The sequence below is a fragment of the Pseudoxanthomonas kaohsiungensis genome (assembly GCF_010211765.1).
GTDB classification, from domain to species: domain Bacteria; phylum Pseudomonadota; class Gammaproteobacteria; order Xanthomonadales; family Xanthomonadaceae; genus Pseudoxanthomonas; species Pseudoxanthomonas kaohsiungensis.
In genome coordinates this window covers 1-57,671 of record NZ_PDWO01000004.1, presented here as the reverse complement: position 1 = coordinate 57,671, position 57,671 = coordinate 1, and the positions used below count along the sequence as shown (strand labels likewise).

Below are 57,671 nucleotides of genomic sequence, written 5' to 3'. Positions count from 1 at the left end.
ACGTGTTCCAGGATGCGCGCCTGTTCCCCCACCTCGACGTGGCGCGCAACCTGCGCTACGGACGCCATGGCGATGCGCAGTCGCGCTTCGGCTTCGACGCCGTGGTGGACCTGCTCGGCATCGGCCACCTGCTGGCGCGGCGCACCGCGAACCTCTCCGGCGGCGAGACCCAGCGCGTGGCCATCGGCCGCGCCCTGCTGTCGCAACCGGCGATCCTGCTGTTCGACGAGCCGCTGACCGCGCTGGACCAGGCGCGGCGCGAGGAACTCATTCCCTACCTGCAGCGCGTGCGCGACGAAGTGCGCCTGCCGATGCTCTACGTCAGCCACCACCCCGACGAGGTGCGGCGGCTGGCCGATGCGGTGCACGTGCTGGATTGAGCCTGGCCGTCCGCCGGTTCCACACGTCACTCGCCAACCGCCGCATCACTCCTTGCGCTGCGCCGCACCGACCCGCTGCCGTCCGTTGCGCACCTCAAAGGTGAACGCGTACGCCAGGGTGACCGCTACCGGCCGCGTCTCGGCGACCGCACCGGCACAGCCCACGCCGTTCCAGTCACGGTCGCGCGTGGCCGCGTCCGGGTAGTCGCAGAACGCGGCTGGCTTGTAGTGCCAGGCCGAGACCGCCTCCAGCACCGCCCTGCCCAGCTGAGGCTGCAATTCGGGGGCGACGCAGCCCGGATCCTCCAGCAGCTTTACCTTGCCCACGCCACCGGCCGCATCGATCACGAAACTCGCGCAGAGCGTGGTGGGAGCCAACTCGTGCGGCCCGAAATCATCCGGGAACCCTGGCGTCTCATTGTCGCGCGGCTCAGGGAAAGCGAAAGCCTGGTTGTCCGCCATGTCGTAGCGGGCACTGCCTTCGGGCAGGATCAGTCGCTGGTCCACGGCAGCGGTACGCGTGGTGCAGGCGGCGAGCAGGCAAACAGCGGCGGCCAGCGACATCAGGCCAACAGGTTTTACGCTTCCAAGCAAGCGCATGCATGACATTCAGTCCACCTCGCCCGCTTCCGGTTCCTCGCCAGACGGCATGGACTCGAAGGTGATCGGGATGCGCACGCGCCCTTCGATCGGCCTGCCGCCCTGCATGGCAGGCAGGTAAGTCCACTTCCGCGCCGCCGCCAGTGACGTCTCCTCGAACACGCCTTCCGGCGTGGCGCTTTCCACCTGTATGTCCCGGAGGACGCCATCCGGGCCCACAGTGGCCAGCAGGACGACCTCGCCGCCGATGTACTGCCTGGCAGCTTCGACGGGGTACTCTGGCGGCGGCATGCGCTGCTCGACTGATGCCGTCGCGGCCGCCGTGCCATCAGCTCGTGGTTGCTCGTCCACGGCGCCCCCGCCGGCGACTCCACCCTTCGCGAGCAACTGGCGCATGCGCTGTTGTGTTTCTCCGTCCGTGCCGCTAACGGGCAGGACGCGAAACACCAGCCGGTACACAATCTTCCCCGAGGCATCGCGATGCTCGATGGCGCCAGCTTCGCCGTCATGGACCAGCACGGAAGGCTGCGCGACAAGCGCGCCAGGGTCGCCCTGCTTGAGCTCGAAGCGCAGGTAGGTGGTGCCTGGTTGCGGCCCCGGCGTTGCCACTACCGTAGTGGCCCACTGACCGCTCCCCGTCCCCATGACCGCACCAGCCGGTTCGCCCGCCTTCACCTGCTGGACCAGCAGCCCGCCTGTCACTCCGTCATAAGTGGCTTGCCTGGCTATCACGAATTGCCCGGTTCCGTCAGTCGATACAGCGCCTGCACCCGGCTGCACCGCCCAGGCCGTGTAGCCGACCGAAGCGGTGAGGCCCGTCGCAAGCAGGATGGTCGCCATCCAGCGCAAGGGCGACGGCGTGGGACGCTTGAGCATGTCGATGCGCTCCTTGATCGGATGCTGCGCCTGCCAATGGCAGCCCAGCGGCAGGGGAAGTTCGTCGAAGTGGGTCTTGAGCATCGCCTCGCCGTAGGGGCGACGGGCGCGCGGATTGCGTGCAATCACCCGCTCGTCGCAGGCCAGCTCCTGGTCGAGCCGGAAGCGGCGCAGCACGGGTGGCAGCAGCGGGTTGAACCAGAACACGCAGCGCAACGATGCAGCCAGTGCATTGGCGACCAGGTCGCCACGGCGTACGTGCAGGCGTTCGTGCTGCAGCACGAGGTCCTGTTCCTGCGCGGTGTAGCGCCGCTCGAAATCGGCCGGTAACAGGATCCGAGGCCGCAGCACGCCGGTCACGGCAGGCAGTCCCGCCGTGGCGGTCGTGGACTGGTACAGGCCGTCTTCACGCCTGCGCAGCAGGCCGAGTGCGCGCCGGAAACGACGCTGCTGCCAGGCCAGCAGCAGTGCCGATGCTAGGGCGCCGACCAGCCACAGCGACGCCAGCATCGCCTGCCAGTCCATGCCCGATTGCGGCTGGGCCGATGCCACGACCGCGACCGCCGGACCGATCTGCCAGGCCACCGGCAGCGCCATCGCCGCGTCCGCGCCGCGTGGCAGCAACACCGCCAGCAGCGCCATCGGCACGCACAACCATAATGCGTAGGCGGCGCTGGCACCCAGCGCAGCGCGCACGGGCCGGCGCAGGGCCAGCACCAGCAGCATGGCCGCGCTTCCGGCTACTGTCGCTTCGACCAGTGCGGCGATCAGCTCAGCGTCCATCGTCGGCCTCCCTGCCATCGTCCAGCTCGGAAACCAGCCGTTTGAGCTCGGCGATGTCGGCCGCCGACAGCTGGCCGCGTTCGCTGAAATGCGCCACGAGCGGCGCCACCCGGCCGCCGAACAGCCGCGCCAGCAGGCCTTCGCTCTGCTGCTGCACCCAGACTTCGCGCCGCAGGACCGGCGAATACAGGTAGCGGCGCCCGTCTTTTTCCGCGCTGATCGCGCCCTTGTTGAGCAGGCGGTTGAGCAGGGTCTTGATCGTCGGTTCGGCCCAGCCGGTACTGTCGGCCAATGCCGCAATCACCTCCTCGGCGCTGCGCGGGCTGGCGCCCCACAGGACTTCCATCACCATCGCCTCGGCATCGCTGATCGGGGTCGTATCCATGCCGCCTCCGTTTACACCTGTAAACTTTATCCGATTACATGCGTAAACTTTCGCGGTGTCAACACCCCCCGAATGCCACGGCCGGCAGCTCCGTCATGGATAAGGCCAGCGGCGCGGCCACCGTCGAGGCCTTTGGCCCTGGCCTCCACGAGCCCCGCGCCCACGATGCCCTAAGCTGCCCGCATGGCCTTGCACTTCACCGACGTCGAAGCGGCGCTGGACCACCTGCTGGCGCGGCTGCCGGCTGGCCTGCGCGTCGCCGCGCCGCTGGGCCTGGGCAAGCCGCACCGGTTGCTCAACGCGCTGTATGCCCGCGTGGAAGCCGATCCATCGCGCCCGCTGCACCTGTACACCGCGCTGTCGCTGGATCCGCCTTCGCCGGGCAAGGGATTGCAGGCGCGCTTCCTGGGCCCGTTCCTGGCGCGCCATTTCGGCGAGGATTTCCCGCGCCTGGCCTACGTGCAGGCGATGAAGCGCGATGCACTGCCGGCCCATATCGAAGTCGAGGAGTTCTACCTGCAGTCCGGTGCGCTGCTGGACTCGGCGCAGACCCAGCGCCGGTATGCCAGCCTCAACTACACCCACGTGGCTGCCGCGCTGGCCGCGCGCCAGGTGCACCTGATCACGCAGAAGGTCGCCCGGGAGCCGGGTGGCGACCGGCTGTCGTTCTCCTGCAACACCGACCTGACCGCCGATACCGTCGACGCGCACCTGGCCCGCGGCCTGCCGCGGCCGCTGCTGGTGGCCGAGATCGACCCGCAACTGCCCTGGCTGGGCGGCAGCGCGGTCGCGCCCGACGGCTTCTTCGACGTGGTGATCGACCCGCCCGGTCCGCATCCATCGCTGTTCGGCCTGCCGCGGCAGCCGGTCGGCGACGCCGACTACGCCATCGGCCTGTATGCCAGCACGCTGGTGCGCGACGGCGGCACCCTGCAGATCGGGATCGGTGCGCTGGCCGATGCGCTGTGCCACGCGCTGGTGCTGCGCCATACCGACAACGCGCGCTACCGGCAGGTGCTGGCCGCACTCGATCCGGACCTGGAATCGCATCCGGCCGTGCGCGACAGCGGCGGTCTCGGGCCGTTCGAGGTCGGCCTGTACGGCTGCAGCGAGATGATCAACGAAGGCTTCAAGCGTCTGGTCGAAACCGGCGTGATCCGGCGCAAGGTGGTGGACGACGCCGCGCTGATGCGCCGGCTGGCCGACGGCACCGCCAACCTGGGCGACCATGCACGCCTGGAGCGCGACGGCGAATACCTGCACGGCGCCTTCTACCTGGGCTCGCCGGACTTCTACGCCTGGCTGCGCGACCTGCCCGAGGTGCAGTGCCGGGCGATCGGCATGCGCCGCATCGGCGAGGTCAACCAGCTCTACGGCGGCGACGAGGGACTGGAACGCCTGCAGCGCCGCGATGCGCGCTTCTTCAACAGCTGCATGATGGCCACCGCGCTGGGCGCGGCGGTCTCCGACGCGCTGGAGGACGGACGCGTGGTTTCCGGCGTGGGCGGGCAATACAACTTCGTGGCCATGGCCCATGCCCTGCCCGATGCGCGCTCGGTGCTGATGCTCCGTTCCACTCGCGAAGCGCACGGTCGCAGCGAGTCCAACGTGCGCTGGAACTACGGCCACGCCACCATCCCGCGCCACCTGCGCGACCTGTACGTCGACGAGTACGGCATCGCCGACCTGCGCCATGCCAGCGACGAGGACTGCGTGGTGGCCATGGCCGGGATCGCCGATGCGCGCTGGCAGGCCGGGCTGCTGGACGCGGCGAAGGCGGCACGCAAGCTGCGCGGCGACTTCGCCGCGCCGCCACGCTGGCAGCACAACACGCCGCAGCGGCTGGGCCAGTCGCTGGCGCCGTTCCGCCGGGATGGCACCCTGCCCGACTATCCGCTGGGCAGCGATTTCACCGCGGTCGAGCAGCGGCTGGTGCGCGCGCTGGCCTGGCTGCAGGCCAGCACGGCGACCACATCCGGCAAGCTGCGCATCGCGTGGCAGGCGCTGACCGCGACGCCGGGGCGCGACGACGAAGCGCTCCGGCGCATGGACCTGCATGCCGGCGCGGGCGCGGGCACCTGGTTCCAGGCCCGGCTCCTGGGATTGGCGCTGGCGCGCACCGCCCGCGACCATTGAAACGCGCGCCTGCGCCACCACCTTCTCCCCGTATAGCCCGTTCCGGAACTCGAATGACCACCCGCGCCGACCAGATCCGAGAGGCCCTCTCCGCCCTGCAGCCGGTGCACCTGGAGGTGATCGACGAGAGCCACATGCACAGCCGTGGCCTGGAAACGCATTACAAGGCGGTGATCGTCAGCGCGCAGTTCGAGGGCCGGCGCGCGATCCAGCGGCACCAGGCCGCCTACGCCGCAATGGGCCCGCTGATGCAGCAGGTGCATGCCCTGGGCCTGCACACCTACACGCCCGCCGAATGGCAGGCCGACGCGAACGTCCCCGACTCCCCGCGCTGCCGCGGCGGCAGCAAGCACGACCTCGCCTGAGACGCGCTGCGCGCGCCCGCCACCGACGCCTGCTTGGCGAATCTTCCACATCGCTGAACCACGTCCGCGCGCCTTCACGCCGGCACCGCATCGGACTGCCCAGCGTAACGGCATCCCGAACGAGTACCGTCGCCCATGCGTACCTCCCCCCTCTTCCTCGCCATGCTCGTGGCCGTCGCGTCGCCGCACGCCCTTGGCCAGGACGCCGCGTCCGCCGATGGCGCGCCACTTGCGCAATCCGCAGAGGACCGCGCCACCCACGAAGGCGACGGTGCCCGGCTGCGGCTGCAGGTCCTGCTCGATCGCGCGCGCTTCTCGCCCGGCGAGATCGACGCGGTCACCGGCTCCAACCAGGCCCGCGCCCTGCGTGGCTACCAGGCCGCGCACGACCTGCCCGTCACCGGCGAGCCCGACGCGGCCACCTGGGCGGCGCTGGAACGCGACGCCGCGCCAGTGCTGGCCGAGTACCGCTTGACCGACGCCGACCTGACGGGACCGTACCGGGCGCTGCCCGACGATGCGATGGACAAGGCCAGGCTCGATGCACTGGGCTATGCGTCGCTGGCCGAGGCCCTCGGCGAACGCTTCCATGCCAGCCCGGCCCTGTTGCGACGGCTGAACCCGCAACTGGACCGCGCCGGCGCCGGCACCGTGCTGACCGTGCCTGCGGTGGCGGCGCCCGCCACGGCCAAGGCCGCGCGCGTGGTCGTGGATCGCAGCGACTCCGTGCTGCGCCTGCTCGACGACGGCGGCCGCGTGATGGCGCAGTACCCGGCGTCCACCGGCAGCGAACATGACCCCCTGCCGATCGGCGACTGGCGCATCGTGACGGTGGTGAAGGACCCGACCTTCCACTACAACCCGGACCTGTTCTGGGATGCCGACCCCGGGCACGAGAAAGCGACCCTGGCCGCCGGGCCGAACAATCCGGTCGGCACGGTCTGGATCGACCTGTCCAAGCCGCATTACGGCATCCATGGCACCCCGGAGCCGGCCAGCGTCGGCAAGGCCCAGTCACATGGCTGCATCCGCCTGACCAATTGGGACGCCCAGGCGGTGGCCGCCGCGGTCGACGCGAGCGTCACGGTGGTCCTGCAGGAATGAGCGTGTACGAACGCAGCCGCGTGCCGCGGGGAGCCGCATGAGGTCGCCGCTCGCGATGGCGCTGGCGGTCGCCCTGGTCGCGCTGCTCCTCCTGGCGCTGTCCTGGCAGGACGGCGCGCTGCGGTTGCTGCGCGTGTCGCCGTCGCCGGGCGGCGCGCAGGCGCCGGTCACGACGCCACCCGCCGCCCGCCCCGACCCGCGCCCGACCGCGCGTATGGCAGCCGGCGACGTCGCGCCGCCGGTCGCGGCCCCTTCACCGGCGGCGCCACCGCGCGGCGATGCGCCTTCCCCCGCACCTGCCGGCACCCTGCTGTTGCCGGTCGCCGGCGTGCAGGCCGCGCAGCTGCAGGACACCTTCACCGATGCGCGCAGCGCCGGCCGCAGCCACGACGCGATCGACATCATGGCGCCGGCCGGAACGCCGGTGCTGGCGGTCGCCGATGGCCACGTCGAGAAGCTCTTCGACAGCGCGCGCGGAGGCTTGACCATCTACCAGTTCGAGCCGGGCGGAGAGCTGGCCTACTACTACGCGCACCTGCAGCGTTACGCCGATGGATTGGCCGAAGGCCAGGCGGTGAAGCGCGGCCAGGTGATCGGCTACGTGGGTTCGACCGGGAACGCCAGTCCGGACGTGCCCCACCTGCACTTCGCCATCTTCGTGCTCGGCCCGGAAAAGCGCTGGTGGGAGGGCACCGCGATCAATCCCTATCCCCTGCTGGGCGGCACCGCCCGCCGCGAGGCCGCATCGCGGCCGTGAGCGTCCAACGAAAAGGCCGGGCTTTGCCCGGCCTTTTCCCAGCGTTGCGTCAGCGCTCGCTCAGAGCGCCTTGGCCGCCTCGACCACCGCCTCGGTGGTGATGTTGAAGTACTTGTACAGGTCGCCAGCCGGTGCCGACGCGCCGAAGCGGTCCAGGCCGACCACCGCGCCGTCCAGGCCGACGTACTTGCGCCAGAAGTCGGTCACGCCCGCCTCCACCGCCACGCGCTTGCGCACCGCCTTCGGCAGCACCGATTCGCGGTAGGCCGCGTCCTGGCGGTCGAACACGTCGGTGGACGGCATCGACACCACGCGCGTCTTCAGGCCCGCGGCGTCGAGCACCTTCTTGGCTTCCACCGCCAGCGAGACTTCCGAGCCGGTGCCGATCAGGATCACGTCCGGGGTGCCGCCTTCGGCGTCGGCCAGCACGTAGCCGCCGCGCGCGGCCTGCGCCAGCTGCGCGTCGCTGCGCGGCTGGTGCGGCAGGTTCTGGCGGCTGAACACCAGGCAGCTGGGGCCGTCCTGGCGCAGGATCGCCGCCTTCCATGCCACCGCCGACTCGGCCGCGTCGCACGGGCGCCAGACGTCGTTGTTGGGGATGTAGCGCAGCGTGGCCAGGTGCTCGACCGGCTGGTGGGTCGGGCCGTCCTCGCCCAGGCCGATCGAGTCGTGGGTGTAGACGTGGATCACGTGCGCCGGGATCAGCGCGCTCATGCGCAGCGCGTTGCGCGCGTAGTCGCTGAACACCAGGAAGGTCGCGTCGAACGGCAGGAATCCGCCATGCAGGGCGATGCCGTTGGCGATCGCGCTCATGCCGAACTCGCGCACGCCATAGTGCACGTAGTTGGCGCCGGCATCGGCCGCGGTGACCGACTTGCTGGCCTTCCACTGGGTCAGGTTGGACGGCGCCAGGTCGGCCGACCCGCCGATGATTTCCGGCAGCAGCGGAGCGAAGGCGCCGATCGCGTTCTGCGAGGCCTTGCGCGAGGCGATGGTCGGCGCTTCGGCCTGGACCTGGGCGATGTAGGCGTCGGCCTGCGCGGCGAAGTCGGCCGGCAGCTCGCCGCGCGAACGGCGCGCCAGTTCGGCCGCCGCGTCCGGGTGCGCCTGGGCATAGCGGTCGAACAGCTGCTGCCACTGGCCCTGGCGCTGCTTGCCATCGTTGGCGCGCCAGCCGGCGTAGATTTCCTCCGGCACCTCGAAGGCGGCGTACGGCCATTCCAGCGCCTGGCGCGCGCCTTCCAGCTCGTCCTTGCCCAGCGGCGCGCCGTGCGATTCCTCCTTGCCGGCCTTGTGCGGGGCGCCGAAGCCGATGACGGTCTTGCAGCAGATCAGGCTGGGCTTGTCGGAGACGGCCAGGGCGGCGTCGATCGCGGCCTTGATCGCCGCCGGGTCATGCCCGTCGACGCCGCGCACCACGTGCCAGCCGTAGGCCTCGAAGCGCGCCGGGGTGTCGTCGGTGAACCAGTCGTGCACCTCGCCGTCGATCGAGATGCCGTTGTCGTCCCAGAACGCGGTCAGCTTGCCCAGGCCCCAGGTGCCGGCCAGCGAGGCGGCCTCGTGCGAAATGCCTTCCATCATGCAGCCGTCGCCCATGAGCACCCACGTGCGGTGGTCGACGACGTCGAAGCCTTCGCGGTTGTAGCGCTGCGCGAGCAGCTTCTCGGCCAGGGCGAAGCCGACCGCGTTGGCGAAGCCCTGCCCCAGCGGACCGGTGGTGGTTTCCACGCCCGGGGTTTCATGGCGCTCGGGGTGGCCGGCGGTCTTGCTGTGCAGCTGGCGGAAATTCTTCAGTTCCTCGATCGGCAACTCGTAGCCGCTCAGGTGCAGCAGCGCGTAGTGCAGCATCGAGCCGTGGCCGTTGGACAGCACGAAGCGGTCGCGGTTGGCCCAGTGCGGATCGGACGGGTTGTGCTGCAGGTAGTCGTTCCAGAGCACTTCGGCGATGTCGGCCATGCCCATCGGCATGCCCGGATGCCCGGACTTGGCGGCTTCGACCGCGTCGGCGGCGAGGAAACGGATGGCGTTGGCCAGCTGGCGGCGGGTAGGCGTCGTCATGGGGGATCGGCGTGGTCTTCAGGCACCCGCGGCGCTGCGGGCCGCCCATTGTCCCATCCCTTGTCCACTCCTGTCCTGCCGGGTGGCGAAAAAAAGCGGATCCGGACCGGTACGGGGGCCGCGCGCGCCCGGTTTGCGATGAAACCACCGGCCCACGGTGCTGCGCATGGCCGCCACCGAGGCGTTCCGGCGGCGCGGTCAGCCCGGTGCGGTGCCCGGCTGCGGCGATGGCGCCGACAGCGCGGCATCGGTCTCGCGATGCGCGACCAGCGTGGCCAGGGTCAGGTCGCCGCTGACGTTGAGCGTGGTCCGGCACATGTCGAGGAAGTGGTTCACGCCCAGGATCAGGCCGATGCCGATCGGGTCCACCCCGACCATCGCGCAGATCAGCGCCACCACCGGCAGCGAGCCGGAGGGCACGCCGGCGGTGCCGATGCCGCCGAGGATGCACACCAGCATCACCATGAACTGCTGGCCCAGGGTCAGGTCCACGCCGAAGAACTGGGCCAGGAACAGCACCGTCACGCCCTCGAACAGCGCGGTGCCGTTCTGGTTGGCGGTGGCGCCCACGGTCAGCACGAAGCGCGACACCTTCGGCGGCAGGCCCATCTCGTCGGCCACGCGCAGCGCGGTGGGCAGGGTCGCGTTGCTCGAGGCGGTGGAGAACGCCATCACCGCCGCTTCCTGGATGTCGCGGAAGAACTTCACCGGCGAACGTCCGACCATGCGCACCGCCAGCGAATAGGTGCCGAACATGTGCAGCGCCAGCGCCAGCACCACCACGCCCACGTACGCGCCCAGCCGCAACAGCAGGTCGAAGCCGAAGATCGCCGCCAGGTTGAACATGAAGCAGAACACCGCGTACGGCGCCAGCCGGATCACCAGCCCGATCAGGGTCATCGAGATCTCGAAGATGCCCTCGATGCCGCGCTTGAGCGTGGCCACCCTGCTGTCGGGGGTGAGCACCATGCCCACGCCGAACATCACCGCGAAGAACATCAGCGCCAGGATCGAGCCGTTTTCCGAGGCGGCCTGGACCACGTTGCTGGGCACGATCGACAGGACCATGTCCATGCCGCGCGGCTGGGTGTCGACGCTGGCCACGATCTCGCGGCTGCGCTCGGCGTTCTGCACCAGCAGCTGCTGCGCCAGCGCCGGGTCGACGCCGGCACCGGGCTTGAACGCGTTGACCAGCAGCAGCCCCAGCAGCACCGCCACACCGGACAGGACCACGGTATAGGCCAGGGTCTTCCAGCCGATCCGGCCCAGCGCGCGGATGTCGCCCATCTCGGCGATGCCCATGACCAGCGCCGAGAACAGCAGCGGCACGATCAGCATGAAGATCAGGTTGAGGAACAGACGCGAGGCAGGCGTCGTCACCCAGGTGGTGAAGGCCTGCACCCAGTCGGCCTCGGCTCCCGCGGTCAGGTGGACCAGCAGGCCCAGCACCAGGCCCAGCCCGAAGCCCAGGCCCATCTTCCACGGCATCGGCCAGGGGCGGCGAGTGGTCTGGGTCATGCGCGCAGGTCCGGAGAAAAAAGCAGCCGGCAGCTTAGCAAACAGCTTCGGATCGACCTCAGGGCGGATACAGCGGCGGCAGCGGCGCGGGATCGACGACCGGCGGCGCGCGCCAGCGCGGGCCGTCGCGGAACGCGGCACGCAGCGCGGCGCGGGCCGCGGAAGGCTCGCCCTGCCCGGCCCACAGCGCACGGCGCATGGCATCGAGCGCATCGCGCTGCGACGGATCGTCCAGGCGGGCGATCACTCCATCCAGGTCGGCCGCTGCAGGTACCGCCATGCGCTGCAGCAGGCCGACCACCTCGTCGAAGCTGCCGGCGTCGAGCAGCCGGCGCAGGTCCGCCGTCGACGGCACCGCCGGCCGGTCGCGCTCACCCGCCGCGAGGACCGGATGACCGCTGCCCCGTTTCCGCCACAGCATCCAGGCCAGCGTCGCCAGCCACAGCAGCGCGAACGCCACCGCCACCCGGAACCAGGGCGAACGGGGCAGCGTCCCGTCGGCTGGCAGCGCTATCGTGGCCGGCGACGTGGTCGGCGGCGCGGTTGTGGGCGCTGGCGCCGCCTGCGACGCACCGGCCACGCCGGGCGCAACCTCCAGCGACAGGTCCGGCAGGCTCGCCACCTGCGCCGAACCCGCTGCCACGTCCCACCACGCCAGCCGCGTCCCCGGCACGCGCAGCGGACCCGGCCGCAGCGGGACCACCGAGAACCGCCGCACCACGGTCAGCTGCGGACCGCCATCGACGAAGCGCTCGGTGGTTTCCGCGCGATCGGCGAAGACCTGCGCGCCCTCGACCTGCGGCGCCGGGATCTCGGGGAACTGCGCGGCCGTGGCGCCCTGCGCCACCGCTTCGACCACGATCTCCACCGCCTCGCCTGCGCGCGCCCGATCCGGCCTGGCTCCGTACTCGAGTTCGAGGTCGCGCAGTGGCAGCCAGGGCTGCGGCGCGCCATCGGGCTGGGGCCGCACCTGCAGCGTCTGCGCCGCGCCCTGCGCGGACAGGCTGCGATCGGTGCCGAAGAAGTCGTCGAAGAACCCGCCGGCGCCCTGGCCGCGGAAGCGCGAGGGCGGCAGCTCCAGCGGCCCGCTGCGCTCGGGCACCAGCAGGTAACGGCGCTCGACCACATGGTAGCGGCGTCCGCCGATTTCGCGGCTGCTCTGCACATCGTCGCCGATCCGCTGCAACGACGCGCCGTCCGGTGCATCCTGGGCCAGCTCGCCGGACAGCAGCGGCGTGGCGTAGTACAGGCGCACGGTCAGGCCCAGGCTCTGCTGCACGTAAGGCGCGGGATCGTCGACCCGCGATTCGAGGAAGACGTCGCCGCGCGGCACCGGCGCGGAGGCGTGCGCGGCGGAAACGCTCAGCTTCTGCGGTGCCGTCCGTTCGGCCCCCACCTGCAGCGCGGGGATGTCCACCGCGCCCTCGCGACGCGGGGTGAGCGCGATGCCGAACAGGGTGCGGTTGCCGGTGGCCGGGCTGCGATAGGGCGGCCCCAGGGTGAAGGCGTCGCGCAGCGGCGTGTAGTCGGGTGCGCTGCCAGGCTGGTCGGTCTCGATGTTGAGGGTCACCGCCTCGCCCGGCGCGATGGCGTTGCGGTCGAGCCAGGCGCGCGTTTCCGCGTGCGCGGTCGACAGGCCGGCCATGCTCGCCAGGGCGGCCAGCAGCAGGAACGCGGCCCTGCCCACGCGACCGGCAGCCGCGCCAGGCGCAGCTGTGTGGAAACGGGCGGATGCCGCCGAGGATCGCATGCTCACTGTCCTTCCCGCTGGCGGCGCTCGTATTCGAGCCGGAACTTGGCACGCAGCAGGCCACCCGGGTCGTCCGGCACGCGCCTCAGCCACGCTTCGCGCGCCTGGCGCTGCTCGCGCGCCTGCGCGTCCTCGTGTTCGGGCTGCTCCTGCACCGGCTCCTTGCCCTGTCCCTGCTGCAGCGCCTGCTGCATGCGCTCGCGCTGCTCGCGATCGGCCTGCGCCTGGCGCTCATGCGCCTGCGCGTCATCCGCCTTGGGGGGCGGCTGTCCTTCCGCGCCTTCCGGCTGTCCGGGCCGCTCATCCTGCCCACGCGCCCGATCCGGGTTCCCGCCCGCAGGGGACTCGCCGCCGGACTGCGGCTGCGCCGGATCCTGCGCCTGGTCCTTGCCGGACTGCTTCGGCCCCTGCTGTCCGCGCTGGCCCTGCCCGCCGCCGGGCGGCTGCTGCCTGCGCGCGGCCTCGACCACCTGGCGATTGGCGATGGCGTCCTCCATGCCCGGCGCCCGTGCCAGCGCGCGATCGTAGGCGGCGATGGCGTCGTCGTACCTGCCCTGTCGCGCCAGTGCGTTGCCCAGGTTGTACTGCGCGTCGGCACCCCGCGCACCCGCGGCGGCGAAGGCCTGTTCGGCGGCGGCGAAGTCGCCCTGGCGGTAGGCATCCACGCCCTGCTCGATCCGCTGTTGTGCCTGCTGGTCGGCGCGCCGCCACCAGCCACCCCCATCGGCGTCGCTCGCCTGCGCCTGCTCCTGCGCCTGCGCAGGTACCGGCAGCGCGAGCGCCAGGCTCGTGGCAAGCACGGCCAGCGGGACTGCGGCCAGCACGCCGGCACCGCGCCGGAACGCCAGCGCCGCCAGCGCCAGCAGCGGCAGCAGGAGCCAGTAGCCCTGGTCCAGCCATGCCCGCTGCCCGCTGCCCCGTACGTTGGTGCCCGCCGCGGCGGGATCCAGGACCGCGAGCGTGCGCAGGTCCGCATCGTCGATGGCGAGCGCGGCGTAACGGCCGCCACCGGCATCGGCCAGCGCGCGCAGCGAAGCGTCGTCGCGCCGGGCCTGGCGGGTGACGCCTCCACGGTCGACATACTCGCCACCGCGCGCACCGCCGAGACCCAGCACCGAGATCCGGTAACCCTGCGCCGCAACCGCCGCGGCGATCCGGGTGGCGGACGGCTCCGCCTCGCCGGTGACCAGCAGGATGTCGCCGTGGTCGAAACCGGCCTGGTTGAGCAGCGTGGCGGCGTGGGTGATCGCCCGGTCGGTACGATGCCCGTCGACCGGCATCACCTCCGGCGCAAGCGCGTCCAGGAACAGGGCGATGTTGGCGCCGTCGGCGGTGAGGGGCGCGACCGTGTAGGCGTCCTCGGCCCAGGCGACCAGGCCGACTTCGCCGCCCTGGCGTTGGCGCAGCAGCGCCTCGACCTTGGCCCGCGCCTGGGCCAGGCGCGTGGGCGCCATGTCGGTCGCCAGGATCGCCGACGACAGGTCGAGCGCGATCACCAGCGGGGCGCGTGATTCCCAGTGCGGCTGTTCCTCCTGGCGCCAACCGGGACCGGCCAGGGCGACGATCGCCAATGTCCAGGCCATGGAAACGCCGGCCAGCCGCAGCCACGCGCTGCCGCGACCCGGTTCGAGCAGGTGCGGCAGCAGATGCGGGTCGACCGCATCGCGCCAGCCCTGTTGCCGGCGCCGGCGCCACAGCCACCACAGCAGCGGCAGCGCCAGCAACGCCAGCAGCCAGAGCGGCCGGTGGAAATGAAGCTCCGGCGTCTGCAGCCAGGAAGGCGATGCGATGTTCATGCGACCTGCCTTCCGGTCGTGAGCCGCGAAGCGGCGAACGCCAGCATGGCGAGCACGAGTGCGCCGGCCAGTGGCCACGGATAGCGTTCGATCCGCGGCCGCACCGGTGCAGCCGCCACCGCCACCGCCTCGAGCCGGTCGAGCTCGGAATAGATGCCCGCCAGCTGCGCGGTATCGCGGGCCCGGAAGAAGCGGCCGCCGGTCATCGCGGCGACGCGGCGCAAGGTCTCCTCGTCGACCTCCTCGCCGCCCTGGATCGGCAGCGGCACCCCGAACAGCGAAAGCGCCGCGCCCCCGCCGCCGAACGCGATCGTATGCACGCGTACGCCCTCGGCTTGCGCCAGCTCGGCCGCCTTGACCGGGTCGAGCACGCCGGCGGTATTGACCCCGTCGGTCAGCAGGATCAGCACGCGCTGGCCTTCGGGCTGCTCGCGCAGGCGCTTGACCGCCAGGCCGATGGCATCGCCCAGGGCGGTCTCGCGTCCGGCCAGTCCGGCCACACTGTCGCGCAGTTGCAGCCGCACCGAATCGCGATCCAGGGTCAACGGCGTCAGCATGTAGGCCCGCTGGCCGAATACCAGCAGGCCGACGCGGTCGCCGGCCCGGCGGTCGAGGAAATCCGCGATCACCGCCTTGGCCGCGGTGAGCCGGTCCACCACCTGGCCGCCGAGCTCCATGTCGGTCTCGCTCATGCTGCCGGACAGGTCCACGGCCAGCATCATCTGGCGCGCTTCGCGCGGTGGCGACTGCGCCTGCCCGAGCTGCTGCGGGCGGGCGGCGGCGGTACAAAGCAGCACCCAGGCCAGCAGCGGCAGCACCCAGCCGATGCGGGCGTGCCGCGCGGAAACGCCGGCGACGCCGTCCAGCCGTCCGGACCAGGGCACGCGCAACGCAGGCGCGGTGCTGCGGCGCGCGGGCAGGAGCAGGCGCACCAGCAGCGGCAGGGGCAGCAGCGCCCACGCCCAGGGCCAGGCGAAGCCCGCGAACCCTTCCTGCCAGGCGGCAACCCATGCTCCGCTCATCGCCGGCCCTCCATCAGCTCGAGGAAGCGGGCGCGGGCCAGGGCCGAAACGGCGGCGAACTCGCCGTCGTCGAGCCGGCGGCGGAACCCGCCTTCGAGGAGCAGGCGTCCCGGGCCATCGCTGAAGCGAGCGCCGGCCGTCCCGTCGAGGAATCGCAGCCAGTCCTCCCCCTGCAGCCGCTCGGCGCCCGCCCGGTGGCGGCGAGCCGCGCGCCGCAGTAGGCCCGACATCGCCGCCAACCGCTCGGGCAGGCCACCCTCGGCGCTGGAAGCGTCGAACCAGCGCGCCCAGCGCCGACGCCGCGCGGCCCGCCATGCCCGCCACCCAATCCATGCCAGCGCGGCCGCGACCAGCGCCGCCGCCACCAGCCACCAGCCCGCGGCCGGCGGCCACCAGGACGGGGCTGCGGTCAGGTGCACGTCGCGCAAGGGCAGTCGGCTCGGGTCCATGGATCTTCTTCAGTCGACCACGGCTGCGTCGACGCGGTCTTCGTCCCGCAGCGATGCGTCCCGGGGCGCCAGCCAATCCGCCGCTTCGGCGTCGGTGGACAGGCAACGCACCTGCCAGCCGAGCGAGGGGAGCGTGCGCACGAGTTCCTCGGCCGGCGCGACCAGCGCCTGCTTCCAGCGCAGGCGGACGGTCGCGTTGTCCAGCCCCAGCTGCAGCCGGCGCGCCCCGGCGCGGAACGCCAGCTCGCGCCGCGGCGGCGCCGTTTCCAATGGATCCTGCAGCAGCACCAGTGTGGCCTGGTGGTGGCGCGCCAGCGCGGTCCAGCGAACCGGGGGTACGCGCGAAGCCGCCACCGGGTCGGCCAGCACCACGACCTGGGCACCGGGACGCAGCAGGCGCTGCGCATGTTCGAGCGCCATGTCCAGGCCGGACTGGTCCCCGGGCGGGCGCGCATACCAGCGCGCCAGCGCGTCGAGCACGCGCATGGCCCCGCGCATGCCGGTCGCCGGCGGGATCGCCGGCTCGCCGCCGCGCAGGGCCGCGATGCGATCGCCGGACTGCAGCGCCGACCACACGGCGACCGCGCCGGCGCGCGCGGCCTGCACCGACTTGAAGCGCACGCGCGTGCCGAAGTACAGCGCCGGATCGGTATCGGCGACCAGCAGGGTCAGCCGCTCGCGCTCGGCCTGGAACAGCTTGGTGTGGGCGCGGCCGCTGCGCGCGGTCAGGCGCCAGTCCATCCGGCGCACGTCGTCACCGATGGTGTACTCGCGCGATTCGGCGTACTCCATGCCGCGGCCACGCAGGCTCGACGGCGCCGGTCCGTGCACGCCATGGCGGCCCCGCCTTGGTTGCGGCGCACGCCGCACCTGGGCGCGAAGCGCCACCAGTTCGGCCAGCGTCGGCATGATGCCTGGCGTTACGGCATCGGCCGCGGCGGAGGCCGGGCCGCGCCCGCTCACGGCGGCGGCACCCGTTCCAGCAGCGCGGCCACCAGGCGGTCGCCATCCCAGCCCTCGGCCAGCGCCTCGTAGCTGGGCAGCACGCGATGGCGCAGCACGTCCGGTGCCATGGCGCGGATGTCGTCCGGGGTGACGTAGTCGCGTCCGGCCAGCCAGGCTCTGGCGCGCGCGCAACGTTCCAGCGCGATCGAGCCCCGCGGGCTTGCGCCCCAGGCGATGCGCCGGCCGAGCGCGGCGTCGTAGCGGGAAGCGTCGCGGGACGCGAGGACCAGTTCGACCAGGTAGCGTTCCAGGGCCGGCGCCACGTGCAGGTCGAGGACCTGCTCGCGCGCGGCGAACACCTGCGCCTGCGGCATGCGTTCGATCGGCGGCGGCGGGGCCTGCAGCGTCTGCCGCGCGCGCTCGCGCGCCAGCCGCAGGATCTCCGCCTCCATGCCCGCATCCGGATAGCCGATGCGCACGTGCATGAGGAACCGGTCCAGCTGCGCTTCGGGCAGCGGGAACGTGCCTTCCTGTTCGATCGGGTTCTGCGTGGCCATCACCAGGAACAGCGGCGGCAGCGCGTAGGTGTGGCGCCCCACGGTCACCTGCCGCTCCCCCATCGCCTCCAGCAGCGCGGACTGGACCTTGGCCGGCGCGCGGTTGATCTCGTCGGCCAGCAGCAGCGGGTGGAAGACGGGGCCTGGCTGGAACTCGAAGCGTCCCTCCTGGGGCCGCCAGACTTCGGTGCCGGTCAGGTCGGCCGGCAGCAGGTCGGGGGTGAACTGGACGCGGGCGAACTCCGCGTCCAGGTGTGCGGCCAGCGTGCGGATCGCGGTCGTCTTGGCCAGGCCGGGAGCGCCTTCGACCAGCAGGTGGCCGTCGGCCAGCAACGCGACGAGCAGGCGCTCGACCAGGGCGGACTGGCCGACAATTTCCGCCGAGAGCTGGTCACGCAGACGGAGGAAGGCCGCATGCGGGCCGGAGCCGGCGACGGGACTGGAAGCAGCGTCGAGAGTATCCATGCCCCGATTCTGACCGATCCGGCAGGCCTGTGGTTCCCGGCGCCGGGCTCCGAAAACCGGACCCCGGAACGTGAAACGGGGCCCGAAGGCCCCGTTCCCTATCCGCGCGGCTGCCGCGCCTGCGGCATCTCGACCTGCGGCACCGCCTGCGTCATCCCACCGCGCTTCTCGACCCGCATGACCTTCGGGGTCAGGAAGATCAGCAGTTCGGCCTTGTCCTTGCTGCGGCTGGTCTTCTTGAAGAACGCACCCAGGAACGGCACGTTGCCCAGGAACGGCACCTTGGCCACGCTGTTGGCGTCGGTGAACTCGTAGACGCCGCCGATCACCACGGTCTGGCCGTCGTCCACCAGCACCGCGGTGTTGATCTCGCGGGTGGCGATTTCCGGGACCTGGCCGATGCTGGTGTCGATGAAGCGCAGCACCTCGTCCTTGGTCACGTGGACGGCCATGAACACGCGGTCGTCGTTGGTGATGGTCGGGGTGACCTTCAGTTCGAGCACGACGTCCTTGAACTCGACCGTCGGGGTCGGGAACGCCTGGTTGCCGCCACCGGTCAGGGTGACGTAACCGACCTCGCGGCCCTGGCGGATGACCGCCTCGCGCTGGTTGGAGGTCACCACGCGCGGGTTGGAGAGCACTTCACCGCGACCTTCCTGCTGCAGCGCGGACAGCTCGATGTCGATGGCGAAGTTCGCGCCGAGCAGCGTGTACGCCAGCGCGCCGACGTTCATGCCACTGGCGGTGGTTGCCGGCAGGTCGAAGTTCAGGCCACCGGGGATCTCGTACTCGCCGTTCTGGATGATGTTGACGTTGTTCTCGAGCGAACCACTGATGACGCGGGTGTTGTTGCCGATCTCGCGGCCCTGCACGCCGAAGCGGGCGCCCAGGTCGCGGGCGAACGAATCGGTGGCGATGACGATGCGGCTCTCGATCAGCACCTGGTCGACCGGCCGGTCGATCACGTTGATCAGCTCGCGCATCTGCGCGACCTTCTTCGGGATGTCGCTGATCATCAGCGTATTGGTGCGCTCGTCGGCGACGATGCGGCCGCGCGGCGAGAGGAAGCCGTTCTCCTGGTCGTTGCCGCCGCCACCGCCGCCGCTGCCCTGGTTGCCGATGCCCTTGGCCTCGGTCAGCGCTTTGAAGATCGCCGCGGCGTTGTGGTAGTTGATCTGGATGTAGTCGGTAACCAGGTCGACGCGGTTTTCGAGGTCGATGCGTGCATCTTCCTTGGCCTTCTCGAACGCGGCCAGCTCCGGCTGTGGCGCCACCCAGATGACGCTGCCGTCGCGGCGCTTGTCCAGGCCCTTGGCGCGCAGGACGATATCCATGGCCTGGTCCCAGGGCACGTTGACCAGGCGCAGGGTCACGTTGCCGGTCACCGTGTCGGACGCGACGATGTTGAGGTTGGATTCCTCGGCGATCAGCTGCAGGACCGTGCGCACCGGCACGTCCTGGAAGTTGAACGTCACCGGGCGACCGGAGTAGCCCTGCTTGGCAAGCCTGGCCTGGGCGCTGCTCACCCCCGGACCGCTCACCGCGCCCACTGCCGCGGTAGAGGTACGCGGCGTGATCTCGACCACGTATTCGTTGCCGGTCTGGTAGGCCAGCGACTCGTACTCGCCGCGGGTGCTCAGCACCAGCTGGGTACCGCCGCCGTAGGACTTGGCATCGATGCGCTGGACCGGGGTGGCGAAGTCGACCACATTGAGCGGCCGCTGCAGGTCGGCCGGCAGCGTGGCGTTGGCCACGTCGACCACGACGCTGCCGTCCTGGTTGCGCAGGTCCGGTGCGGCGCCCTCGCCGTCGAAGCGCAGGATCAGCCGTCCCGCGCCGCCGTCGCCGCGCTTGAAGTCGATCTGGGCCACCTTCGACTTGGCGGTCGCGGCGGCGGGCTGGGCCGCTGGATTGGCGGCGGCGGCCAGGCAGGGTGCAGCCAGGGCAAGCGCGAGCCCCAGGCCGCAGGCCCGCATGATTGCCGGGCGCCGGGCGCTGCTCAGGCTCTGGGCATTGGAAAAGGTCATCGTGCTATCCCCTAATCATTGATCTTCGAGCGCGATGGAGGCCGGACGTTCCAGCCAGCCGCCCGCACCATCGGGCACCAGTTCAACCAGTTCGATCTTGTCCTCGGCGATCGAGGTCACGCGACCGTCGCTTTGCCCCAGGTAGGCGCCCGGACGGATCCGGTGGGTCACCCGGTCCGGCGCCATTACCAGCGCGACCAGCCCACCGCCGGCACCGATCGTGCCCACCATGTCCAGGCTGTCCAGCGGGTACTGTTCAAGCGGTTCCTTGCGCCGGTTCGGATCCGGGCGCAGGCCCGAGCCGCCATCGGGATTGGCCCAGGCGTCGCTGAACGGATCGCGCAAGTCCTGTGCGGCGTACTCGAAAGTCTCGAACTGCTGCATCACCGGCAAGGGATCGAGTGGCGGCGCCGGACGCGCGCGCACGTCCGCAACCCACTTCTCGAGGTTGGGGGCTTCGCCCGGCGTGCTGGTCACGCCGCGGCCGCAGGCCCCCAGTGCGAGCACGAGCATTCCGGCCCCCAGCCAGCGAAGCGCATGGTTACCACGGTTCCGCTCCATGCTCATGCGCCGCCTCCGGTGTTGGCACCCGCACCGCTATTGCCATTGGCGCCCGCCGCCTGCTGGGCCGCCTTTTCCTGCTCTGCGATTTCAAGTTCGTCCAGGTAACGGTACGTCTTCACCGTACCGGACAGTTCCAGCGCACCGCCACGGGTGATCGCCTTGCCATCCTTCGGCTGCAGCTGGATATCGTGCATGGTCAGGATCACCACGCGCGGCAGCGAAGCCACGCCGCTGACGAAGGCGCCGAACTGGTGGTAGTTGCCGACCATCCGCAGTGCGATCGGCTTCTCCGCGTAGAACTCCTTGGGCGTTTCCGGTCCCGGCTGGAACAGCTCGTTGGCCAGGCCGGAGGACAGCGCGGTCTGCGAGATGTCGATGATGAGGTCGGGCATCTCGGTCTTGCTCGGCAGCTGCCGGAGCATCTGCTGCAGCACCTGTTCCATCTGCGCCAGCTGCTGGCGCAGCGGCTCCAGGTTGGCAGCCTTGCCCTGCTCGTCCTCGAACTCCTTGCGCAGCGTCGATTCCTGGCTCTCCAGGCCACGCAGCTCCTCGACCTTGCCGCGGATCAGCAACAGGTAGGACATGATCAGGATGAACAGCGCCAGCAGCACGCAGAAGACGATCTTCGCCTGCTGCGGCCAGCCGCCGATATTGTTGAAATCCAGGTCGCTGATCTTGACTTTCTTCTTCTGGCTCATGACGCCGGCCTCCCCTCGGTCTGCGCGGCCGGTTGCGGCTGTGTCGTGTCGGCGGGCGTGGCGGGCGTGGCGGGCGCTGTTTCAGGCGCGCTCGCCGGCGTGGCGGCCGGCGCCGCTGCAGGTGCGGCGGCGGGTGCCGGCGCACCGTCCACCGCTGCCTCGCCCGTGGCGGGCACCGCCCCCTCCGCCGTGGCCGCGTTCGGGTTGGCCAGCTGCACCTTGAGGCTGAAGGAATAGGGCAGGGTCCGGCTGGCGCTGGTGGCCACAGGCGCGTTCTTGTCGTCCTTCTTGACCTCGATGATCGAAAGATCCGGCTTGGTCATCCAGCCGGAAACCTCGAGGTTGCGCATGTAGGCGCTGACCCGCGCGTTGGACTGCGCGCTGCCCTGCAAGGTGAGGATCTCGCCTTCCTGCTTGATGTTGTTGAGCGTCACCCCATCCGGGATGGTGCGCACCAGCGAATCGAACAGGTGGACCATCTGCGAGCGGTTGGCCTGCAGCTCCTCGATCACCTTCTTGCGCGCCAGCAGGCGATCCTTCTTGGCGTCGAGCTCCTTGATCTCCTCGTTCTGCAGCTTGACCTTGGCGATCTCGGCCTGCAGGAAGCTGTTGCGCTCGTGCTGGCCGCTGATCTGCTGGGTGAAGTAGAACCAGACCAGGAACGAGAGCAGGACGCCGGCGAGCGCGGCCAGGCCGAGCATGCCCTGGAACTCCCGCTGGCGCTGCTTGCGGCGCTCGGCGCGCCACGGCAGAAGATTGATCCGTGCCATCAGTCGAAGCTCCTCAGGGCCAGGCCGGTGGCGATCATCAGCGCCGGCGCGTCCTGGGCCAGGGCGTGCGCCTGCACGCGCGGGCCGAGGGTCATCTGCGCCAGCGGGTTGGCGACCTGGGTCGGCACGCCCAGCTGCTCCTCGACCATCTCCGGCAGCCCGGCGATCGAGGCGCAACCGCCGGCCAGCACGATCTGGTCGACCCGGTTGAATTCGCTGCCGGCATAGAAGAACTGCAGCAGGCGGCTGATCTGCTGGACGGTGGCTTCCTTGAACGGCTCCAGCACCTCGACCTCGTAGGTCTCGGGCAGGCCGCCCTGGCGCTTGGCCTGGCCGGCTTCCTCGTAGGTCAGCCCGTAGCGGCGCATGACCTCGTCGGTCAGCTGCTTGCCGCCGAACACCTGTTCCCGGCTGTAGAGGCTGCGGCCACCGCGGAGGACATTCAGGGTGGTCATGGTCGCGCCGATGTCGACGAGTGCGACCACGCCATCGCGTCCCACCGGCAGCTCGTCGGCGATCAGGGCGAAGGCGTTCTCGACCGCGAAGGCCTCCACGTCCATCACCTTGGCCGTCAGGCCACCCAGCTCCAGCGCCGACTCGCGCAGCTCGACGTTCTCCGAACGCGAGGCCGCCAGCAGCACCTGGACCATCTCCGGATTGCTGGGCATCGGCCCGAGCACCTCGAAGTCGAGGTTCACTTCCTCGATCGGGTAGGGGATGTAGTTGACCGCCTCCAGCTCGACCTGGGCTTCCAGTTCGCCCTCGTCCAGCTCGGCCGGCATCGGGATGATCTTGGTGATCACCGCCGACCCCGCCACTGCCGCAGCGGCGTTCTTCACCTTTGTGCCGGAGCGGTTGACCGCGCGCCGGATGGCCTCGCCCACCGCCTCGACCTCGACGATGTTCTTCTCGACCACGGCATTGGGCGGCAACGGCTCGACCGCGTAATGCTCCACGCGGTAGCGGTTTCCACTGCGCGACAACTGCAGCAGCTTGACCGCAGTCGAGCTGATGTCGACGCCTATGAGCGGCGACTGACTTTTCGGGATGAGCCCCACGGTTTCTCCCCTGCCGACGGGCACTTGGCTGAACTACCTGTGCCCGCGCATTAGATAACGGTTTTTTCAGGCTTGGCAACACCCCCTTGCGCAGGCTGGGATGCCTGTCACGGGTGGTATTGACCCCTGCCCCCTTGCTGTTCCCCGGGACACCCCCTGCCCTTGTCCCTGGCTAATCTATACTCTGCGGCCGCGAAATCTGCAATCGGATCCCTTCTCGATGCCCCGTCTCCGCCGCCTCCTGCGCTGGGCGCTGATCGCCTCCGCAGGCCTGGCCCTGCTGGCCGCCATCGGCCTGGGAACCCTCTACGTGGTGCTCTCCTCGCGGCTTCCCGAGGTGGAGTCCCTGCGCGAAGTGGAGATGCAGGAGCCCCTCTACGTCTACTCCGCCGACGGCAGGCTCATGGCCGTCTTCGGCGAGAACCGCCGTTACCCGGTCGCCATCGAGCAGGTGCCCGAGCGCCTGCGCCAGGCCTTCATCGCCATCGAGGATGCGCGCTTCTACGAGCACGGCGGGGTCGACTACAAGGGCGTGGCCCGCGCGGTGTGGCTGCTGGCGACCACCGACGGCAAGCGCGTCCCGGGCGGCTCGACCATCACCCAGCAGGTGGCGCGCCAGTTCTTCCTCAGCCCGGAGTACAGCTACCAGCGCAAGCTGGCCGAGATGCTGCTGGCCAGGAAGATGGAGCGCGCGCTGAGCAAGGACGAGATCCTGGCCCTGTACCTCAACAAGAGCTTCTTCGGCAACCGGTCCTACGGCGTGGCCGCGGCCGCCGAGTACTACTACGGCAAGAAGCTGGAGGACCTGTCGCTGGACGAGATGGCCTCGCTGGCCGGCATCCCCAAGTTCCCGTCCAGCGGCAACCCGATCAGCAATCCCGAGCGCGCCCGGATCCGCCGCGACTACATCCTCGACCGCATGGCCGAGCTGGGCTTCGTCAGCGCCGCCGAGGCGGCCGCGGCCAAGGCGGTGCCGATGCACGCCGCCCCGCACGAGCCGCCGGTGCAGGTCTCGGCCCCTTACGTGGCCGAGATGGTCCGCCAGGAAATGATCGCCCGCTACGGTCCGGAGGCGGTCACCCGCGGCTACCAGGTGACCACCACCATCCTGCCGGACCTGCAGGCGGCCGCCGACAAGGCCGTCCGCGACGGCCTGCACCTGTACGACCACCGGCATGGCTGGCACGGAGTGGAGCGCCAGGCCGAAGTGGCCGCCGATGCCGACGATGCCACCCTGGCCAAGGCCCTGGCCGGCACCCCGTCCCAGGCCGAACTCCTGCCAGCGATCGTCGCCGGCACCGCCACCGACGGCAGCGCCCGGGTGGTGCTGGCGGACGCCAGCAGCGTCACCCTGCCCGCCTCCGCCGCCCGCTGGACGGGCAAGAACCCGGCCGCGCTGCTCAAGCGCGGCGACGTGGTGCGGGTCCGCCGCGGCGAGAAGGAAGGCGAGTTCCTGCTCGACCAGGTGCCGCGCGGCCAGTCCGCGCTGGTCTCGCTCGACGCCAACAACGGCGCCCTGCGTGCGCTGGTCGGCGGCTACAGCTTCGCCGGCAACAAGTTCAACCGCGCCACCCAGGCACGTCGCCAGCCGGGCTCCAGCTTCAAGCCGTTCGTCTATTCGGCCGCGTTCGAGAAGGGCTTCAACCCGGCCTCGATCGTGCTCGACGCTCCGGTGGTGTTCCGCGACCGCCGCGGCAACACCTGGTCGCCGCAGAACGACGGCGGCGGCTTCAAGGGCCCCATGCGCCTGCGCGAAGCGCTGGTGCAGTCACGCAACCTGGTCTCGGTGCGGCTGCTCGACGCGATCGGGGTCAACTTCGCCCGCACCTACATCGCCCAGTTCGGCTTCGACGAGGCCGAACTCCCGCCCAACCTGTCCATGTCGCTGGGGACCGCCTCGCTGACCCCGCTCTCGATCGCCCGCGGCTATGCCGTGTTCGCCAATGGCGGTTCGCGCGTGACCCCCTGGTTCATCGACGAGGTCCGGGACCGCAACGGCGAGTTGCTGTTCAAGGAGGACCCGGCGGTCGCCTGCCGCAGCTGCGGCGCGATCGCGGCCAACGGTACCGCGCCGAGCCAGCCGCAGGTCGTCGACGGGTTCAACTTCGGTGCGGCCGCGCCCGCCTCCCCGCCGGCGCAGACCCCTTCCAGCGAGGCCGTCGTGGCCGACGCGAAACCCGCCGCCCCGCCGCCGTCCGGGAAGGTCGCCCCCCGCGCGATCGACGAACGCTCCGCCTACCAGCTGGTGTCGATGATGCGCGACGTGGTCCAGCGCGGCACCGGCACCGCGGCGAAGGTGCTCGAGCGCGAGGATGTGGGCGGCAAGACCGGTTCGACCAACGACCACCGCGACGCGTGGTTTTCCGGTTTCGGCGGTCCGCTGGCGACCACCGTGTGGGTCGGCCGCGACGACTTCCAGTCCCTCGGCTACCGCGAATACGGCGGCAAGGCCGCCCTGCCGATCTGGATCGACTACATGCGGGTGGCGCTCAAGGACCAGCCGATCGCCGCCAACGAGCCGCCGGCCGGCATGGTCCGCGTGTACGTCGACAACGCCGGGCACATGTCGACCGAGGGCGGCGGCCTGGCCGAGTACGTGAAGGTCGAAGACCTCGAGCGCATGCGCAACAACCTCGACTTCCTGGGACCCGAGCAGAGCGACGAGGAAGCGTTCGACATCTTTTGAGGTCGTCGGGATGCGCATCGGCGTGGGTGATTGAACCCTCACGCCGATGCGGTAGAGTCGCTCCACGCCCCGCCTGGAGTGTCGACATGCACCGCGCCCGCCAGCATGCCGAGACCCGCACCCGCGAACGCCGGCACCGCCTTGCCCACGAAGCCGCCCGGCTCATGGCCGAAGGCGGCATCCGCGACTTCCACCAGGCCAAGCTGAAGGCCGCCGCGCGCCTGGGCATCCACGACGATGCATCGCTGCCGCGCAACCGCGAGATCGAAGACGCCCTGCGCGAGTACCAGCGCATCTTTCTCGGACAGGGCCAGGCCCGGGCGCTGCGCCAGCGGCGCGAGGCGGCGGTGCGCGCCCTTGAGTTCCTGGCGCCGTTCGAGCCGCGGCTGGTCGGACCGGTGCTCGACGGCACCGCCGACTCGACGTCGCCGGTGCTGCTGCACGCCTACACCGACGACGTCGATGCCGTGGCGCGCTTCCTCGACGAGCACGGGATCCCCGCCGAACCGCGCGAACGCCAGCTGCGCCTGGACCGCGAACGCCGCGCCGACCTGCCGGTATGGGTGTTCAGCGCAGAGGACCTGGCCTTCGACATCACCGTCCTGCCCCTGCATGCCCTGCGGCAGGCGCCGCTGTCGTCGGTGGATGAGCGGCCGATGCGCAGGGCCTCGCTGGCGCAACTGCGGCAGCTGCTGGCCGAGGACGAGATCGCCGGCTACGAAGGCGGCCTGCCCTGACCGGCGTTCGCGCGCCTTCGTAGAGCGGGGTGCAACCGCCGGGCAAAAGAAAACGCCCCGCGCAAGCGGGGCGTTCTGTCGACGCGGGACAGCGGCGCGGTCAGCGCTGGCCCATGCCCTTGTAGTCGCGCACGTCGTGGCCGGTGTAGATCTGGCGTGGGCGGCCGATCTTGGCTTCCGGGTCGACCTGCTGCTCCAGCCAGTGCGCCACCCAGCCGGCGGTGCGGCCGATGGCGAACATGACCGTGAACATCTCGGTCGGGATCTTCAGCGCCTTGTAGATGATGCCGCTGTAGAAGTCGACGTTCGGGTACAGCTTGCGCTGGATGAAGTACTCGTCCTTCAGCGCGGCCTCTTCCAGCTTCATCGCCACTTCCAGCAGCGGGTCGTTGACGCCCAGCTCGCCGAGCACCTTGTGGGTCATCTCGCGGATGATCTTGGCGCGCGGGTCGAAGTTCTTGTAGACGCGGTGGCCGAAGCCCATCAGGCGGAAGCCGGACTCCTTGTCCTTGGCCTTGGCGATGGCGCTCTCGACGTTGTCGGGAGTGCCGATCTCCTCGAGCATCTTCAGCACCGCCTCGTTGGCGCCGCCGTGCGCCGGGCCCCACAGCGCGGTGATGCCGGCCGCGATGCAAGCGTACGGGTTCGCGCCGGTCGAACCGACCAGGCGGACGGTGGAGGTGGAGGCGTTCTGCTCGTGGTCGGCGTGCAGGATGAACAGCAGGTCCAGCGCCTTGGCCACGACCGGGTTCAGCTCCAGCGGCTCGCTGGGCACCTCGAACATCATGTGCAGGAAGCGGCTGACGTAGTCGAGGTTGTTGCGCGGGTAGCGCGACGGCCAGCCGATCGAGTAACGGTAGGCGGCGGCGGCCAGCGTCGGCACCTTGGCGATCAGGCGGATCGCGGCCTGGCGGCGCTGCTCCGGATCGTTGAGGTCCAGGGTGTCGTGGTAGAACGCCGACAGCGAGGCGACCGTGCCGGCCAGCATGGCCATCGGGTGTGCGTCGTAGTTGAAGCCCTGCAGGAAGTTCTTCAGGGACTCGTGCATCATCGTGTGATGCGTGACTTCATGCTCGAACTTGGCGAACTCGGCCTGGGTGGGCAGCTCGCCGTTCATCAGCAGGTAGGCCACTTCCAGGAAGCTGGAATGCTGGGCCAGCTGCTCGATCGGGTAGCCGCGGTACAGCAGCACGCCGTTGTCGCCGTCGATGTAGGTGATGGCCGATTTGCAGCTCGCCGTGGCGGTGAAGCCGGAGTCGTAGGTGAAGAGACCGGTTTCCCTGGTCAGCCTGGAAATGTCGATGCAGTCGTTGCCCAGGGTCGGCTTGAGTACCGGCAGGGCTACCGACTTGTCGCCGGCATTCAACGTGACCTGGTCGAGATTGGACACGGTGTGCGCTCCTCTGTGGGGTAGGCGAGGCACGTGGCGCAGGTGCGCCGGGGTGCGTTCGCGGGAGGGGGTCCGCGGCGCAGCGCCGCGAAGCCTCGGAATTATCGCACACCCCGTACGCCCGGGTACCCCGGACGGAAGTCGTATGGCGCCCGCGCCGACACCCGGCCACGCGCATGCATGCGCCTCCCGGTGCAGGCGGCAAGGTGGCAATCGGCGGCGCGCACAACAGAACGGCCGCGCAAGCGCGGCCGTCCCGGCTACATCGTTCTCAGGCCACGCCCGCGAGGGCGCAGGCCGGAATCAGCGCGCGTAACGACGCTGGAACTTGTCGATGCGGCCGCTGGTGTCGACGATCTTGTGCTTGCCCGTGTAGAACGGGTGCGACGCCGAGGAGATTTCGATCTTCACCAGCGGGTATTCGTTGCCGTCTTCCCACTTCACGGTTTCCTTGGAGCCGCCGGCCATGGTCGAGCGGGTCAGGAACTTGAAATCGGAGGTGACGTCGTGGAAGACGACTTCGCGGTAATCGGGATGGATGCCGGCCTTCATGGCGTACACCGTAAGCAGTTGACGGAACAGAGCCCGGCATTCTAGCCGGGCCACCTTCGCGGCGCAAGGCCGGGGGTCAGGCGGCGGCCAGCGCGGCCTCGACCCGGGACTCGAACCGGGCCTGGTCGTAGCGCAGCAGGATCCGGGCGTTGTCCGCAGCCCCGGTCTGCCGGTTCCAGTCCACGGCGGTCAGCCCCCGGGCCAGGCGCCCTTCCGTCTCGACCGCCACCGGCCGCTCGGCCTGCTCCAGCGCCCCTTCAGGCTCCAGGGCCCAGGCCATGGCCAGGGCGTCGGCCGAGTGCCACAGCTCTCCGCGGCGGTCCTCCGACCACAGCCGGGTCTGCCTGGAAATCGCTTCGTAGAAGCGCGCGCGCGGCGAATCGGCGGCCAGCCAGGCCTCGGCCCGCCGATGGTGGAAGCCGTGGGCGATCGTCGCCTCCCAGTCGGCCAGGTCGTAGCGCGGGAATTCCGACAGGACCACGTGCGCCGACTCGGGGTCGAAGCCGATGTTGAACTCGGCCACCGGCGTGATGTTGCCGTGGGCGGTGACCGCCCCGCCCATCACCACCAGGCGCGCGACGCGCTGCGGCAGGGTCGGGTCCAGGCGCAGCGCGAGCGCCAGGTTGGTCAATGGACCCAGCGCGACCAGCAGCAGCCGGCCGGCATGTTCGTGTGACAGGCGCAGGATCGCCAGCGCGGCGTGTTCGTCCGCCGCCGTCCCGGCCGGCTCCGGATAGCCGATGTCGCCGAAGCCGTCGCGGCCGTGGACGTGCGCGGCATCTTCGCGGGGCACATGGACCAGCGGCCCGCTGCAGCCGGGGAACACCGGCACGTCGGGCCGGCCGACCACTTCGCGCAGCTTCAGCGCATTGCGCACCGTGTGCTCCAGGCCGACGTTGCCGGCGGCGATGGTCAGGCCGACCACGTCGTGGGCGTCGGAATGGAAGGCCATCAGCAGCGCCAGCGCGTCGTCGACGCCGGGGTCGGTATCGATCAGCAGCGGGATCTTCTCGCTCATGCGGCGTGGGTCCGGTGGTCCCTGGAGGACGGCCGGCCAGTGTCGCCATTCGACCGCACGAGGGCAAACCGCGCGTCCGGCGGCGGTGGAGCCGGTCAGGCGGCCGCGTAGCGCGAAGCGCCGCCGACCCAGCGTGCGACCAGGCGGTCCGCGGTATCCGGTGCGTGCGCGAGCAGGTGGTCGGCCAGCGCGTGCACCTGCGGCAGCAGGCCGGCATCGCGGGCCAGGTCGGCGATGCGGAACGCCGCCAGGCCGGTCTGGCGGGTACCGAGCAGTTCGCCCGGGCCGCGCAGCTCCAGGTCCTTCTCGGCGATGAGGAAGCCGTCGCTGGTCTGCCGCAGCACGTCCAGCCGCTGCCGCGCCAGCGCCGACAGCGGCGCCTGGTAGAGCAGCACGCAACTGGACGCCGCCGCGCCGCGCCCGACCCGGCCGCGCAGCTGGTGCAGCTGGGCCAGCCCGAGGCGCTCGGCGTTCTCCACGATCATCAGCGAGGCGTTGGGCACGTCCACGCCGACCTCGATCACCGTGGTGGCGACCAGCAGGTCGATCGCGCCTTCCTTGAAGGCGCGCATCGTGGCCTGCTTCTGCGAGGCCTTCATCCGGCCGTGGACCAGGCCCACGCGCAGGCCGGGAAGCTGTTCGGACAACTGGGCGAACGTGCGTTCGGCCGCCTGCGCCTGCAGCTTCATCCCCTGCCCGGGCTTGCCCTCGTCCTCGGGCTCCTCGATCAGGGTGCACACCCAGTAGGCCTGGCGCCCCTCGGCACAGGCCGCGCGGATGCGCTCGACCAGTTCGGGCCGGCGCTCGGCGCTGACCGCCACGGTCTGCACCGGCGTGCGACCGGGCGGCAGCTCGTCTATCGCCGATACGTCCAGATCCGCATAGGCGGTCATCGCCAGGGTGCGCGGGATCGGCGTGGCGGTCATCACCAGCTGGTGCGGCACGTGGCCATGCGCCGGCCCCTTGTCGCGCAGCGCCAGCCGCTGCTGCACGCCGAAACGGTGCTGCTCGTCGACGATGACCAGGGCCAGGTCATGGAAGGCCACGCCCTCCTGCATCAAGGCATGGGTGCCGACCACCACCTGCGCCTGGCCGGAGGCGACGTCCGCCAGCGCCTGCACACGCGCCCTGCCGGTGACCTTGCCTGCCAGCCAGGCCACCTGGATTCCCAGCGGCTCCAGCCAGGCGCGCAGGTTGGCCAGGTGCTGTTCGGCGAGCAGTTCGGTCGGCGCGGCCAGCGCGACCTGGCAACCGCGTTCCACCGCCATCGTCGCCGCCAGCGCGGCGACGACCGTCTTGCCGGAGCCGACGTCGCCCTGCACCAGCCGCTGCATCGGCGTGGGCCGGGCGAGGTCGGCGCGAACCTGCTCGAACACGCGCTGCTGCGCACCGGTCAATGCGAACGGCAGGCGCTCGCGCAGGCGCCGCGCGAGCACGCCCGGGCCATCGAGCGCACGTGCGCTCAGCGCCTGCTGTGCCAGCCGTTGCCGGCGCAGGCTCAGGTGGTGGGCGAGCAGTTCTTCCAGCGCCAGCCGGCGCTGCGCCGGATGGGTGCCTGCGTCCAGCGCGGCCAGGTCGGCATCCGCCGGCGGACGATGCAGGACCAGCAGCGAGTCGCGCAGCCCCGGCAACTGGGCCAGGCCCGGCAGCGACGCCGGCAGGAGTTCGAGCGTGGCGGCATCCGGCAGGAGGTCCAGCGCCTGGCCGATCAATCGCCGCAGCACCGCCGGGCCGACGCCCTCGATCGCCGGATAGACCGGATCGAGCGCCTCGCCCAGCACCGCCTCTTCCGTTTCGCCCAGCACGCGGTAACTGGGATGGACGATCTCCAGTCCGTGCTGGCCCGGCCGCGGCGTGCCGAAGCAGCGCAGGCGCACGCCCGGGCGGAACTGGGCCACCTGCGCGGCGCGGAAGTGGAAAAAGCGCAGCACCACGGTGGCGTGCGAATCGTCGCCGATCGCCACGCGCAGCAACGGCCGGTACCGGAAGCCGCGCTCGACCGCCTCGACCGTACCGTCCACCTGCGCCGGCACACCCGGCTGCAGCTGCCGGATAGGCGTGAGCCGGGTGCGGTCTTCATAGCGCAACGGCAGGTGCAGCCACAGGTCCTGCACCGTGACCAGGCCGCGCGCGTGCAGCTTTTCGGCGACGCTGGCGCCGACGCCGCGCAGCGCTTTCACCGGCGTGGCGCCACCGGCCAGTGCCGGAGCGGCCCGCCGCGACGCTTTCACGCCGGCGCCCGACCCGGTCAGCCGCGACTCCTCACTCGAGCACCATCACCGCGTCGGCCTCGAACGCCACGCCCTTGGGCAACGCCGACACGCCGATGGTCGACCGGGCCGGGAACGGCGCGGTGAAGTATTCCTGCATCACCGCATTGACCGCGGCGAACTGCGACAGGTCGGTCAGGTACAGGCCCAGGCGGACGATGCGGTCCAGCGAACCGCCGGCGGCCTCGGCCACGGCCTTGAGGTTGTCGAACACCTGCCGCGCCTGCGCGGTGATGTCGCCGGCGACCACCTCGCCGGTGGCCGGCACCAGCGGGATCTGGCCGGAGAAGTACACGGTGTTGCCGCTGCGCACGGCCTGCGAATACGGGCCGATGGCGGCGGGCGCCTTGTCGGTCTGGACGATCTGCGACATGCGTGGCTCCACGAATGGGGAATGCCGCGATTCTACCGGCTGGCGGGCCGGCGCATCAGGAACGGCGCCGCCGTGGACCGGCCCGGCTTCCGGCATGGCAGCGCCGTAGAGCCGGGCTTGCCCGGCTGCTGGCAACGACGACGCTCGTAGAGCCGGGCTTGCCCGGCTCGGTGCGCGCAGAATCCGGGGCGGAGCAGCGGGGCAAGCCCCGCTCTACTGCCGGCGGACGGCCTGGACGACGTTCAGGCGGCGCAGGCGCCGGATCACTTCGGCCAGGTGGTCGCGGTCGCGCACCTGGATGGCGAAGCGCAGTTGCGCCGCATTGACGTCGCGGTCGAGGTAGTCGACCCGCTCGATGTTGGACTGGCTCTGCGCCACCGCCGCCGCCAGCTGCGCCAGCACGCCGGTGTGGTTCTCGACGTCCACGATCAGCGAGGTGTCGTAGTCGCCGGTCACGTTCGGATCCCAGTCGATCGGCACCCAGCGCTCGGGCGACTTGCGGAACTCGGCGAGGTTCGGGCAATCGAGCCGGTGCACGACCACGCCCTTGCCGGAGGTGTGGTAGCCCATGATCTCGTCGCCCGGGATCGGCTGGCAGCAGTTGGCGAAGCTGACCACCCCGCCCTCGGTGCCATTGATCAGGATCTTTTCCTGCGAATGCTTGGAGTGCCCACCCCCGCGCAGTTCGGCGTAGGCCATCAGCGCCTGCGCTGCCTGGCTGGGCATCCAGTTGCCCAGCGCGACCTCGGCCAGGAACGCCTCCAGCCGCGGGAACCGGTGCTCGACCAGGAAAGATTCCAGGCGCTTGGCCGGCAACCGCTCCAGCGAACTGCCCATCGCCTCCAGCGCGCGGTCGAGCATGCGGTGGCCCAGCTGCACCGCGTCCTCGTGCTCGAGCTGCTTGAGCTGGTGGCGGATGGCGGTGCGGGCCTTGCTGGTGACCACGAACTCCAGCCACTGCGGCTTGGGCGAAGCCGACTTGGCGGTGATGACCTCCACCGTCTGCCCGCTCGACAGCTTGGTCCGCAGCGGCACCAGCTTCTTGTCCACCCGCGCGGCCACCGCCTGGTTGCCGACGTCGGTATGCACCGCATAGGCGAAGTCCAGCGCGGTGGAGTTGCGCGGCAGGGCCAGGATCCTGCCCTTGGGCGTGAACAGGTAGACCTCGTCCGGGAACAGGTCGACCTTGACGTTCTCCAGGAACTCCAGCGACGAACCGGCCGCGCGCTGCGAGTCGATCAGTTCCACGATCCAGGCGTGCGCGCGGCTCTGCGCGCTGTTGGGGCTGTCGCCACCGTGCTTGTAGGTCCAGTGCGCGGCGATGCCGCGCTCGGCGATCAGGTCCATCTCCTCGGTGCGGATCTGCACCTCGATCGGCGAACCATATGGCCCGAACAGCACCGTGTGCAGCGACTGGTAGCCGTTGGCCTTGGGAATGGCGATGAAATCGCGGAAGCGGCCGTCCAGGGGCTTGAACTGCGCGTGGACCACGCCCAGCGACCGGTAGCAGTCCGGCACGCCGCGCACCACCACCCGGAAGCCGAACACGTCCATCACCTGGTCGAAGCTCTTACCCTCGGCCTGCATCTTGTTGTAGATGCTCCAGGGGGTCTTGATGCGGCTGACCAGGCGGTGCTCCAGGCCGTCGCGGGCCAGGCCCTGCGACAGCTTCACCTCGACCTGGGCCATCGACTCGCGGCGCACCACCGGCTGGCTGCGGATGTGCTTCTCGATGATCGCGTGGCGCCACGGATGCAGCGCGCGGAAGCCCAGGTTCTGCAGTTCGGACTTGACCAGGCTCATGCCCAGCCGCTGCGCGATCGGCGCGTAGATCTCCAGGGTCTCGCGCGCGATGCGGATGCGGGCCTCGGTGCTCTGCGCGCCCAGCGTGCGCATGTTGTGCAGCCGGTCGGCCAGCTTGATCATGATCACGCGCAGGTCGCGCGACATGGCCAGCAGCATCTTGCGGAAGCTCTCGGCGGCCGCCTCCTGGCGGTCGCGGAACTTGAGCTTGTCGAGCTTGGTGACGCCGTCCACCAGCTCGGCCACGTCCTCGCCGAACTGCGAGGCGATCTCCTCGCGGCGCAGCGGCGTGTCCTCGATGGTGTCGTGCAGGATCGCGGCGATCAGCGTCTCCACGTCCAGACCCAGCTCGGCCAGCACGCCGGCCACGGCGACCGGATGGGTGATGTACGGCTCGCCCGACTTGCGCGTCTGCCCGGCGTGGGCCGCCGCCCCGACCCGCCAGGCCTCGCGCAGCAGCGGCAGCTGTTCACGCGGCAGGTAGGCGGCGGCGCGCTCCAGCTCGAGGACGTAGTCCGGCACCGCGTCGCCGGGGGACGGCGAAACGGCGGCGACTGCCTGGGCGGAATGGCCTGGGTTCATGGAGAAAGACTATGCCAGTGCCCTGCCGCCGGCAAACCCGATCGCAGCCCGGTTCAGCCTGCCAGCCACGGCCGCCACAGTCCTGCCGCCTCGTGTACCGCCGGCGGTGGCTGCTGCTCAGCCCAGCCGTTGCGCGCGCTCCACGCCGGGCAGCGCGTCCAGCTTTCCCAGCAAGGTCGACAGCTGGCCGTAGTCCGACACCCGCAGGCGCATGCGCAGCTGCACGCGGCCGTCGGGGCGCACGTCGCTGCGGATGTCGGCCACGTGCGCGTCCTCCTGGGCGATCAGGGTGGTGACGTCCTTGAGCAGCCACTTGCGGTCCACGCCGCTGAGCGCGACGTCCACCTCGTAGCCGCCGCCGGCCGCGCCCCACTCCACCGGCAGCACGCGCTGCGGCGAGGCCGCGGCCAGCCGCGCGAACGCGGCGCAGTCGCCGCGGTGCACGGTGACGCCGCGGGCGCGGGTCAGGTAGCCGGCGATCGGCTCGCCGGGGACGGGCTGGCAGCAGCGCGCCAGCTGGACCAGCAGGTTGCCGACGCCCTGGACGGTGAAGCCGGCATCGGCCTTGCGCTTGCGTGCCTGCCGCGGCGGCGGCCGCGGCGACCCGGTGGCCGGCTGCGGTGCCGCGGCGCGCTCGAGCTCGTGCAGCGCGCGCCCGACCTGGTGCGGACCGACGTCGCCCAGCGCGACCTGGATGTAGAGGTCGTCGAGCGTTTCGGCGTGGAACTTCTTCGTCACCGGCGCCAGGTCGGCATGGTGCAGGCCCAGGCGCTTGAGCTCGCGTTCGAGCATCTCGCGCCCGGCCTGCACGTTGCGCGAGCGGTCGAGCTTGTGGAACCAGGCGCGGACCTTGTCGCGCGAGCGGCCGCTGGCCAGGTAACCGTTGGCCGGCAGCAGCCAGTCGCGCTTGGGATCGGGCTCCTTGCCGGTCATGATCTCGACCCGGTCGCCGCTGCGCAGGCGATGGCCGAGCGGCACGATGCGGCCGTTGACCTTGGCCCCGCGGTAGCGGTGCCCGACCATGGTGTGCACGTGGTAGGCGAAGTCGAGCGGCGTGGCGCCGAGCGGCAGGTCGACCACCTCGCCCTTCGGGGTCAGCACGTAGACGCGCTCCTCCACCAGCTCGGTGTCGAGCGCGCCGGCCAGGCCCTCGTCGCGGCCCTCGGCGGCCTGCTCCAGCAACTGCCGCATCCAGGCGATCTTGCGCTCGAACGCGCGCCCGGCGCCCTTGCCCGCCGCGCTGCCGCCGGTTTCCTTGTAGCGCCAGTGCGCGGCCACGCCCAGTTCGGCCTGCTCGTGCATCTCGCGGGTGCGGATCTGGACTTCCAGGGTGCGTCCCTCGGGACCGACCACGGCGGTGTGCAGAGAGGCGTAGCCGTTGGGCTTGGGCCGGGCGATGTAGTCGTCGAACTCGCCGGGGACCGGCGCCCATAGCGCATGGACCACGCCCAGCGCGGCGTAGCAGGCGGCCACGTCGTCGACCAGCAACCGCACCGCGCGCAGGTCGTAGAGCTTGTCCAGCGGCAGGTGCTTCTTCTGCATCTTCCGCCAGATGCTGTAGATGTGCTTGGACCGCCCGCTGATGTCGGCCGCCAGCCCCTGCGCCTTCAGCGCCTTGCCCAACTGCACCTTGACCGCCCCGATGTAGCGCTCGCGGTCGGCGCGCGTCTCGTCCAGCTCCCGCGCCAGGTGGCGGTAGGTGTCCGGCTCCAGGAAGCGGAACGCCAGGTCCTCCAGCTCCCACTTCAGCTGCCAGATGCCCAGGCGGTTGGCCAGCGGCGCGTGGATGTCGCGGGTGAGCTGGGCCAGCGCGCGCCGCGCGGCCTCGGGCTGGCGACCGGCCGCGCGCATCCGCGCCAGCTGCCGCGCCAGCAGCACCGGCACCACGCGCAGGTCCTGGATGATCGCCAGCAGCAGCCGGCGCAGGCCTTCGCCGTTGCGGCCGGCCTCGCGCCCGGCGTGCAGCGCCCAGACCTGGTCGGCCGCATCCTGGCCATCGAGCAGTCCCGGCACCGCCGGATAGGCGGAGGCGAGCCCGGCGGCGGTCGCCGCGCGCAGGCCCGGCAGGTCGAACAGCAGCGCGGCGATCAGGGCCGACTCGTCGGCTTCGAGCCGGACCAGGGTCTGCAGCGTGTCGGCGATTTCCGGCCAGCCGGCCCGCTGGATGTGGTCGGTGCCCGGCGCCTCCCATGCACGCAGCAGCGACTCCCGCAGCGCGGCGGGCAGCCGCGCCGCGGAAGCGCCCTGCAACAGGGCGTGCAGACCGTCGATGGGGGAGCGTGACAAGGCCGTTCCGGCGTCCTGGGATGCCGACTACACTAGCGAGCAACGTACCGGAGGAACAAGCATGAAACGTCGTCCGCTGCACGCATGGTCCCTGCTGGCGCTGGGGCTCGCCCTGGCCACCACCGCCACCGTTGCCGCGGCGCAGTCGCCCGCGCCGGGTGCCACGCTGATGGAACAGCGGATGACGCCGGAGGAATTCAAGGCCGCCGGCCTGCACAAGCTCAGCCCCGAGGAATTGGCCGCGCTGCAGGAGTGGATGCAGCGGCAGCAGGGGGTTGTCGCCGCACCTGCTGCGTCCGCACCGGCCGCCCCTGCGCTGCCGGCCGGCGCCGCTGCCGCCGGCGCCGTCGCGCTCAGCGCCGCCGACGTCGAGCGCATCCGCGAGGAAGCACGCGAGGAAGGCCGCAAGGAAGTGAAGGAAACCAACCGCGGCTTCTTCGACTTCGGCTCGGACGAACCGATCAAGAGCAACCTGGTCGGCGAGTTCCGCGGCTTCGCCAAGGGCAACACGTACACGCTGGCCAATGGCCAGGTCTGGGAGCAGGTCGAGCCGGCGCGCCTGGAGGGGGTGAGGAAGACCGACCCGGCGGTGACGATCAAGCCCGGCCTGCTCAACGTCTGGTTCCTGCGCATCGACGGCTACAACACCGCGGCGAAGGTGCGACGGGTCAAGTAACGGCAAGGTCCGGAGCCCGGCCCGTGACGGGAGCCGGGCACGCCGCGACGCGACGTCGTCGATCCGGGCGCCGCCTTGGCGATCGCGACTGCGTCGCATCGCCGGCAGGCGGCGCTCCTATCCCAGCGAGGCCAGCCGCTGCGCGAGCTTCTTCGGCGACACGCCGCCTCGCGAGCCCAGTTCCTGCGCGAACAGCGACACCCGCAGTTCCTCCAGGTCCCAGCGCAACGCCTGCCAGCCCGGCTCGTCGGCCTGGCCACGGCGGCGGGCCTGGGACAGCGCGTCGACGAAGGGCTTGAGTTCCAGCATCCGCGCCTGGTCGCGCGCCGGGTCGCGCAGGGCGCGCTCGGCGCGCAGGACCATGCCCTTCAGCCAGCGCGGGAACTGCGCCAGCGCCTCGGCCGGCGTATGCCGCAGGAAGCCCGGGTGCACCAGCCCCTCCAGCTGCGCGCGCAGGTCGTCGAGGTTGCCGCTGGCCCAGCCCATCAGCGGTGCTTCCAGTTTCGGCTTCAGTTCGGCGACGACCGCCAGGATCTGCTCGGCCAGCTGCAGGCGCGCCATGGCCTCGGCGAACAACTGGCGCCCGGCCGCCTCGGCGCGACGGCCGAACGCGCCGGCGTCGCGGATCCCTTCCAGGCCCTCGGCCAGCACGGCATTGAGCGCGGCTTCGACCAGGTCCGCGCGCAACTGCTCCTTCTCGCGCACCTTGGCGTCCGGCCCCGGGCCGAACTGCTCGATGGCCGCGTACAGCAGGCCCAGCTTCGGCGATACCGGCAGCTGCTTGCGCGCCTGGCGCGCGCGCTCAGCCAGGGCGATGCGCAGCAGGCGGTCGACGCCACGCGGATGCGCGGCCTGCGCCTCGGCCGGGTCGGCGAAGACCCGCAGCAGGACGTGGTCGCCCTGGTCCACCAGCGCCGGATAGCCCGGCACGCCGGCTTCGCCGGTGACCTGCTCCGGCAACGGCTCGGCGGGGAATTCGCGCAGCTCCAGGCTGGCGGCGGCCAGCGCGCGACCGGCGCGCGCCGCGAACGCCTGGCCGGCGCGCTCGCCGAACCGCGCGCGCAGCGCGTCCAGGTCGCGGGATTCGGCCAGCACCTCGCCGCCCCGCTCGGGCACCTCGCGCAGGCGCAGGTTCATGCGCAGGTGCGGTTCCAGGGCCGCCTCGTCGAAGTCCAGCGCCGATACCGCCGCGCCGGTGGCGCGCGACAGGAAACGCGCCAGCTCGCCCTGGACCGCGTCGGCCGACGGCGTGCGGAACGCCTCGGCGAAGGCACGGCCGAAGTCCGGCGCCGGCACGTAGTTGCGGCGCATCGCCTTGGGCAGGCCGCGGATCAGGCCGGCTGCCTTGTCGGCGACGAAGCCCGGCGCCAGCCACGACAACCGCGCCGGATCGAGCGCGTTGAGCAAAGGCAGCGGCACCTCGAGGGTGACGCCGTCGTCGGCCGCGCCCGGCTCGAAGCGGTAGTGCAGCGGCAGGCGCGCGTCGCCGAGCGCGAAATACTTCGGGAACTGTTCCTCCTGGCCCCCTTCGCCGGGCAGCAGGTCGGAGGCGGTCCAGCGCAACGCCAGCGCCTGCTCGCGCGGCAGCTTGCGATACCACCCGTCCAGGCCGGCGGCGGAATGGATCTCGCCCGGCACCCGGTCCAGGTACCAGCGCGCCTGCCAGCCCTCGTCGGCGACCAGGCCGGCGCGGCGCAGCTTGGCCTCTTCTTCGCGCGCCTGTTCCAGGGTCTTCAGGTTGGCGTCCACGAAGGATGCCTTGGTATCGATCTCGCCGGTGACCAGCGCCTGGCGCACGAACAGCTCGTGCGCGCCGGCCGGGTCGACCCGGCCGTAGTGGACCGGCCGTTTCGGCGCGAGCACCAGCCCGAACAGGCTGACCTGCTCGGAGGCCAGCACGTTGCCCTGGGCGCGCGACCAGCGTGGATCGAAGTGCTTGCGCGCCAGCAGGTGCGGCAGCTCAGTGATCACCCAGTCCGGTTCGATCGCCGCGGCGGTCAGGCCCCAGACCTTCTGCGTGTCCAGCAGCGTGGCCACCAGCACCCAGGGGGGTGGCTTCTTCGCCAGTGGCGAGGCGGGAAACAGCTGGAAGCGGCGCTGCCGGGGCGCCTGGTAGTCGCCCTTCTCGGTGCGATGGCCGACCTGCGTGGGCAGGCCGGCGAGCAGGGCGCGGTGCAGGGCCTGGTAGGCCGCTGCGCGTTCACGCGCGCTGAAACGCGACGCCTTGTCTGCCGCCTCGTCCCTGCCCGCTTTGCCGCCAGCGCCATCGCCGGTGCCGGTGCCGGACGGTGTCGGCGCGGCGGCCGCAGGCACGGCCTTGCCTTCGCGCGCCAGCCGCGCGGCGCGGTGCAGCTCGCCACGGGTCGGTCGCGCGGAGGCAGAGTGCCCGTCGCTGGCCGGCGCACCCGCCAGCAGCGGCAGCACTGACTGCCCGTCAGGCTCCTCGCTCCAGCCCAGCTCCCCGCACAGCAGCTTGAGCTGGCGGTGCAGCTCGCGCCATTCGCGCATGCGCAGGAAGCCGAGGAAGCGCTTGCCGCACCAGTCGCGCAGCCGTGACTGGTTGAGTTCCTCGTGGGCCGCATCGTAGGCCTGCCACAGGCGCAGGATGCCGACGAACTCCGAGCGCGGGTCGGCGAACTGCGCGTGCGCGTTGTCGGCGGCCTCGCGCGCCTCGGGCGGGCGTTCGCGCGGATCCTGCACGCCGAGGAACGCGGCAATCGGCAGCATCGCCCGCAGGCACCCATGCGACTGCGCCGCCACCAGCATGCGCGACAGCTTCACGTCCACCGGCAGGCGCGCCATCTGCCGGCCGGTCGCGGTGAGCCGGAGCTGGCCGGTGCCCGTCTCCTCGATCGCGCCCAGTTCGGCCAGCTGCTGCCAGCCGTCGGCGATGGCGCGCTCGTCCGGCGGCTCCAGGAACGGGAAGTCCTCGATCCGCCCGAGCCCCAGGTGGAGCATGCGCAGGATCACCCCGGCCAGGCTCGAACGGCGGATCTCCGGGTCGGTGAACTGCGGGCGGGCGAGGAAATCGGCTTCCGCATACAGGCGATAGCACACGCCCTCGGCGATGCGCCCGCAGCGGCCCTTGCGCTGGTCGGCGCTGGCCTGGCTGATCGGCTCCACGTGCAGGCGGTCGATCTTCGAGCGCGGGCTGTAGCGCTTGATCCGGGCGTCGCCCGGATCGACCACGTAGCGGATCCGCGGCACGGTCAAGGAGGTCTCGGCGACGTTGGTCGTCAGCACGATCCGCCGTTGCGGACCGGGATTGAACACGCGGTCCTGGTCGCGCGCGGACAGCCGCGCATAGAGCGGCAACACTTCGGTGGACCGGTACTGGCGCTTTTCCAGCGCGCGGTGCACGTCGCGGATCTCGCGTTCGCCGGGCAGGAACACCAGCACGTCGCCACGCGGATCCTCGGCGGTGATCTCGTCGATGGCCGCGGTGATCGCCGCCAGCGGGTCCAGCTCGCGATCGCCGCGATCGCGCCGGGAAGAGAAGCCGGGGTCAGGGTCGCCTTTCCGGCGACCGGGCTCGGGCTCCGCCGCGCGCCCGGGGAAAGGCGGCCCTGACCCCGGCTTTTCCTCTCCCGGCGGGCGGTAGCGCACTTCCACCGGGTAGGTGCGGCCCGCCACCTCCACCACCGGCGCATCGTCGAAATGCCTGGAGAAGCGCGCGGTGTCGATCGTGGCCGAGGTGACGATGACCTTGAGGTCGTCGCGCCGGCGCAGCAGCTCCTTGAGGTAGCCGAGCAGGAAGTCGATGTTGAGGCTGCGCTCGTGCGCCTCGTCGATGATGATCGTGTCGTAGGCCGACAGCCAGCGGTCCGAGGCGATCTCGGCCAGCAGGATGCCGTCGGTCATGAACTTGATCCGGCTGTCGGCGCCGACGTTGTCGGTGAAGCGCACCTGGTAGCCGACCAGGCCGCCCAGCGGCGTCTTCAGCTCCTCGGCCACGCGCGCGGCGACCGCGCGGGCGGCGATCCGGCGCGGCTGCGTGCAACCGATGGTGCCGGCCACGCCGCGGCCGGCGGCCAGGCACAGCTTCGGCAGCTGGGTGGTCTTGCCCGAGCCGGTCTCGCCGGCGACCACGACCACCGGATGGTCGCGGATCAGCTGGACGATGCGATCCGCCTCGGCCGCCAGCGGCAGCGCCGCGTCGACCGTCACGGCGGGCACGTTCGCCGCGCGCGCCTGGCGCGCGGCCCGCGAGGCCGCCAGGCCTTGCTCGAACTTCGCGCGCAACCCGGCGTCGGCCGGCTGGCCGCGCCACCGCGACCACAGGCCGTGGAGGCGGCCGCGGTCGCGGCTCAGCGCCTGCCCGATCCCGTCGCGGCCGGCTTGCAGTTGCGTGCGCAATTCCTGGGGGATCGATTCCATCGCTTCGGCCGTGTGAAACTTTGCATAACGCGCGGGGGTTTAGTGTCTATTGTGACAGCCCCATCTTCCCCCTGTGGACCACCCCCAAAGGAGCCGTTCATGGCCAAGACCAAGACCAGCAAGCCGAGCAAGTCCAGCAAGTCCAAGGCGCCGGCCGCCCAGGCGCTCGACCCGGTCGCCTCGACCTCGCGGATCGACATCGGCATTTCCGCGGGCGACCGCAAGGAGATCGCCGAAGGACTTTCGCGCTACCTCGCCGACGCGTTCACCCTGTACCTGAAGACCCACAACTTCCACTGGAACGTGACCGGGCCGATGTTCAACTCGCTGCACAACATGTTCGAGGCCCAGTACACCGAGCAGTGGAACGCGCTGGACGAGGTGGCCGAGCGCACCCGCGCGCTGGGCTTCAACACCCCCGGCTCCTATGCCGAGTTCATCCGCCTGACTTCGATCCGCGAGGAGAAGGGCGCCGACGGCGTGCCGGACTGGAAGGGCATGGTGCAGCAGCTCGTTTCCGGCAACGAGGCGGTATGCCGCACCGCGCGCGCCGTGCTCAAGACCGCCGACGATGCCGGCGACGACCCGACCGTGGACCTGATGACCCAGCGCCTGCAGACCCACGAGAAGTACGCCTGGATGCTGCGCTCGCTGCTGGAGTGAGACATCGGGGCAGGATGGCCCCCGCAATTCGCACGATGACGGCCGCCCCACAGGCGGCCGTCATCGTTTGAGCCGCGACCTTTTACGTAGAGCGGGGCTCGCCCCGCTGCTCTTGTTGCCGGCCTGGCCCTGGCAACCCTGGAGCGACCGCCTCGCTCACGGGGCGGAGCAGCCGGGCAAGCCCGGCTCTACGCCGCTCCGCCGCGCGTCAGCCCTTGGCGAACACCAGCTGCCCGCCCCCGGCATCGACCTTGACCGTGTCGCCGTTGCCGAACTCGCCGGCGAGGATCTTCTGCGCCAGCGGATTCTCGATCTGCGCCTGGATCGCGCGCTTGAGCGGGCGCGCGCCATAGACCGGGTCGAAGCCGACGTTGCCGAGCAGCTCGAACGCCTGCTCCGACAATTCCAGCTTCAGGCCGCGCTCGGCCAGCCGCTTCTCCAGGCCGCGCAACTGGATCCGTGCGATCTGCTTGATCTGCTGCTTGTCCAGCGGATGGAAGACCACGATGTCGTCGAGGCGGTTGATGAATTCCGGGCGGAAGTGCGCCTGGACCACGCCCATCACCGCCGCCTTCATCTGCATGTAGGCCTCGGGGCTGCCGTCGCCGCTGAGCTCCTGGATCTGGTGCGAGCCCAGGTTGGAGGTCATCACGATCACGGTGTTGCGGAAATCCACGGTGCGACCCTGGCCGTCGGTCAGGCGGCCGTCGTCGAGCACCTGCAGCAGGATGTTGAACACGTCCGGATGCGCCTTCTCGACCTCGTCGAGCAGGATCAGCGAGTACGGCCGGCGGCGCACCGCCTCGGTCAGGTAGCCGCCTTCCTCGTAGCCGACGTACCCCGGGGGCGCGCCGATCAGGCGCGCGACCGAGTGCTTCTCCATGAACTCGCTCATGTCGATGCGCACCATCGCGTCGGACGAGTCGAACAGGAACTCGGCCAGCGACTTGCACAGCTCGGTCTTGCCGACGCCGGTCGGGCCCAGGAACAGGAACGAGCCGATGGGCCGGTGCGGGTCGGACAAGCCGGCGCGCGAGCGGCGCACCGCGTCGGACACGACCCGGATCGCCTCCTCCTGGCCGACCACGCGCCGCCCCAGGTCCGACTCCATGCGCAGCAGCTTTTCGCGCTCGCCCTCCAGCATCCGGTTGACCGGGATGCCGGTCCAGCGCGAGACCACCTCGGCGATCTCCTCCTCGGTCACCCGGTCCTGGACCAGCCTGAATTCCTTCTGCTCGGCTTCCTGCGCGGCGGCCAGCTGCTTCTCCAGCGACGGCAGCGTGCCGTACTGGATCTCGCTCATGCGCGCGTAGTCCTGGCGGCGCTGGGCGCCTTCCAGCTCCAGCCGGGCCTGTTCGATCTGCTCCTTGATCTTGGTCGCGCCCTGCAGGGCGGCCTTCTCCGACTTCCAGACCTCGTCCAGGTCGGAGAACTCGCGCTCGAGCTTGTCGATGTCGCTTTCCAGGTCGGCCAGGCGCTGCCGGCTGGCGTCGTCCTTCTCCTTCTTCAGCATCTCGCGCTGGATCTTGAGCTGGATCAGCCGGCGCTCCAGGCGGTCGAGCTCCTCGGGCTTGGAGTCGATTTCCATGCGGATCCGGCTGGCGGCCTCGTCCATCAGGTCGATGGCCTTGTCCGGCAGCTGGCGGTCGGTGATGTAGCGGTTGGACAGCGTGGCCGCGGCGACGATCGCCGGGTCGGTGATCTCCACGCCGTGGTGCACCGCGTAGCGCTCCTTCAGGCCGCGCAGGATCGCGATGGTGTCCTCGACGCTGGGCTCGCCCACGTAGACCTTCTGGAAGCGGCGTTCCAGCGCGGCGTCCTTCTCGATGTACTGGCGGTACTCGTCCAGGGTAGTGGCGCCGATGCAGTGCAGCTCGCCGCGCGCCAGCGCCGGCTTGAGCATGTTGCCCGCATCCATCGCGCCGTCGGCCTTGCCGGCCCCGACCATGGTGTGCAGCTCGTCGATGAACAGGATGATCTGGCCTTCGTTCTTGGCCAGGTCGTTCAGCACGCCCTTGAGCCGCTCCTCGAACTCGCCGCGGAACTTGGCCCCGGCAATCAGCGCGCCCATGTCCAGCGACAGCACGCGCTTGCCACGCAGGCCCTCGGGCACCTCGTCGTTGATGATGCGCTGGGCCAGGCCTTCGACAATGGCCGTCTTGCCCACGCCCGGCTCGCCGATCAGCACCGGGTTGTTCTTGGTCCGGCGCTGCAGGACCTGGATCGTGCGGCGGATCTCCTCGTCGCGGCCGATCACCGGATCGAGCTTGCCCGACTCGGCGCGCGCGGTCAGGTCGATGGTGTACTTCTCCAGCGCCTGGCGCTGGTCTTCGGCATTCTCGGACTGCACGGTCTCGCCTCCACGGATCTTGTCGATCGCCGCCTGCACCTTGGCCTTGTTCGCACCGGCCGCCTTCAAGGCCTGGCCGGCCGCGCCGCCGTCCTCCAGCGCGGCCAGCACGAACCACTCGCTGGCGATGAACTGGTCGCCGTTCTGCTGGGCCAGCTTGTCGGTCAGGTTGAGCAGGCGGGTGAGGTCGTTGCCCACCGACAGGTTGCCGGCCTGGCCGCTGACCTTCGGCAGCTTCTCCAGCGCCTCGCCCAGGCGCTCGCGCAGCAGCGGCACGTTGACGCCGGCCTGGGCCAGCAACGGCCGGGTGCTGCCGCCGGACTGGTCCAGCAGCGCGGCGAGCACGTGCACCGGTTCGAGCAGGTTGTGGTCGCGGCCCACGGCCAGCGACTGCGCGTCGGCCAGCGCCTGCTGGAAACGCGAGGTGAGCTTGTCCATCCGCATCGGGAATCCCTCGTCGAGAACGTGGCCGGCCGTTGCCGGCGAAGGCTCCACCGCGGCGGAGCCGATCATGCTAGCCAGATGAGGTTGCGCTGGGCCGTTTCAAGTGCATGTGAGATGGATATTCAGGCCGCGTCGGCGGCCCGATAATGCCGGCATGGCCGACGCCCGCCCGTGGTACCTCTACCTGCTGCTGTGCCGCAACGGCGCCTGGTATGCCGGGATCACGCCGGACCTGGAAGCGCGGATGCGCGCCCATGCCGACGGCACCGGTGCACGCTACACCCGCGCCAACCCGCCGGTGCGCCTGCTCGCCAGCCGCGCCTATCCGGACCGTTCGGCCGCCTCGCGCGCCGAATGGCAGGTCAAGCGGCTGCCGAAGGCGCGCAAGCTGGCCTTCCTCCAGGAAGGGGCGACCAGCGTGGCGGACCGCCCGCCAGGCCGGGACGCTGACGGGCCGGCTCAGGCTCCCGCTTCGTCCGCCGGCTCCAGCCAGCCTTCGTAGCGGACCACGGGCCCGAGCAACGGCAGCGCCGCCTCGACGCGGAACTCGTAGCGGCCCGCGTGAGCCCGCTCCCGGCACTGCACGCGCCGGAACAGTCCCGCCGGCAGCGGCAGCAGGCCCAGCAGCCGCACCCCGGCCACGTTCCAGTAGATCGCGCCGTCGGCGATGTGCAGCAGGAAGCGCAACTGCAGCGGCCCCAGCCGCTCCACCAGCAACCCCTTGCGGCACCGGAGCCTGGAGTTCATCGGATGGCCGCCGAACGCACGCCGCCAGGTCTCGCTCCGGGCATCGGCAAGGAACTCCACCCGCAGCGGCGCATCGGCCATGGCCGGCGGCAATCCGGCGATGGCTCCGCACAGGCGCGCCAGCGGGTTGCCGCCGCGCTCGACCGCCACCCGGCCGGCATACACGGCACGACCACGGACGGAATGCAGCATCCGCACCGGATCAGGCAGGTTGAAGAACGGCGCCCGCAACACCTGCTGGAACACGGTGGGCTCGATGGCGGTCGACAGGGCGGGCGTGGAAACCATGCGGAAGGCGCGACCGTTGCGGAGGCCACAGCATAAGCCGGCGCGGGCGTCCCGGACGCGCCCGTCCGCTCAGCCCTGCGCCAGCGTGCCGCGGAGCGACCGCAGCTGGCGCTTGACCCGCTCCCGCTGGTCCGGCGACAGCCGCACCAGCGCCTTCTGGCCGGCCGACAGGGCCTCCAGCGCCGGATCGGCGAAGCGCACCTTGCCATCGGCGCCGTCAACCACCGGCAGCGGCTGCGCCGGCTCCGGTGCCTGCAGCAGGTGGTCGATCACCGCGACCAGGCGGTCGTTGAAATAGGCGTCGCCGCCGGCGATCTCGGCGTAGGCCTGCTGGAACAGCGGATAGAACCGCCGGTACGCGGCCGCCACGCGCTGCGGATCGGCCTGCGCGAACGCGGCCACGTACGGCTCGTAGCGCTGCGCGTTGGCCTGCGCGATCCAGCGCGTGGCGCCGTCGCCTTCCGTGGACAGCACGCCCGGCAGCGGCCGCATCGCCAGCGCGCGCGTGGGCATCCGGGGCTCGGTCAGGTTGTCGATCATCACCACCAGGCGGCGGACGAGATGCTCGCGCAGCAGCACGTCCAGCAACGCCGGATCGCCGGCCAGGCCGGACAGCGCCTCCCAGGCCGCCGCGTCGCTGTCGGCCAGGGGCGGGATCGCCGCGTCGGCGGCATCGACATCGATCGGATGGGCGATCGCCGGTGCGCGCGCGCCATCCGGCGCCGGGCGCGCGGCCGGGTCCGCCGACGGCGTGGGCGCGGGCGCGGTTCCGGGTGCGCCGGCATCGTGCCGGGGCCACAGCATCCAGCCGGCCGCGGCGAGCACCACGGCGGCGACGAGCACCCAGGGCCAACGAGGGGAAGTCTTGCGCATGCACTTTCCTGGATTGCGGAACGTGCAAGCTACGACCCCGCAGTTGCGCGCAGGTTCCGCAGCGGCGATGCGCCGGCCGGGAGGCGGTCAGCCTTCGGCGGCCGGACGCTTCTGCAGCGAGAGCAGCGCCAGCAGCGTCGCGAGCGCGGCATAGGCCGCCGCGAACTGCCAGGCGATCAGCCGCGGCAGGCCTTCCAGCGCCCACGGCACGTAGATGCCGCCGCGCGGATCGACCGAGTGCACGAAGCCGAACAGGGTCAGCACCGCGCCCAGTAGCAGGACCGCCGCGGCGCGGCGCGTGTGGCCGTCGATCATCGCCACCAGCGCGGCGCCCCAGACCATCGCGGTGATGATGAAGCCGTTGCCCAGGGTCACGATCGCGGCCAGCTCCGAGAGCCCGTGGCCGTCGCCCGCCGCATACAGCGCGGCGTGCTGCGCCGGCGCGATCCACGCCGGATTGCCCAGCTTGATCGCCAGCAGGTAGGCGACCGACGGCAGGAACGCCAGCGCCACCGCCGGCGCATGCCGGCGTTCGGTGGCATGGAACGCCTGCACGGTGATGTCCAGGCCCACGTAGACGATGATCGGCGCCAGCACCGCCACCGGCAGCCACTGCACCAGGCCCGCCAGGTAGCCGAGAACGCCGCCGAGTCCGACGAACAGGCCGGCCAGCAGCGTGTAGCCGTGGCGCGCGCCCATGTGCTTGTAGGCCGGCTGGCCGATGTAGGGCGTGGTCTGGGCGACGCCGCCGCAAACCCCGGCGACCAGCGTGGCCACCGCCTCGACCAGCAGTACGTCGCGGGTGCGGTAATCGTCGCCGGCCGCGCGCGCGCTTTCGGCCACGTTGATCCCGCCGACCACCATCAGCAGGCCGAACGGCAGCAGCAAGGGCAGGTAGGGCACCGTGGCCGGCAGCCCGGCGACGAAGCCGGTATTGGGCAGCGGCAGGGCGAAGCTGAGGGTCACGCCCTGCGGCAGCGCGAAGCCGGGCATGCCCAGCCCGGCCAGGCCCAGCGCGTAATACAGCAACGTGCCCACCAGCAGCGCCACCAGCACGCCGGGCAGGCGCACCGGCAGCGGGCCGCGCGCCACCAGCACGTACAGCAGCAGGCCCAGGGTCACCAGTCCCGCCACCGGCGAGCGCAGGGTCTCGACCAGCGGCAGGAAACCGAGCAGGGTCAACGCCGCGCCACCGATCGAGCCCAGCAGCGCCGCACGCGGCACGGCGCGGGTGATCGCGTCCCCGCAGAACGACAGCGCCAGCTTGAGCGCGCCCATCACCACCAGCGAGGCCATGCCCAGCTGCCAGGTCGCCAGCGCGGCGGCCTGCTCGTCCAGCCCCTGCTGGCGGAAGGCGAGGAAGCCCGGCCCCAGCACCAGCAGGGCCATGCCGATGCTGGTCGGCGCGTCCAGGCCCAGCGGCATCGCGGTGACGTCGGCGCGCCCGCTGCGTACGGCCAGTCGGCGCGCCATCGCGGTGTAGGCCAGGTTGCCGACCAGCACGCCCAGCGCGGTGCCGGGGAACATCTTCGTGTACACCACCTCGGCCGGGAATCCGAAGATCCCGACCAGCGCCAGCGCGATGAAGCCCAGGATCGACAGGTTGTCGACCACCAGGCCGAAGAAGCCGTTGAGGTCGCCGGCGACGAACCAGCGCGGCGGACGGCGGGAATGGATGTCGGTCATCGGGATCCTTGTCGGCTGCGGGCCGCGTTCCTGCCTTCTGTAGGAGCCGATTCATCGGCGACCGGCGTCGGAACACGAGGGCGTCGCCTGTGCCGACGCGTCGCGTCGCCGATGAATCGGCTCCTACAAAACCCCAGGCCCCCAACCGCTGGCTCAGAAGCTCCAGCGGAATTCCACGCCCCAGGTCCGCGGCTCGTTGATGAAGCCGGTGAGGTTGTTGAAGTCGATGCCGCCCACGATCCGGGTCTGGTCGGTGATGTTGCGGCCGAACAGGGCCAGGTCGTAGGCGCCGTCCCCCCAGCCGTAGCCCACGCGCAGGCCGCCTTCCACGGAGGAGCGGCCACGGAACTCGGCCGACTCGTACAGGAAGAAGTTGACCTCGCTGCGGTAGGCCCAGTCGGTGAAGAAGTACAGCTCGCCCTCGCTGAGCGGGATGCCGTAACGCAGGGTCAGGTTGTGGATCCACTCCGGCGCCTGCGGCAGCGAATTGCCGTCGATCAGCGCGTAGGTGCCGCCGCCGATGGTCACGGTCGGGTCGGTCACGGTGCAGCCACCGCCGCAGACCGCCACGGCCAGGTCCTCGTCGTCGATCCGCGTGTCGTTGTAGCTGCTGCCCCAGGTCAGCAGCAGGCCCTCGGCCAGCCACGCTTCCAGGTCCAGCTCCACGCCCTGGCCGACGGTCTTGTCGGCATTGAGCAGGGTGGCGATGTTGGCACCGCCGCCGACGGCGATCAGCTGCTGGTCGCTGACGTCGTAGCGGAACAGGTTGAAGCCCACGCGCGCGCGGCGGTCGAACAGGTCGGCCTTGATGCCGGCTTCGTACGAGATCACCGTCTCCGAATCGGCGGTGGACACGCCGCCGTTGGGCGCGGCGGCCGAGGCGAACAGCAGGCGGCCCTGGATCGACGGCGCGCGGAAGCCCTTGGCGACGCGACCGTACAGGTTCACCGCCTCGTTGACCTCGTAGACCGCGCTGGCATCCCAGCTGACGTCGTCGACGTCGGTGTCGACGGTGTACGGGCCGCCCACCGGCGCACCGAACGGCGCGCCTTCCAGCACGCTGGCCGAGAAGTCCTTCTCGTCCTTGGTGTAGCGCACGCCGCCGCGCAGCTTGAGCTTGTCGGTGGCCGCGTACTCGACCGAACCGAACACTGCCCAGGCGGTGTTCTCCTGCTCCTGCACGGCATGGCCGGCCTGCGGGTTGCCCGGCGCCAGCGAGTCGTAGTTGAAGCTGTCGATGGTCAGGTCTTCGCGGTACCAGAAGAAGCCGGCCTGCCAGTCGAAGCGGCCGCCGTAATCCGATTCCAGGCGGAATTCCTGGGTGACCTGCTTGTGGTCGGGGATGCCGTCGGCCGATTCGGAGGCGAACGGAATGAAGCCGGGCCCGGAGTCGGGCAGGAACGCGGCGCCGTAGCCGCCGTCGATGTCGCCGCGGTTGAGCGACTCCAGCGTCTCGTAGCCGGTGATCGAGTGCAGGCTCAGGTTGCCGAAGTCCCAGCGCAGGCGGGCGCTGCCGCCCCAGGTCTCCAGGTCGGAGAAGTTGACGCCGTCCAGCGACGCCTCGTCCTTGTCGAAGCCGGGCACGAAGCGGTTGCTGCCCGGCTCGATGATGTTGGCGCGGAACAGGCGCGCGGTGCCGTTGAGGTCGCGCCGGTGGAGGTTGAACAGGGCCTCGAAGGCGTCGCCCTCGTACAGGAACTGCACGCGCGCGGCCGATTCGTCGTACCCCTCGAAGCCGTCGTTCGGGCCCGGGTACGTATTGCTGACCCAGTCGTCGCGGCGCTGGTACAGCGCCGACACGCGGCCGGACCAGTTGCCGCCCAGCGCGCCGCCGACCGCGCCCTCGAAGTTGACCATCGCGTCGCTGCCATAGGCCAGCTGGGCGTAGCCATCCAGGTCCTGCGACGGCCGCACCGAGTCGAACTTGACCACGCCGGCCGGGGTGTTGCGCCCGAACAGCGTGCCCTGCGGGCCGCGCAGCACTTCCACCCGCTCGATGTCGAACAACGGGAAACCCTTGAGCAGCGGGTTCTCCTGGACCACGTCGTCGTACACCAGCGACACCGGCTGGGAGGCGTTGAGGTCGAAGTCGGTGTTGCCCAGGCCACGGATGTAGAAGCGCGGGAACGCGCGGCCGTAGGACGATTCGATGTTCAGGCTGGGCACGCGCGCGGACAGGAAGCGGATGTCGTTGCCGCCGGAGCCGAGCACGTGCAGTTTCTCGGCATCGATGCTGGTGATGGATACCGGCACGTCCTGGATGTTCTCCACCTTGCGCTGCGCGGTGACCTGGACCGCATCCAGGGTCGTGGCGGTGTCCTGCGCCAGCGCCGGCGGCGCCAGCAGGATGGCGGCAACGGCGAAGGCAAGCGTGCTGCGGGAGGGCGCAATCCGGGCCGGTCGGCTCATGGCGGGAAATCCTGGGGTGGAGGGGGCATTAACGATAATGCAACATTCCGGACCCGCAGGCACGGCCCGGTCGGGGTCCGGGCCCCGGGGTGGATTCCTGGCCGGCAGGGGTCCCGGTGGACGCCGGCGGTGTCGGCGCGACCCGTCGCACCTCAACCGCCGCCAAGGCAGGGCGGCCATGGACCAGGACCAGCAGCACCGTGGCATGCGGCCCGGCGCAATCCGCCGCGTCGCGGCGCCGTGCGCGGGGGCGGCAGCATCCGGACGTGGTGGCCCGGCAGGCAGGCGCGCCGCCGTTCGCGTCAGGCCTATCGTCGCCATGTTCGTGGGCGTTGGTGGATCGCGCGGCGATCGCATGCGAATGGCATGACCCGGGCATCACGGCCAGGTAGTGCACAATGACTGCATGGCCGACGCGAATCCCCCACGCCCGTCGCCGCCCCCACTCGACGACGCCTGCGCGCTGTTCCTCGACGTGGACGGCACCCTGGTCGAGTTCAGCGACGATCCCGCAGCCGTGCGCGTGCTGCCGCAGGTCCTGGAGGCCATCGGCGCGATCAGCGACCGCCTGGGCGGTGCCGTGGCGCTGGTCAGCGGGCGGCCGCTGGCGCAGCTGGACGCGTTGTTCGCGCCGCTGCGGCTGCCCGCGGCCGGACTGCACGGGCACCAGTTCCGCAGCGACGCGCAGGCCGCGGCGGACCTGCCCGACGACACCTCCAGCTTCCTGCACGAGCTGCATCGCGAGGCGGCGCACCTGGCCGCCGCGCACCCGGGCGTGCTGGTCGAGGACAAGGGCGTGAGCCTGGCCCTGCACTGGCGCGCCGCACCGCATGCGGCCGAGGCGGTGTCCGGCTTCGCGCGCCAGCGGATCGGCGCGCTGCCCGGCTACCGCCTGCAGCCGGGCGACCATGTCGTGGAGTTCGTGCCCGAAGGCAGCGACAAGGGCCGTGCGCTGGAGCGGATGATGGCGCGCGCGCCGTTCGCCGGCCGCGTGCCGGTCTTCGTCGGCGACGACCTCACCGACGAATACGGTTTCGGCGCCGCCAACCGTGCCGGCGGCTGGAGCGTGCTGGTCGGCCGGCGCGACGGCAGCCTGGCCACGCATGCGCTGGCCGGCACCCGCGCCGTCCATGCCTGGCTGGTCGCCAACGCCAGCCCCGCGGGGGCCGGGCGATAGCGCCCGCGCCACCGCCTCGCATCGAAAGGGGAACAACGCAATGCAAGTGAACGAATCGAACCTGCAGCTGGGCGTCATCGGCAACGGCAGCTTCGGCGCCCTGGTCGACGCGCGCGGGCGCGTGGTCTGGAGCTGCCTGCCGGCGTTCGACGGCGACCCGGCCTTCTGCGCGCTGCTGTCGCCGCGCGAACACGACGGCGGCGACTTCGCCGTCGAGCTGGAGGACTTCGCCCGCGCCGAACAGGCCTACGTGCCCAACACCGCGATCCTGCGCACCGTGCTGCACGATGCCCACGGCGGCGCGGTGGAGATCCTCGACTTCGCCCCGCGCTGGCGCCAGAACGGGCGCTTCTACCGTCCCGTCTCCATCGTCCGCCGGATCACCCCGCTGTCGGGCAGCCCGCGGGTCCGCCTGCGCGCCCGGCCGCTGGCCGACTGGGGCGCGCGCGTACCCGAGCACACCTGGGGCAGCAACCACATGCGCTGGCTGCTGCCCGCCTTCACCCTGCGCCTGACCACCGACGCGCCGGTGCGTTTCGTCCGCGACGGCCTGCCCTTCGTCCTCAGCCACCGGCTGCACCTGGTCCTGGGGCCGGACGAGCCGTTGACCCGTTCCATCGGCGGCTATGTCGAGGAAGCGCTCACCCGCACCCGCGACTACTGGTGCGAATGGGTGCGCTACCTGTCGATCCCGCTGGAATGGCAGGACGCGGTGATCCGCAGCGCGATCACGCTCAAGCTGTGCCAGTACGAGGACAGCGGCGCGATCATCGCGGCCATGACCACCTCCATCCCGGAGGCGCCCGGCTCCTCGCGCAACTGGGACTACCGCTACTGCTGGCTGCGCGATGCGGCCTTCGTGGTGCGCGCGCTCAACCGGCTCGGCGCCACCCGCAGCATGGAGGAGTTCCTGCGCTACATCTTCAACATCGCCACCCACGACGGTTCGCTGCAGCCACTGTACGGGATCGGCTTCGAGGAGACGCTGGACGAGCACGAGGTCGAGTCGCTGGCCGGCTACCGCGGCATGGGCCCGGTGCGGCGCGGCAACCTGGCCTGGATCCAGAAGCAGCACGACGTCTACGGCAGCGTGGTGCTGGCGTCCACCCAGCTGTTCTTCGACCAGCGCCTGGTCGATCCGGGCGACGCGCACACCTTCGCCCGGCTCGAGCCGCTGGGCGAGCGCGCCTTCGCCCTGTACGACGTGCCGGACGCGGGGCTGTGGGAGTTCCGCGGGCGCGCCGAGGTGCACACCTACACCGCCGCCATGTGCTGGGCCGCCTGCGACCGGCTGGCCAAGATCGCGCTGAGGCTCGGGCTGGACGAGCGCGCCGGCTACTGGCGCGGACGCGCCGACACCATCCACGCCGCCACGCTCGAGCGCGCCTGGCGCCCGCAGGCCAACCACTTCAGCGCCTCCTTCCAGAGCGACTACCTGGACGCGTCGCTGCTGCTGCTGGCCGACATCGGCTTCATCGCCGCCGACGATCCGCGCTACGTGGCCACGGTCGAGGCCATCGGCGCCGAACTGCGCCATGGCGACGGCGTGTTCCGCTACGTGGCACCGGACGACTTCGGCACGCCGGAGACCAGCTTCACCATCTGCACGTTCTGGTACATCGACGCACTGGCCGCGATCGGCCGCATGGACGAGGCGCGCGAACTGTTCGAGCGGGTCCTGGCGCGGCGCAACGCGCTGGGCCTGCTGTCGGAGGACATGGCCTTCGAGGATGGCGAGGGCTGGGGCAACTTCCCGCAGACCTACTCGCACGTCGGCCTGATCATCGCGGCCATGCGCCTGTCGCGTTCCTGGCAGGAGGCCTCGTGAGCCGGCTGGTGGTGGTGTCCAACCGGGTGGCGATCCCCGGCGAGAACCGCGCCGGCGGCCTGGCGGTGGCGTTGCAGGGGGCGCTGGGCGAACGCGGCGGGCTGTGGTTCGGCTGGAGCGGCAAGACCGTGCGCGAGGCCAGCGGCGAGGTGCACGAACAGGTCGACGGCAACATCCGCTACGTCACCGTGGACCTCAACCGCGCGGACCTGGACGCGTACTACAACGGGTTCTCCAACCGCACGCTGTGGCCGTTGCTGCACTTCCGCCTCGACCTGGTCGACTACGACCGCGCCACCCGCGAGGGCTACCGCCGGGTCAACGCGCTGTTCGCCGACAAGCTGGCGCCGCGGCTGCGCCCGGACGACATCGTCTGGATCCACGACTACCACCTGATCCCGCTGGCATCGCTGCTGCGCGAACGCGGGGTCGACTGCAGGATCGGGTTCTTCCTGCACGTGCCGGTGCCCTCGGCCGACCTGCTGATGGCCATGCCCGACCACCAGCGCCTGATGTCGACCCTGTACGCGTACGACCTGATCGGCTTCCAGACCCGCCGCGACAAGGACCGCTTCCAGTCCTACGTGCGCCTGTACGGCGGCGGCCGCATCATCGACGAGGACGTGCTCGAGGCGCCCGGTGGACGCCGCTTCCGGACCGGCGCGTTCCCGATCAGCATCGACACCGCGCACATCGAGCAGCAGGCCGCCGCCGCGATGTCCAAGCCGGCGCTGCGCCAGCTGCATACCAGCCTGGAGCGGCGGATGCTGGCGATCGGGGTGGACCGCCTCGACTACTCCAAGGGGCTGCCGGAGCGCTTCCACGGCTTCGAGCGCTACCTGCAGCGCCATCCCGACCAGAAGGGCAGCCTGACCTACCTGCAGATCGCGCCGGTGTCGCGCGGCGACGTCGGCGAATACCAGCAGCTGCGCAACCAGCTCGAGCAGATCGCCGGGCACATCAACGGCGGCCATGCCGAGCCGGACTGGACGCCGCTGCGCTACGTCAACCGCAACTTCCCGCACGCGACCCTCACCGGCTTCTACCGCAGCGCGCGCGTGGGCCTGGTCACGCCGCTGCGCGACGGCATGAACCTGGTCGCCAAGGAGTACGTCGCCTCGCAGGACCCGGAGAACCCGGGCGTGCTGGTGCTCTCGCTGCTGGCCGGCGCCGCGCAGGAAATGGACCAGGCCCTGCTGGTCAACCCGCACGACCTCGACGGCGTGGCCGACGCCATCGCCACCGCGGCGACGATGCCGCTGGAGCGGCGCAAGGAACGCTGGCACGCGATGATGGAACACCTGCGCGCGCACGACATCCACGCCTGGCGGCGGGACTACCTGCAGGCGCTGGAATCCGCCTGATTCGCGGGCAAGGGCAGCGGGGCAAGCCCCGCTCTACGGCGTCGGCCGGTGCACCTCGAGTAGAGCCGGGCTTGCCCGGCTGTAACGCCGGCGCGAAGCCGGCGGGCCGAGGGCGAAAGCAGCGGGGCAAGCCCCGCTCTACGGGGTCGCCCTAGCGCCCCGACGCGTAGAGCCGGGCTTGCCCGGCTGGCGCGCCGGCAAGGCATCGGTGGGCAAGACCAGGAACAGCGGGGCGAGCCCCGCTCTACGGCGCGCTGCGCCAGACCAGGGTCGCCATGCGGCCGGTGCGCTGGTCGCGGCGATGCGAGTAGAAGCGCGCGGCGTCGCCGATGGTGCACAAGCCGCCGCCATGGATCGCATCGGCGCCGATGCCGGCCGCGCGCAACCGGCGGCGCGCCAGCGCATACAGGTCCACGCGCCAGTGCCCCGGGCGCGTGGCCACGAACGCCGACGCCGCGCCCGCATCGTGGCCGACGAACGCCTCGCGCACCTCGGTGCCGATTTCATAGGCCGCCGGACCGGCCGCCGGGCCGAGCCAGGCCTGCAGGTGCGCGGCCGGCGCGCGCATCGCGGCCACCGTCGCCTCCAGCACGCCCGATGCCAGCCCGCGCCAGCCGGCGTGGGCCGCGGCTACCTCGCTGCCGTCGCGCGCGGCGAACACCACCGGCAGGCAGTCGGCGGTGAGGATCGCCAGCACGGCCCCCGATGCCGAGGTCACCGCGGCATCCGCCTCCGGTTCGACTTCGACATCGCCAGCCGTGGCCGCCGCCGCGGGCGCATCGGAGCGCAGCACGCCGGTGCCATGCACCTGGCGCAGCCAGCGCGGTGGCGAGGGCAGGCCGGCGCGATGCGCCAGTTCCGCGCGATTGCTGGCCACCGCGCACGCATCGTCGCCACAGCGGGCGCCGACGTTGAAGGTGTCGAACGGCGCGACCGACACGCCTGCACCACGCCGCAGCGTGGTGAAGGCGACCACGCCGGGCGGGGCCGGCCAGTCGGCCAGCAGCAACGCGGGATCGTGGCGGAGATCGGCCGGAGTGCCCATGGGTCCGCGCGGCTCAGCGCCGCTGGCTCTCTTCCCACGCGCGGGTGTCCTCGCGCAGCACCTGCAGCAGCCCGACCATGTCCGCCGGCAACGGGGCCGAGACGCTTACCGGTTCGCCGCTGACCGGGTGGGCGAACTCCAGCGTCTCGGCATGCAGCGCCTGCCGCTTGAAGCCGCGCAGCGCGGCGGCCAGCGCATCGGTAGCGCCCTTGGGCAGCTTCAGCGGGCCGCCGTAGAGCGGATCGCCGACGATGGGGTGGCGCAGGTGCTGCATGTGCACCCGGATCTGGTGGGTGCGGCCGGTCTCCAGCCGGCACTCCAGCGCCGTATGCGCGCGGAAGCGTTCGCGCAGGCGGAAATGGGTGACGGCATCGCGGCCGTCCTCGCGCACGGCCATGCGCAGGCGGTCGCGCGGATGGCGGTCGATGGCGGCGCTGGCGGTGCCGCCGGAAACCAGTGCGCCCACCACCACGGCCAGGTACTGGCGGTGGACCTCGCGCGCGGCCAGCTGCGCCACCAGCCCGGTATGCGCCGGCAGCGTGCGCGCCACCACCATGACGCCGCTGGTGTCCTTGTCCAGCCGATGCACGATGCCCGCGCGCGGCAGCACGGCCAGGCCGGGGTCGCGGTGCAGCAGCGCGTTGACCAGGGTGCCGGCCGGGTTGCCGGCACCGGGGTGGACCACCAGCCCGGCCGGCTTGTCGAGGACGAACAGGTCGGCGTCCTCGTACAGGATGTCCAGCGGGATGTCCTCGGGCACGGCCTCGGTCTGGACTTCGGCCACCGCCGCCAGGGTCACCGTCTCGCCACCGCGCACCGGGTCGCGCGGCCGCGCCGCCTGCCCCGCCAGCAGGGCGTCGCCGGACTTGATCCAGGCCGCCAGGCGGGAGCGGGAATACTCGGGGAACAGGTCGGCCAGGACCGCGTCGAAACGGCGGCCGGCGGCCTCGTCGGGGACGGGGGCCCTGCCTCTTCTACACATCT

44 protein-coding genes (1 of these 44 running past the window's edge) are annotated in these 57,671 nt (G+C 71.1%); 13 read left to right on the top strand and 31 right to left on the bottom strand.

Annotated features, from left to right (window positions below):
* Positions 1 to 380, top strand: the 3' portion of a protein-coding gene (gene modC, locus CSC66_RS05860) for a molybdenum ABC transporter ATP-binding protein (protein WP_162376467.1). The gene continues 235 nt to the left of window position 1, outside the view; the window shows 380 of its 615 coding nt (coding positions 236–615); its start codon lies beyond the left edge, outside the window; the stop codon is at positions 378 to 380.
* Positions 381 to 425: 45 nt separating this feature from the next.
* Here the strand turns inward: modC and CSC66_RS05855 are convergent, their stop codons facing one another.
* From CSC66_RS05855 to CSC66_RS05845, 3 genes are read right to left on the bottom strand one after another with little or no spacing between them, the layout of a single operon-like run.
* Complete coding sequence (locus CSC66_RS05855) at positions 426 to 944, bottom strand: energy transducer TonB (protein WP_162376466.1); 519 nt, start codon at positions 942 to 944, stop codon at positions 426 to 428.
* A gap of 45 nt (positions 945 to 989) precedes the next feature.
* Positions 990 to 2,639 (bottom strand): TonB family protein, encoded by a 1,650-nt coding sequence (locus CSC66_RS05850; protein ID WP_162376465.1) that lies wholly within the window; start codon positions 2,637 to 2,639, stop codon positions 990 to 992.
* Complete coding sequence (locus CSC66_RS05845; protein WP_162376464.1) at positions 2,629 to 3,024, bottom strand: BlaI/MecI/CopY family transcriptional regulator; 396 nt, start codon at positions 3,022 to 3,024, stop codon at positions 2,629 to 2,631. The genes CSC66_RS05850 and CSC66_RS05845 overlap by 11 nt, the downstream gene beginning before the upstream one ends.
* 183 nt (positions 3,025 to 3,207) lie before the next feature.
* Between CSC66_RS05845 and CSC66_RS05840 the strand changes: the two genes are divergently transcribed.
* The 4 genes from CSC66_RS05840 to CSC66_RS05825 all read left to right on the top strand — a co-directional run bounded on the left by CSC66_RS05840 (position 3,208) and on the right by CSC66_RS05825 (position 7,386).
* Positions 3,208 to 5,160: an acetyl-CoA hydrolase/transferase C-terminal domain-containing protein gene (locus tag CSC66_RS05840; protein ID WP_162376463.1), complete on the top strand. Its 1,953-nt coding sequence runs from the start codon at positions 3,208 to 3,210 to the stop codon at positions 5,158 to 5,160.
* 53 nt (positions 5,161 to 5,213) lie between these two features.
* Complete coding sequence (locus tag CSC66_RS05835) at positions 5,214 to 5,525, top strand: BolA family protein (protein WP_162376462.1); 312 nt, start codon at positions 5,214 to 5,216, stop codon at positions 5,523 to 5,525.
* Between the two features lie 135 nt (positions 5,526 to 5,660).
* The gene (locus CSC66_RS05830) at positions 5,661 to 6,629 is read left to right on the top strand and encodes a L,D-transpeptidase family protein (protein WP_238394303.1); all 969 of its coding nucleotides are present in this window, start codon (positions 5,661 to 5,663) and stop codon (positions 6,627 to 6,629) included.
* Between the two features lie 55 nt (positions 6,630 to 6,684).
* Positions 6,685 to 7,386, top strand: coding sequence for a M23 family metallopeptidase (locus CSC66_RS05825; RefSeq protein ID WP_202935610.1), 702 nt, complete (start codon positions 6,685 to 6,687; stop codon positions 7,384 to 7,386).
* Positions 7,387 to 7,446: 60 nt separating this feature from the next.
* On the opposite strand, the gene tkt is transcribed toward CSC66_RS05825, so the two are convergent.
* From tkt to CSC66_RS05760, 13 genes are all read right to left on the bottom strand, one after another.
* Complete coding sequence (gene tkt / locus CSC66_RS05820) at positions 7,447 to 9,444, bottom strand: transketolase (protein WP_162376460.1); 1,998 nt, start codon at positions 9,442 to 9,444, stop codon at positions 7,447 to 7,449.
* Positions 9,445 to 9,642: 198 nt separating this feature from the next.
* Complete coding sequence (locus CSC66_RS05815; protein ID WP_162376459.1) at positions 9,643 to 10,962, bottom strand: dicarboxylate/amino acid:cation symporter; 1,320 nt, start codon at positions 10,960 to 10,962, stop codon at positions 9,643 to 9,645.
* 58 nt (positions 10,963 to 11,020) lie between these two features.
* Positions 11,021 to 12,607, bottom strand: a complete 1,587-nt coding sequence (locus CSC66_RS05810) for a BatD family protein (RefSeq protein WP_238394310.1) — start codon at positions 12,605 to 12,607, stop codon at positions 11,021 to 11,023.
* A 107-nt stretch (positions 12,608 to 12,714) separates the two neighbouring features.
* Complete coding sequence (locus tag CSC66_RS05805; RefSeq protein ID WP_162376457.1) at positions 12,715 to 14,508, bottom strand: VWA domain-containing protein; 1,794 nt, start codon at positions 14,506 to 14,508, stop codon at positions 12,715 to 12,717.
* Positions 14,505 to 15,530, bottom strand: a complete 1,026-nt coding sequence (locus tag CSC66_RS05800; protein ID WP_162376456.1) for a vWA domain-containing protein — start codon at positions 15,528 to 15,530, stop codon at positions 14,505 to 14,507. Before CSC66_RS05800 ends, CSC66_RS05805 begins: the two co-directional genes overlap by 4 nt.
* Positions 15,527 to 15,979 carry a DUF4381 family protein gene (locus tag CSC66_RS05795; RefSeq protein ID WP_162376455.1) on the bottom strand — a complete coding sequence of 151 codons (453 nt, stop codon included), beginning with the start codon at positions 15,977 to 15,979 and terminating at the stop codon, positions 15,527 to 15,529. Before CSC66_RS05795 ends, CSC66_RS05800 begins: the two co-directional genes overlap by 4 nt.
* Positions 15,980 to 15,988: 9 nt before the next feature.
* On the bottom strand, positions 15,989 to 16,888 hold the full coding sequence (locus CSC66_RS05790; protein WP_162376454.1) for a DUF58 domain-containing protein: 900 nt from the start codon (positions 16,886 to 16,888) through the stop codon (positions 15,989 to 15,991).
* 50 nt (positions 16,889 to 16,938) lie between these two features.
* Positions 16,939 to 17,946, bottom strand: coding sequence for an AAA family ATPase (locus tag CSC66_RS05785; RefSeq protein ID WP_162376453.1), 1,008 nt, complete (start codon positions 17,944 to 17,946; stop codon positions 16,939 to 16,941).
* A gap of 98 nt (positions 17,947 to 18,044) precedes the next feature.
* The gene (locus CSC66_RS05780; RefSeq protein WP_162376452.1) at positions 18,045 to 19,973 is read right to left on the bottom strand and encodes a type IV pilus secretin PilQ; all 1,929 of its coding nucleotides are present in this window, start codon (positions 19,971 to 19,973) and stop codon (positions 18,045 to 18,047) included.
* 15 nt (positions 19,974 to 19,988) lie between these two features.
* The gene (locus tag CSC66_RS05775) at positions 19,989 to 20,486 is read right to left on the bottom strand and encodes a pilus assembly protein PilP (protein WP_162376634.1); all 498 of its coding nucleotides are present in this window, start codon (positions 20,484 to 20,486) and stop codon (positions 19,989 to 19,991) included.
* Between the two features lie 50 nt (positions 20,487 to 20,536).
* On the bottom strand, positions 20,537 to 21,235 hold the full coding sequence (locus CSC66_RS05770; RefSeq protein WP_162376451.1) for a type IV pilus inner membrane component PilO: 699 nt from the start codon (positions 21,233 to 21,235) through the stop codon (positions 20,537 to 20,539).
* Positions 21,232 to 22,005, bottom strand: coding sequence for a PilN domain-containing protein (locus CSC66_RS05765; protein WP_162376450.1), 774 nt, complete (start codon positions 22,003 to 22,005; stop codon positions 21,232 to 21,234). The genes CSC66_RS05770 and CSC66_RS05765 overlap by 4 nt, the downstream gene beginning before the upstream one ends.
* The gene (locus CSC66_RS05760; RefSeq protein WP_162376449.1) at positions 22,005 to 23,063 is read right to left on the bottom strand and encodes a pilus assembly protein PilM; all 1,059 of its coding nucleotides are present in this window, start codon (positions 23,061 to 23,063) and stop codon (positions 22,005 to 22,007) included. Before CSC66_RS05760 ends, CSC66_RS05765 begins: the two co-directional genes overlap by 1 nt.
* Before the next feature lie 220 nt (positions 23,064 to 23,283).
* On the opposite strand from CSC66_RS05760, the gene CSC66_RS05755 reads away from it, so the two are divergent.
* Both CSC66_RS05755 and CSC66_RS05750 read left to right on the top strand, forming a co-directional pair.
* Complete coding sequence (locus CSC66_RS05755; protein ID WP_162376448.1) at positions 23,284 to 25,749, top strand: penicillin-binding protein 1A; 2,466 nt, start codon at positions 23,284 to 23,286, stop codon at positions 25,747 to 25,749.
* Between the two features lie 86 nt (positions 25,750 to 25,835).
* Positions 25,836 to 26,486, top strand: coding sequence for a hypothetical protein (locus tag CSC66_RS05750; protein WP_162376447.1), 651 nt, complete (start codon positions 25,836 to 25,838; stop codon positions 26,484 to 26,486).
* Between the two features lie 100 nt (positions 26,487 to 26,586).
* Here CSC66_RS05750 and CSC66_RS05745 read toward each other — a convergent pair whose 3' ends face one another.
* The 7 genes from CSC66_RS05745 to CSC66_RS05715 all read right to left on the bottom strand — a co-directional run bounded on the left by CSC66_RS05745 (position 26,587) and on the right by CSC66_RS05715 (position 36,760).
* Complete coding sequence (locus CSC66_RS05745; RefSeq protein ID WP_162376446.1) at positions 26,587 to 27,876, bottom strand: citrate synthase; 1,290 nt, start codon at positions 27,874 to 27,876, stop codon at positions 26,587 to 26,589.
* A gap of 303 nt (positions 27,877 to 28,179) precedes the next feature.
* Complete coding sequence (locus tag CSC66_RS05740) at positions 28,180 to 28,428, bottom strand: type B 50S ribosomal protein L31 (protein WP_162376445.1); 249 nt, start codon at positions 28,426 to 28,428, stop codon at positions 28,180 to 28,182.
* Positions 28,429 to 28,504: 76 nt separating this feature from the next.
* Positions 28,505 to 29,446: a nucleoside hydrolase gene (locus tag CSC66_RS05735; protein WP_162376444.1), complete on the bottom strand. Its 942-nt coding sequence runs from the start codon at positions 29,444 to 29,446 to the stop codon at positions 28,505 to 28,507.
* Positions 29,447 to 29,541: 95 nt separating this feature from the next.
* Positions 29,542 to 31,677, bottom strand: a complete 2,136-nt coding sequence (recG, locus tag CSC66_RS05730) for an ATP-dependent DNA helicase RecG (RefSeq protein ID WP_162376443.1) — start codon at positions 31,675 to 31,677, stop codon at positions 29,542 to 29,544.
* A gap of 31 nt (positions 31,678 to 31,708) precedes the next feature.
* Positions 31,709 to 32,089: a RidA family protein gene (locus tag CSC66_RS05725; RefSeq protein WP_162376442.1), complete on the bottom strand. Its 381-nt coding sequence runs from the start codon at positions 32,087 to 32,089 to the stop codon at positions 31,709 to 31,711.
* Positions 32,090 to 32,302: 213 nt separating this feature from the next.
* Positions 32,303 to 34,474: a RelA/SpoT family protein gene (locus CSC66_RS05720; RefSeq protein ID WP_162376441.1), complete on the bottom strand. Its 2,172-nt coding sequence runs from the start codon at positions 34,472 to 34,474 to the stop codon at positions 32,303 to 32,305.
* A 117-nt stretch (positions 34,475 to 34,591) separates the two neighbouring features.
* Positions 34,592 to 36,760 carry a RelA/SpoT family protein gene (locus tag CSC66_RS05715; RefSeq protein ID WP_162376440.1) on the bottom strand — a complete coding sequence of 723 codons (2,169 nt, stop codon included), beginning with the start codon at positions 36,758 to 36,760 and terminating at the stop codon, positions 34,592 to 34,594.
* Positions 36,761 to 36,821: 61 nt separating this feature from the next.
* Here CSC66_RS05715 and CSC66_RS05710 point away from each other — a divergent pair, with 61 nt between their 5' ends.
* Positions 36,822 to 37,436, top strand: a complete 615-nt coding sequence (locus CSC66_RS05710; RefSeq protein ID WP_162376439.1) for a hypothetical protein — start codon at positions 36,822 to 36,824, stop codon at positions 37,434 to 37,436.
* Between the two features lie 117 nt (positions 37,437 to 37,553).
* Here the strand turns inward: CSC66_RS05710 and CSC66_RS05705 are convergent, their stop codons facing one another.
* The gene (locus tag CSC66_RS05705; RefSeq protein ID WP_162376438.1) at positions 37,554 to 41,813 is read right to left on the bottom strand and encodes a DUF3418 domain-containing protein; all 4,260 of its coding nucleotides are present in this window, start codon (positions 41,811 to 41,813) and stop codon (positions 37,554 to 37,556) included.
* Positions 41,814 to 41,912: 99 nt separating this feature from the next.
* Between CSC66_RS05705 and CSC66_RS05700 the strand changes: the two genes are divergently transcribed.
* Positions 41,913 to 42,476, top strand: coding sequence for a Dps family protein (locus CSC66_RS05700; RefSeq protein WP_162376437.1), 564 nt, complete (start codon positions 41,913 to 41,915; stop codon positions 42,474 to 42,476).
* Between the two features lie 208 nt (positions 42,477 to 42,684).
* Here CSC66_RS05700 and clpB read toward each other — a convergent pair whose 3' ends face one another.
* Positions 42,685 to 45,270 carry an ATP-dependent chaperone ClpB gene (gene clpB / locus CSC66_RS05695; protein WP_162376633.1) on the bottom strand — a complete coding sequence of 862 codons (2,586 nt, stop codon included), beginning with the start codon at positions 45,268 to 45,270 and terminating at the stop codon, positions 42,685 to 42,687.
* A 154-nt stretch (positions 45,271 to 45,424) separates the two neighbouring features.
* Between clpB and CSC66_RS05690 the strand changes: the two genes are divergently transcribed.
* Positions 45,425 to 45,772, top strand: a complete 348-nt coding sequence (locus tag CSC66_RS05690; protein ID WP_162376436.1) for a GIY-YIG nuclease family protein — start codon at positions 45,425 to 45,427, stop codon at positions 45,770 to 45,772.
* Here CSC66_RS05690 and CSC66_RS05685 read toward each other — a convergent pair.
* From CSC66_RS05685 to CSC66_RS05670, 4 genes are all read right to left on the bottom strand, one after another.
* Positions 45,730 to 46,305: a DUF4166 domain-containing protein gene (locus CSC66_RS05685; protein ID WP_162376435.1), complete on the bottom strand. Its 576-nt coding sequence runs from the start codon at positions 46,303 to 46,305 to the stop codon at positions 45,730 to 45,732. The two genes, CSC66_RS05690 and CSC66_RS05685, sit on opposite strands and share 43 nt — an antisense overlap.
* Positions 46,306 to 46,374: 69 nt before the next feature.
* Complete coding sequence (locus tag CSC66_RS05680; RefSeq protein WP_162376434.1) at positions 46,375 to 47,178, bottom strand: DUF3014 domain-containing protein; 804 nt, start codon at positions 47,176 to 47,178, stop codon at positions 46,375 to 46,377.
* Between the two features lie 87 nt (positions 47,179 to 47,265).
* Positions 47,266 to 48,864, bottom strand: a complete 1,599-nt coding sequence (locus tag CSC66_RS05675; protein WP_162376433.1) for a SulP family inorganic anion transporter — start codon at positions 48,862 to 48,864, stop codon at positions 47,266 to 47,268.
* 153 nt (positions 48,865 to 49,017) lie between these two features.
* On the bottom strand, positions 49,018 to 51,273 hold the full coding sequence (locus CSC66_RS05670; protein WP_162376432.1) for a TonB-dependent receptor: 2,256 nt from the start codon (positions 51,271 to 51,273) through the stop codon (positions 49,018 to 49,020).
* A 406-nt stretch (positions 51,274 to 51,679) separates the two neighbouring features.
* Here CSC66_RS05670 and otsB point away from each other — a divergent pair, with 406 nt between their 5' ends.
* The 3 genes from otsB to otsA are packed head-to-tail and all read left to right on the top strand — an operon-like array spanning position 51,680 to position 55,642.
* Positions 51,680 to 52,450 carry a trehalose-phosphatase gene (gene otsB, locus CSC66_RS05665; protein WP_162376431.1) on the top strand — a complete coding sequence of 257 codons (771 nt, stop codon included), beginning with the start codon at positions 51,680 to 51,682 and terminating at the stop codon, positions 52,448 to 52,450.
* Between the two features lie 46 nt (positions 52,451 to 52,496).
* Positions 52,497 to 54,278, top strand: a complete 1,782-nt coding sequence (locus CSC66_RS05660; RefSeq protein WP_162376632.1) for a glycoside hydrolase family 15 protein — start codon at positions 52,497 to 52,499, stop codon at positions 54,276 to 54,278.
* Positions 54,275 to 55,642 (top strand): alpha,alpha-trehalose-phosphate synthase (UDP-forming), encoded by a 1,368-nt coding sequence (otsA, locus tag CSC66_RS05655; protein WP_162376430.1) that lies wholly within the window; start codon positions 54,275 to 54,277, stop codon positions 55,640 to 55,642. Before CSC66_RS05660 ends, otsA begins: the two co-directional genes overlap by 4 nt.
* Before the next feature lie 244 nt (positions 55,643 to 55,886).
* On the opposite strand, the gene pgeF is transcribed toward otsA, so the two are convergent.
* Positions 55,887 to 56,687, bottom strand: coding sequence for a peptidoglycan editing factor PgeF (gene pgeF, locus CSC66_RS05650; protein ID WP_162376429.1), 801 nt, complete (start codon positions 56,685 to 56,687; stop codon positions 55,887 to 55,889).
* Between the two features lie 13 nt (positions 56,688 to 56,700).
* Positions 56,701 to 57,669 (bottom strand): 23S rRNA pseudouridine(1911/1915/1917) synthase RluD, encoded by a 969-nt coding sequence (gene rluD / locus CSC66_RS05645; RefSeq protein WP_162376428.1) that lies wholly within the window; start codon positions 57,667 to 57,669, stop codon positions 56,701 to 56,703.
* Between the last annotated feature and the right edge of the window lie 2 nt (positions 57,670 to 57,671).

Bases quoted from the DNA above. Each gene is read 5' to 3' on its own strand.
- CSC66_RS05725 (WP_162376442.1), bottom strand. From the start codon at position 32,089: ATGTCGCAGATCGTCCAGACCGACAAGGCGCCCGCCGCCATCGGCCCG.
- CSC66_RS05810 (WP_238394310.1), bottom strand. From the start codon at position 12,607: ATGGCCGGCCTGTCGACCGCGCACGCGGAAACGCGCGCCTGGCTCGAC.
- CSC66_RS05850 (WP_162376465.1), bottom strand. From the start codon at position 2,639: ATGGACGCTGAGCTGATCGCCGCACTGGTCGAAGCGACAGTAGCCGGA.
- CSC66_RS05705 (WP_162376438.1), bottom strand. From the start codon at position 41,813: ATGGAATCGATCCCCCAGGAATTGCGCACGCAACTGCAAGCCGGCCGC.
- CSC66_RS05700 (WP_162376437.1), top strand. From the start codon at position 41,913: ATGGCCAAGACCAAGACCAGCAAGCCGAGCAAGTCCAGCAAGTCCAAG.
- CSC66_RS05765 (WP_162376450.1), bottom strand. From the start codon at position 22,005: ATGGCACGGATCAATCTTCTGCCGTGGCGCGCCGAGCGCCGCAAGCAG.
- CSC66_RS05815 (WP_162376459.1), bottom strand. From the start codon at position 10,962: ATGACCCAGACCACTCGCCGCCCCTGGCCGATGCCGTGGAAGATGGGC.
- CSC66_RS05740 (WP_162376445.1), bottom strand. From the start codon at position 28,428: ATGAAGGCCGGCATCCATCCCGATTACCGCGAAGTCGTCTTCCACGAC.
- CSC66_RS05755 (WP_162376448.1), top strand. From the start codon at position 23,284: ATGCCCCGTCTCCGCCGCCTCCTGCGCTGGGCGCTGATCGCCTCCGCA.
- CSC66_RS05680 (WP_162376434.1), bottom strand. From the start codon at position 47,178: ATGCGCAAGACTTCCCCTCGTTGGCCCTGGGTGCTCGTCGCCGCCGTG.
- CSC66_RS05690 (WP_162376436.1), top strand. From the start codon at position 45,425: ATGGCCGACGCCCGCCCGTGGTACCTCTACCTGCTGCTGTGCCGCAAC.
- CSC66_RS05830 (WP_238394303.1), top strand. From the start codon at position 5,661: ATGCGTACCTCCCCCCTCTTCCTCGCCATGCTCGTGGCCGTCGCGTCG.
- CSC66_RS05780 (WP_162376452.1), bottom strand. From the start codon at position 19,973: ATGACCTTTTCCAATGCCCAGAGCCTGAGCAGCGCCCGGCGCCCGGCA.
- CSC66_RS05670 (WP_162376432.1), bottom strand. From the start codon at position 51,273: ATGAGCCGACCGGCCCGGATTGCGCCCTCCCGCAGCACGCTTGCCTTC.
- CSC66_RS05790 (WP_162376454.1), bottom strand. From the start codon at position 16,888: ATGCCGACGCTGGCCGAACTGGTGGCGCTTCGCGCCCAGGTGCGGCGT.
- tkt (WP_162376460.1), bottom strand. From the start codon at position 9,444: ATGACGACGCCTACCCGCCGCCAGCTGGCCAACGCCATCCGTTTCCTC.
- CSC66_RS05685 (WP_162376435.1), bottom strand. From the start codon at position 46,305: ATGGTTTCCACGCCCGCCCTGTCGACCGCCATCGAGCCCACCGTGTTC.
- pgeF (WP_162376429.1), bottom strand. From the start codon at position 56,687: ATGGGCACTCCGGCCGATCTCCGCCACGATCCCGCGTTGCTGCTGGCC.
- CSC66_RS05770 (WP_162376451.1), bottom strand. From the start codon at position 21,235: ATGAGCCAGAAGAAGAAAGTCAAGATCAGCGACCTGGATTTCAACAAT.
- CSC66_RS05800 (WP_162376456.1), bottom strand. From the start codon at position 15,530: ATGAGCGGAGCATGGGTTGCCGCCTGGCAGGAAGGGTTCGCGGGCTTC.
- CSC66_RS05775 (WP_162376634.1), bottom strand. From the start codon at position 20,486: ATGCTCGTGCTCGCACTGGGGGCCTGCGGCCGCGGCGTGACCAGCACG.
- CSC66_RS05825 (WP_202935610.1), top strand. From the start codon at position 6,685: ATGGCGCTGGCGGTCGCCCTGGTCGCGCTGCTCCTCCTGGCGCTGTCC.
- CSC66_RS05675 (WP_162376433.1), bottom strand. From the start codon at position 48,864: ATGACCGACATCCATTCCCGCCGTCCGCCGCGCTGGTTCGTCGCCGGC.
- rluD (WP_162376428.1), bottom strand. From the start codon at position 57,669: ATGTGTAGAAGAGGCAGGGCCCCCGTCCCCGACGAGGCCGCCGGCCGC.
- CSC66_RS05750 (WP_162376447.1), top strand. From the start codon at position 25,836: ATGCACCGCGCCCGCCAGCATGCCGAGACCCGCACCCGCGAACGCCGG.
- CSC66_RS05720 (WP_162376441.1), bottom strand. From the start codon at position 34,474: ATGAACCCAGGCCATTCCGCCCAGGCAGTCGCCGCCGTTTCGCCGTCC.
- CSC66_RS05735 (WP_162376444.1), bottom strand. From the start codon at position 29,446: ATGAGCGAGAAGATCCCGCTGCTGATCGATACCGACCCCGGCGTCGAC.
- CSC66_RS05835 (WP_162376462.1), top strand. From the start codon at position 5,214: ATGACCACCCGCGCCGACCAGATCCGAGAGGCCCTCTCCGCCCTGCAG.
- CSC66_RS05795 (WP_162376455.1), bottom strand. From the start codon at position 15,979: ATGGACCCGAGCCGACTGCCCTTGCGCGACGTGCACCTGACCGCAGCC.
- CSC66_RS05710 (WP_162376439.1), top strand. From the start codon at position 36,822: ATGAAACGTCGTCCGCTGCACGCATGGTCCCTGCTGGCGCTGGGGCTC.
- CSC66_RS05855 (WP_162376466.1), bottom strand. From the start codon at position 944: ATGTCGCTGGCCGCCGCTGTTTGCCTGCTCGCCGCCTGCACCACGCGT.
- clpB (WP_162376633.1), bottom strand. From the start codon at position 45,270: ATGCGGATGGACAAGCTCACCTCGCGTTTCCAGCAGGCGCTGGCCGAC.
- CSC66_RS05840 (WP_162376463.1), top strand. From the start codon at position 3,208: ATGGCCTTGCACTTCACCGACGTCGAAGCGGCGCTGGACCACCTGCTG.
- CSC66_RS05805 (WP_162376457.1), bottom strand. From the start codon at position 14,508: ATGAACATCGCATCGCCTTCCTGGCTGCAGACGCCGGAGCTTCATTTC.
- CSC66_RS05785 (WP_162376453.1), bottom strand. From the start codon at position 17,946: ATGGATACTCTCGACGCTGCTTCCAGTCCCGTCGCCGGCTCCGGCCCG.
- CSC66_RS05845 (WP_162376464.1), bottom strand. From the start codon at position 3,024: ATGGATACGACCCCGATCAGCGATGCCGAGGCGATGGTGATGGAAGTC.
- otsB (WP_162376431.1), top strand. From the start codon at position 51,680: ATGGCCGACGCGAATCCCCCACGCCCGTCGCCGCCCCCACTCGACGAC.